Source organism: Pseudomonas taeanensis MS-3 (assembly GCF_000498575.2).
In the GTDB taxonomy this organism is placed as follows: Bacteria; Pseudomonadota; Gammaproteobacteria; order Pseudomonadales; family Pseudomonadaceae; genus Aquipseudomonas; species Aquipseudomonas taeanensis.
Window position 1 is genome coordinate 173,015 of the sequence record NZ_AWSQ01000003.1, and the last position, 57,671, is coordinate 230,685.

General features: G+C 58.5%; 43 protein-coding genes (2 of these 43 running past the window's edge). 11 read left to right on the forward strand and 32 right to left on the reverse strand.

Translation table 11 applies throughout. The features are described from left to right. The 4 genes from istA to TMS3_RS13350 form a co-directional block, all read right to left on the reverse strand. A protein-coding gene (gene istA, locus TMS3_RS13335) for an IS21 family transposase (protein ID WP_025163931.1) crosses the window boundary here: on the reverse strand, window positions 1-1,075 show its 5' portion. It extends 440 nt beyond the left edge of the window; only the first 1,075 of its 1,515 coding nucleotides appear in the window; the start codon lies at window positions 1,073-1,075; its stop codon lies beyond the left edge, outside the window. A gap of 106 nt (window positions 1,076-1,181) precedes the next feature. Continuing rightward, window positions 1,182-2,039, reverse strand: coding sequence for a BCCT family transporter (locus TMS3_RS13340; protein WP_025165774.1), 858 nt, complete (start codon window positions 2,037-2,039; stop codon window positions 1,182-1,184). Window positions 2,040-2,241: 202 nt separating this feature from the next. Then, on the reverse strand, window positions 2,242-3,492 hold the full coding sequence (locus tag TMS3_RS13345) for a M24 family metallopeptidase (protein WP_025165775.1): 1,251 nt from the start codon (window positions 3,490-3,492) through the stop codon (window positions 2,242-2,244). 188 nt (window positions 3,493-3,680) lie between these two features. Next, window positions 3,681-4,916 (reverse strand): aromatic ring-hydroxylating oxygenase subunit alpha, encoded by a 1,236-nt coding sequence (locus TMS3_RS13350; RefSeq protein ID WP_025165776.1) that lies wholly within the window; start codon window positions 4,914-4,916, stop codon window positions 3,681-3,683. A 502-nt stretch (window positions 4,917-5,418) separates the two neighbouring features. On the opposite strand from TMS3_RS13350, the gene TMS3_RS13355 reads away from it, so the two are divergent. Both TMS3_RS13355 and fdhA read left to right on the forward strand, forming a co-directional pair. Continuing rightward, window positions 5,419-5,781, forward strand: a complete 363-nt coding sequence (locus TMS3_RS13355; RefSeq protein ID WP_029866342.1) for a RidA family protein — start codon at window positions 5,419-5,421, stop codon at window positions 5,779-5,781. Between the two features lie 71 nt (window positions 5,782-5,852). Next, window positions 5,853-7,052 carry a formaldehyde dehydrogenase, glutathione-independent gene (gene fdhA, locus TMS3_RS13360; protein WP_025165778.1) on the forward strand — a complete coding sequence of 400 codons (1,200 nt, stop codon included), beginning with the start codon at window positions 5,853-5,855 and terminating at the stop codon, window positions 7,050-7,052. Window positions 7,053-7,786: 734 nt separating this feature from the next. Here the strand turns inward: fdhA and TMS3_RS13365 are convergent. Next, window positions 7,787-8,887 carry a hybrid-cluster NAD(P)-dependent oxidoreductase gene (locus TMS3_RS13365; RefSeq protein WP_043301891.1) on the reverse strand — a complete coding sequence of 367 codons (1,101 nt, stop codon included), beginning with the start codon at window positions 8,885-8,887 and terminating at the stop codon, window positions 7,787-7,789. Window positions 8,888-8,966: 79 nt separating this feature from the next. Next, the gene (locus tag TMS3_RS13370; RefSeq protein ID WP_025165780.1) at window positions 8,967-10,289 is read right to left on the reverse strand and encodes an NAD(P)/FAD-dependent oxidoreductase; all 1,323 of its coding nucleotides are present in this window, start codon (window positions 10,287-10,289) and stop codon (window positions 8,967-8,969) included. Window positions 10,290-10,506: 217 nt separating this feature from the next. Here TMS3_RS13370 and TMS3_RS13375 point away from each other — a divergent pair, with 217 nt between their 5' ends. Further along, complete coding sequence (locus tag TMS3_RS13375) at window positions 10,507-11,412, forward strand: LysR substrate-binding domain-containing protein (protein ID WP_025165781.1); 906 nt, start codon at window positions 10,507-10,509, stop codon at window positions 11,410-11,412. 204 nt (window positions 11,413-11,616) lie between these two features. Beyond that, the gene (locus TMS3_RS25760) at window positions 11,617-11,742 is read left to right on the forward strand and encodes a hypothetical protein (protein WP_268788214.1); all 126 of its coding nucleotides are present in this window, start codon (window positions 11,617-11,619) and stop codon (window positions 11,740-11,742) included. Window positions 11,743-11,940: 198 nt separating this feature from the next. Here TMS3_RS25760 and TMS3_RS13380 read toward each other — a convergent pair whose 3' ends face one another. Next, complete coding sequence (locus TMS3_RS13380) at window positions 11,941-12,735, reverse strand: acyl-CoA thioesterase (RefSeq protein ID WP_025165782.1); 795 nt, start codon at window positions 12,733-12,735, stop codon at window positions 11,941-11,943. A 52-nt stretch (window positions 12,736-12,787) separates the two neighbouring features. Then, window positions 12,788-13,618: an alpha/beta hydrolase family protein gene (locus TMS3_RS13385; RefSeq protein WP_025165783.1), complete on the reverse strand. Its 831-nt coding sequence runs from the start codon at window positions 13,616-13,618 to the stop codon at window positions 12,788-12,790. Window positions 13,619-13,776: 158 nt separating this feature from the next. Here TMS3_RS13385 and TMS3_RS13390 point away from each other — a divergent pair, with 158 nt between their 5' ends. Beyond that, a complete protein-coding gene (locus TMS3_RS13390) occupies window positions 13,777-14,856 on the forward strand; it encodes a GlxA family transcriptional regulator (RefSeq protein ID WP_025165784.1) in 1,080 nt (359 codons plus the stop codon). A gap of 157 nt (window positions 14,857-15,013) precedes the next feature. On the opposite strand, the gene hrpA is transcribed toward TMS3_RS13390, so the two are convergent. The 6 genes from hrpA to TMS3_RS13420 form a co-directional block, all read right to left on the reverse strand. Then, entirely contained in the window at window positions 15,014-19,069 is a 4,056-nt protein-coding gene (gene hrpA / locus TMS3_RS13395) for an ATP-dependent RNA helicase HrpA (RefSeq protein WP_025165785.1), read from the reverse strand. Window positions 19,070-19,200: 131 nt separating this feature from the next. Then, entirely contained in the window at window positions 19,201-20,865 is a 1,665-nt protein-coding gene (locus TMS3_RS13400; RefSeq protein ID WP_025165786.1) for an amidohydrolase, read from the reverse strand. A 45-nt stretch (window positions 20,866-20,910) separates the two neighbouring features. Beyond that, window positions 20,911-21,681 (reverse strand): carbon-nitrogen hydrolase family protein, encoded by a 771-nt coding sequence (locus tag TMS3_RS13405; RefSeq protein ID WP_025165787.1) that lies wholly within the window; start codon window positions 21,679-21,681, stop codon window positions 20,911-20,913. Window positions 21,682-21,739: 58 nt separating this feature from the next. Next, complete coding sequence (locus TMS3_RS13410) at window positions 21,740-22,852, reverse strand: extracellular solute-binding protein (RefSeq protein WP_025165788.1); 1,113 nt, start codon at window positions 22,850-22,852, stop codon at window positions 21,740-21,742. Beyond that, on the reverse strand, window positions 22,845-23,762 hold the full coding sequence (gene aguB, locus TMS3_RS13415; protein WP_025165789.1) for an N-carbamoylputrescine amidase: 918 nt from the start codon (window positions 23,760-23,762) through the stop codon (window positions 22,845-22,847). Before aguB ends, TMS3_RS13410 begins: the two co-directional genes overlap by 8 nt. A gap of 4 nt (window positions 23,763-23,766) precedes the next feature. After that, window positions 23,767-24,819, reverse strand: a complete 1,053-nt coding sequence (locus TMS3_RS13420) for an agmatine deiminase family protein (RefSeq protein ID WP_025165790.1) — start codon at window positions 24,817-24,819, stop codon at window positions 23,767-23,769. Window positions 24,820-24,954: 135 nt separating this feature from the next. On the opposite strand from TMS3_RS13420, the gene TMS3_RS13425 reads away from it, so the two are divergent. Beyond that, window positions 24,955-25,824: a LysR substrate-binding domain-containing protein gene (locus TMS3_RS13425; protein ID WP_025165791.1), complete on the forward strand. Its 870-nt coding sequence runs from the start codon at window positions 24,955-24,957 to the stop codon at window positions 25,822-25,824. A gap of 162 nt (window positions 25,825-25,986) precedes the next feature. Here the strand turns inward: TMS3_RS13425 and TMS3_RS13430 are convergent, their stop codons facing one another. From TMS3_RS13430 to ppsA, 9 genes are all read right to left on the reverse strand, one after another. Continuing rightward, the gene (locus TMS3_RS13430) at window positions 25,987-26,952 is read right to left on the reverse strand and encodes an OmpA family protein (RefSeq protein WP_025165792.1); all 966 of its coding nucleotides are present in this window, start codon (window positions 26,950-26,952) and stop codon (window positions 25,987-25,989) included. A gap of 122 nt (window positions 26,953-27,074) precedes the next feature. After that, on the reverse strand, window positions 27,075-27,665 hold the full coding sequence (gene sigX, locus TMS3_RS13435; protein WP_025165793.1) for an RNA polymerase sigma factor SigX: 591 nt from the start codon (window positions 27,663-27,665) through the stop codon (window positions 27,075-27,077). A gap of 90 nt (window positions 27,666-27,755) precedes the next feature. After that, complete coding sequence (locus TMS3_RS13440) at window positions 27,756-28,580, reverse strand: mechanosensitive ion channel family protein (RefSeq protein ID WP_025165794.1); 825 nt, start codon at window positions 28,578-28,580, stop codon at window positions 27,756-27,758. Window position 28,581: 1 nt separating this feature from the next. Next, window positions 28,582-28,827 (reverse strand): hypothetical protein, encoded by a 246-nt coding sequence (locus TMS3_RS13445; RefSeq protein WP_025165795.1) that lies wholly within the window; start codon window positions 28,825-28,827, stop codon window positions 28,582-28,584. Between the two features lie 53 nt (window positions 28,828-28,880). Beyond that, window positions 28,881-29,876: a zinc transporter ZntB gene (locus TMS3_RS13450; RefSeq protein ID WP_025165796.1), complete on the reverse strand. Its 996-nt coding sequence runs from the start codon at window positions 29,874-29,876 to the stop codon at window positions 28,881-28,883. Between the two features lie 242 nt (window positions 29,877-30,118). Next, on the reverse strand, window positions 30,119-30,607 hold the full coding sequence (gene rraA / locus TMS3_RS13455; protein ID WP_025165797.1) for a ribonuclease E activity regulator RraA: 489 nt from the start codon (window positions 30,605-30,607) through the stop codon (window positions 30,119-30,121). A gap of 34 nt (window positions 30,608-30,641) precedes the next feature. Next, window positions 30,642-30,941, reverse strand: a complete 300-nt coding sequence (locus tag TMS3_RS13460) for a Rieske (2Fe-2S) protein (RefSeq protein WP_025165798.1) — start codon at window positions 30,939-30,941, stop codon at window positions 30,642-30,644. 52 nt (window positions 30,942-30,993) lie between these two features. Beyond that, complete coding sequence (locus tag TMS3_RS13465; protein ID WP_025165799.1) at window positions 30,994-32,013, reverse strand: alpha/beta fold hydrolase; 1,020 nt, start codon at window positions 32,011-32,013, stop codon at window positions 30,994-30,996. Window positions 32,014-32,152: 139 nt separating this feature from the next. Then, a complete protein-coding gene (gene ppsA / locus TMS3_RS13470; RefSeq protein WP_025165800.1) occupies window positions 32,153-34,525 on the reverse strand; it encodes a phosphoenolpyruvate synthase in 2,373 nt (790 codons plus the stop codon). Between the two features lie 179 nt (window positions 34,526-34,704). On the opposite strand from ppsA, the gene ppsR reads away from it, so the two are divergent. After that, window positions 34,705-35,523, forward strand: a complete 819-nt coding sequence (ppsR, locus tag TMS3_RS13475; RefSeq protein ID WP_025165801.1) for a posphoenolpyruvate synthetase regulatory kinase/phosphorylase PpsR — start codon at window positions 34,705-34,707, stop codon at window positions 35,521-35,523. Window positions 35,524-35,606: 83 nt separating this feature from the next. Here the strand turns inward: ppsR and prpD are convergent, their stop codons facing one another. The 6 genes from prpD to TMS3_RS13505 form a co-directional block, all read right to left on the reverse strand. Then, window positions 35,607-37,091 (reverse strand): 2-methylcitrate dehydratase, encoded by a 1,485-nt coding sequence (prpD, locus tag TMS3_RS13480; protein ID WP_025165802.1) that lies wholly within the window; start codon window positions 37,089-37,091, stop codon window positions 35,607-35,609. A gap of 152 nt (window positions 37,092-37,243) precedes the next feature. Continuing rightward, the gene (gene prpF / locus TMS3_RS13485) at window positions 37,244-38,431 is read right to left on the reverse strand and encodes a 2-methylaconitate cis-trans isomerase PrpF (RefSeq protein ID WP_025165803.1); all 1,188 of its coding nucleotides are present in this window, start codon (window positions 38,429-38,431) and stop codon (window positions 37,244-37,246) included. 137 nt (window positions 38,432-38,568) lie between these two features. Continuing rightward, entirely contained in the window at window positions 38,569-41,178 is a 2,610-nt protein-coding gene (gene acnD / locus TMS3_RS13490) for a Fe/S-dependent 2-methylisocitrate dehydratase AcnD (protein WP_025165804.1), read from the reverse strand. A gap of 14 nt (window positions 41,179-41,192) precedes the next feature. Further along, window positions 41,193-42,356, reverse strand: coding sequence for a bifunctional 2-methylcitrate synthase/citrate synthase (prpC, locus tag TMS3_RS13495; RefSeq protein WP_025165805.1), 1,164 nt, complete (start codon window positions 42,354-42,356; stop codon window positions 41,193-41,195). Window positions 42,357-42,428: 72 nt separating this feature from the next. Further along, window positions 42,429-43,325 carry a methylisocitrate lyase gene (gene prpB, locus TMS3_RS13500; protein ID WP_025165806.1) on the reverse strand — a complete coding sequence of 299 codons (897 nt, stop codon included), beginning with the start codon at window positions 43,323-43,325 and terminating at the stop codon, window positions 42,429-42,431. Next, entirely contained in the window at window positions 43,322-44,044 is a 723-nt protein-coding gene (locus tag TMS3_RS13505) for a GntR family transcriptional regulator (RefSeq protein ID WP_025165807.1), read from the reverse strand. The genes prpB and TMS3_RS13505 overlap by 4 nt, the downstream gene beginning before the upstream one ends. 304 nt (window positions 44,045-44,348) lie before the next feature. On the opposite strand from TMS3_RS13505, the gene rloA reads away from it, so the two are divergent. The 3 genes from rloA to TMS3_RS13520 are packed head-to-tail and all read left to right on the forward strand — an operon-like array spanning window position 44,349 to window position 47,407. Further along, the gene (gene rloA, locus TMS3_RS13510) at window positions 44,349-44,885 is read left to right on the forward strand and encodes a retropepsin-like aspartic peptidase RloA (protein WP_025165808.1); all 537 of its coding nucleotides are present in this window, start codon (window positions 44,349-44,351) and stop codon (window positions 44,883-44,885) included. A gap of 5 nt (window positions 44,886-44,890) precedes the next feature. Beyond that, window positions 44,891-46,417, forward strand: a complete 1,527-nt coding sequence (gene rloB, locus TMS3_RS13515) for an osmotic stress tolerance membrane protein RloB (RefSeq protein ID WP_025165809.1) — start codon at window positions 44,891-44,893, stop codon at window positions 46,415-46,417. 3 nt (window positions 46,418-46,420) lie between these two features. Further along, window positions 46,421-47,407 (forward strand): alpha-L-glutamate ligase-like protein, encoded by a 987-nt coding sequence (locus tag TMS3_RS13520; protein ID WP_025165810.1) that lies wholly within the window; start codon window positions 46,421-46,423, stop codon window positions 47,405-47,407. A gap of 88 nt (window positions 47,408-47,495) precedes the next feature. Here TMS3_RS13520 and TMS3_RS13525 read toward each other — a convergent pair whose 3' ends face one another. The 3 genes from TMS3_RS13525 to TMS3_RS13535 all read right to left on the reverse strand — a co-directional run bounded on the left by TMS3_RS13525 (window position 47,496) and on the right by TMS3_RS13535 (window position 56,671). Further along, window positions 47,496-50,723 carry a DUF1631 family protein gene (locus tag TMS3_RS13525; RefSeq protein WP_025165811.1) on the reverse strand — a complete coding sequence of 1,076 codons (3,228 nt, stop codon included), beginning with the start codon at window positions 50,721-50,723 and terminating at the stop codon, window positions 47,496-47,498. Window positions 50,724-51,236: 513 nt separating this feature from the next. After that, window positions 51,237-53,960: a helix-turn-helix transcriptional regulator gene (locus tag TMS3_RS13530; RefSeq protein ID WP_025165812.1), complete on the reverse strand. Its 2,724-nt coding sequence runs from the start codon at window positions 53,958-53,960 to the stop codon at window positions 51,237-51,239. Beyond that, window positions 53,957-56,671: a LuxR C-terminal-related transcriptional regulator gene (locus tag TMS3_RS13535; RefSeq protein ID WP_025165813.1), complete on the reverse strand. Its 2,715-nt coding sequence runs from the start codon at window positions 56,669-56,671 to the stop codon at window positions 53,957-53,959. The genes TMS3_RS13530 and TMS3_RS13535 overlap by 4 nt, the downstream gene beginning before the upstream one ends. A 167-nt stretch (window positions 56,672-56,838) precedes the next feature. Between TMS3_RS13535 and pabB the strand changes: the two genes are divergently transcribed. Then, on the forward strand, window positions 56,839-57,671 hold the 5' portion of the coding sequence (pabB, locus tag TMS3_RS13540; protein ID WP_025165814.1) for an aminodeoxychorismate synthase component I. It continues 517 nt past the right edge of the window; the window shows 833 of its 1,350 coding nt (coding positions 1-833); the start codon lies at window positions 56,839-56,841; its stop codon lies off the right edge, out of view.

A 57,671-nucleotide genomic window follows, 5' to 3' on the forward strand; every position in this document is an offset into this window, starting at 1 on the left:
TCGCGGTTAGCCGCACTTCGAGTTGGTGTTTCACCAGCTGGTACGGCACCGAGTAGTAATGGCCGTCGACCTCGACGTGGTAGTCGATGTGCACCCTCACCTTTTTCCATTCGGCGTAGACATACGGATGTTCTGGTAGCGGTTGCAGTGCGGGTTGGTCGATGGTCTCGAAGGCCGAGCGGCGTGAGCCGGGCAGCTTCTTGAAGGGCTTCTGATTGAGGCGATCCAGCAGCAGCGCGATGGCTGTGTTGAGTTCGCCCAAGGAGAAGAACTGGCGGTTGCGCAGCACCGCCAGGATCCACCGCTCGACGACCTGTACGCCGACTTCAACCTTGGCTTTGTCCTTGGGTTTACGCGAGCGCGCGGGCAGCACGGCTACGCCGTAATGCTCGGCGAGATCGCGGTAACTGGGGTTGATATCCGGCTCGTAGCGATGCGCCTTGGTGACGCCGCTGCGCAGATTGTCCGGTACCAGGATCTGCGATGTACCGCCGAGAAAGGCGAAGCAGCGTACGTGCGAGCCCAGCCAGTCAGGCAGCTTCTGCGACCAGGTGGCCTCGGCGAAGGTGTAGCTGGACGCGCCGAGAACGGCGACGAAGATCTGCGTCTGGCGGATCTCGCCGGTTCGCCGATCAATGACCGGCACGGTCTGGCCGGCGTAATCGACAAACAGCTTTTCGCCAGCACGGTGTTCCTGGCGCATGACCACGTCGACCTTGGCAGCCCAGAGGCGGTAGTGCTCGCAGAACCAGCTGTATTGGAAGCCTTGCGGATGGGTGAGCCGATACTCTTGCCAGAGCAGGGCCAAGGTGACGCCGGGGCGACGTAACTCGGCATGGACATGAGCCCAGTCCGGCATCGGACGTTGATCGCTAGGAACCGTCGGCGCTGGCGGGAACAGACATCGCTCCAGTTCGGCGTCCGACAACTGCGTGGGCCAAGTCAGCCCGCAAGCGTTGAAGCGGTGCAGGTAATTGCCGGCACTGCCGCTGCTGATGCGTAGGCTGGTGGCAATTTTGCGCACGGACAGGCCGGCGTCGAACTTTAGGCGTAGTACCTCTCGGATTTTACGCATGGATATACGCTCCACGACGACCTCTTCGCTTCGAGAAAAGAGGTCGATGGTAGTGAATAATCCTGCGTTGCTGCCTGCCTGAGCGTGGGGTCGGATCAGTGAGAGATCACTGTCCAAGTGCTCGTGGAATCAGTGTCCAAGGGGCCGTGGAATGAGTGTCCAAGTCAGCGTGGAATCGCTGTCCAAGTGTTCGTGGACTGGGTGTCCAAGTGCGCATGGAATCCCCACCAGTAACGCTTTCGAAGCCTGAGACCAGTTGCAGCACGCCTGTTCCGACGGTTGTGCAGATACCCAGCACAGTGGCTACAACCGCGACAATATCTACCACGTGACCCAGCGTGCCATTAATCCTATCGCCGAATAGTGGGGTAAGCGCTGAGCGGATGGTCAGCGGCATATTGTGCTTGTAAGCAAAGTAGGCCATGGCCAAGCCTGCACAAACATAAATACCCCAAGCATGTAGCCCCCAGTGGAGAAAGGAAAAGCGCATGGCGGATTCGACCGTGGCCAGCGTTTTTGCCTCCACCGCACCTTTAATAACTTCCGGGTTGCCTGCGAAGTGATACATCGGCTCGCCAATGGAGTAGAACATCAAGCCGATGCCCATCCCGGCCCCAAACATCATTGCAAACCACGAGAAATTGGAAAATTCAGGGGTGTCGTTGAGCTGGCCCAGTTTTATTTTGCCCATCGGGCTGACGGACACGCCTATACAAAAAATCAGGAACAGGCTGACGGAAAAAATGTAGTAAGCATTGAACGTGGAGAGCAGACTGCTATTGATCTCTCCTAGTAGCGAGGCTGCCTTGTCAGGTATTGTCACAGCAGCCAATACGAGAAATAAGAGAATAGCTTTACTGCCTAGGGTAATGACAGGGTTCAAGCCTTTATAAAATCCTCTTGGGGAGGTGTATATGTCGACTCGACTCTCAGTAGTTGGGTAGGTAACCGTCTCTTCAAGCATGCTGGTTCTCCACTGGGATATGTTGCTCTTATTGTATTTGTGTGCAATCTCTTGCTGTGGCCTATGCTTTTTACTTTAAAGCCAGGTGATAGTTAGATTTCACAGAGGGAGTTCTTGCGCCGTCGCCAATTGACCGACGCAAGTACCTATAATTGTTGGTTTTTGATGCGCTCGACCAGGCTGGCTGGCGAAAACTGTTAGATCAGGACAACCAATCCTTTTCCCACTTAAAGCTCGATAGCGGTACACAGCCATTTTTGGTAATGAGTACTTGCTCTTCGAGTTTGATGCCTTCCTGTCCACCCTCAACCGCGATACAGCTCTCGACACAGATGGTCATGCCTTCCTCGAACATGCCGTCGTAACCGGCCCGCTCCCAGTCATTACCGGCGTGGGCAATGGCCGGGTATTCATCGGCCATGCCAATGCCATGGGCGACGCAGCAATAACGGTTCTTGTAGAACTCATCGGGGATCGACCACCCCTTATCGACAAACTCCTTGAAACTCATCCCGGCTTTTAGGATGTCCATGTTGTGCTGAATTTGCTCGTAAGCCGCACTGTACAGACGGCGTTGCTCTGCGGTGGGCGGCACATGGCCGACAGTCCAGGCGCGAGAAATATCAGCGCAGTAACCATAGGGACCAATCATGTCGGTATCGAAAGCAATGATTTCCCCTTCCTGCATCACGCGGTCGCTGGACTCCTGCATCCAGGGGTTGGTTCTGGGACCGGATGCCAGCAAGCGGGTTTCGATCCATTCGCCGCCATGGCGGATATTCTCGAAATGCAGGTAAGCCCACAGCTCATTTTCAGTCATGCCCGGTTGCAGCTCATCATGCATCCGCTGCATGCCGTGTTCGCACACTCGAATGGTCCATTTCATCAGCTCAAGCTCGTCCTCAGACTTGATGGCCCGTGCCTGTTCCAGGACCATTTGTCCCTGTACGAGCTTGACTCCATGCGCCTCCAGGAAAGGCACGCCTTCCGGCTCCATCTTGTCTACGGCCAGGCGCATATTGCCGCCGCCATGCTGCTTGAGCAGCGCAACGATCTCACCAGCCCATTCCTTGGCCTTTTCTGTGACCCTGGGGCCGGCACCGAAGTACGCCCAATTGATCGCGTTACGCACTTCGTCAACGGTTTCCAAGTGCTCGCACAAGTGCGCGCAATTATGAAATTCCCAAATGATTACTGGCCCCTCAGCGAACACCATGGCGTAACGCGATGCGTTATGCGCGGTCCAAATCTGCATGTTCGATGCATCGGTGGCGTAACGAATGTTGACGGGGTCATACAGGAGGGCAGCGGCGCACTGGTTTTCGATCAATTTGTCGCGAACACGTTGTAAACGGTATGCACGAGCGCGCTGATGCACATCGGCAGTCACCGGGTTTTTCAGCTTCTTGCCTTTTGCTTCATCATTCAGGTAGGTTTTTTTATTCTCAAACATGGCGCTGTCCCGTAAATATGAGTTGATGCCAAACTGCATCAATTAAATCGAAATTCTGTGTGCCAATTTTCGATGTAGCGACCGCGACAGTGATGACTAAATCAATGGTAGCTATCAAACAACACACATTGAAATATATGGCGTCCAATTCATGGGTGCCCTATGCATCACCGTCCTAGGGGCGCTATTTACAGGCCGGTTTTAAGCTGCTTGATATACCAACCAATAAAATTCATCACCAGGCTTTCAGTCTCTTCGGAGTACTGACCAGGCTGGTAGCCATCACTACGAATACCGGCATGATTATTTTCGGCCAGTATGCGGTCTTGGTCGTTGGTTTTTATCCAGACACGGGTAAGGTTATCCATGTCGAAATCGACACCTTCTTGTGCATCCTCATGTACTAGCCACTTGGTGCGCACCAACGTTTCGCTTTCGGAAATAGGCACAACATATGTGGTCACAACATGATCACTCATGAAGTGATGCCAGGAGTTGAAGTGTGTCCACATCGAGAGGTCGCCGTTATCCGGTTTACTGAAGCCCGGCAAGGGTTTATTACAGGCGGGTTGGCCATTCATGGTTTGAGAGACAGCACCGTTTTCCAGGATCATCATCATGGCGCGGTACCAGCGGTCATCTGTCAGATCCAGCGGCTCGTGGGTCATCCCCATGGCTTGCCACTCTGGGCGCTTAATTACATAGGAATCGTCGATTTTCTTCTCTATCGCCGCCGCTTCCTGTGGGTTGTCGGGCCAGCCAAAGCCAGCACCGAAAGGCGGCCAGCTTTTCAACAGTTCAGGGTGATTAGCGTTGCAGTGGTAACACTCACGGTTATTTTCCACCACCAACTTCCAGTTGGCTTTTTCGACGATGTCGATTTCTTTGACAATCTTCAGCTTATCCAACTGATAAAAGCTTACATAGGGCGCCAGATCAGCTTTCATCTTCTCGATATCGGCGTAAGAGGGCTCTTCTGCCAAGTTAATAAATAACAAGCCCGCGACAGACTCGATGGCCACCGGCTTCAGGCCGTTGCCCTTACATGAGAATGTCTCGCCCATGCGCCCGGCATAAATCAAATTACCGTCCAGAGCATAGACCCACTGGTGGTATGAGCACACTAACTTAGGGACATTGCCTTTTTCGGTCACGCATATCTGTGAGCCGCGGTGACGGCAGGTGTTATAGAAAGCCCGAACCTCGCCCTTATCGTCACGAATAATGATGATGGAGTTATTGTCGACTTGAACAACTCGAAAATCGCCTCGCTTCTTAACATCGGCAACGGTGCCGACATAAATCCAGGTTTTCTTAAAGACATGCTGCATGTCAAAATCGAAAAATTCTTTCGAGGTATAGAATTCAGCCGGCAAACCGTCACCTTGCCGATACTGATTGACTAACTCGGCGATTTTTTGCATTGCTCTCTCCTCAATTAATACCATGCCTTACAGGTTTCTACGGTTTGCTTGCCAATAGCCGTAATGCTGGAAGACTCCCTGCACCAGGCACAGCGATTGTTCATGAGTACATCAGTGCTAACAAATGACGTTTAAGACTTAATCCATGAGCATTAGGCATGCATTTTTCTAAATAGCTATATGCCGGACACCACCCGAAATAAGCCATCGGCACAGGTCTCTACTTAATACAGGGAGTAAAAGCGCCAGCATGCCTGGTGCTCATCGATAGAGTCCTAAACATCATTTGATGCGACAGCCACTCTGTCTAAAAATCTCTATCGATTTAGAAACACCCCATCAGTAACTGACAATATCCGCCACAGCCAACAAGGGTGTGACGCAGAGCATACCTAGCCCACCTATAGCGCCATTGGGTAGTGGGTCACCCATAACCTATCCGCTCAAGCACCGGACTGCCATTCGGTGGCTCATGTCCCAGAAGTTAACCAGAGGGTTCCAGATGAACAATATCCAGCGCATGCAGACAAGTCCGCGCATGAGTCAAGCGGTAACTGCAAACGGCTTCGTCTTCCTTGCCGGGCAAGTAGCCGACAACCTGCAAGGTGATATAGCGAAGCAAACCCAGCAGGTGCTTGAAAAAATTGAGCGCTTATTGCAGGAAGCAGGCTCGGACAAATCCAAGCTTATTAGCGTGAATATGTGGCTCGCGGATATCACCCACTTTAATGCCATGAACGATGCCTATGAGAACTGGCTGGGGGGACGAGACCAACCAACCCGAGCCTGCGCTCAATCCACTTTGGCCGATCCGAATTACCTGATCGAGATCACCGCTACCGCATTGCTAAATACCGGTGCCTGAAGAATTTCTGACGCAGAAATTTTTCTGCGTGTAGCACAAACAATCTTAGACTTTTAACAAGAGAGGCAGTTATGTCGATAACGCATGTAAATCGTGGCGTAATCTATAAAGGCGCCGGTAAGGTCGCGGTTGAGTCCATTCCGTTTCCCGAATTGGCATTGGGTAAACGCAAGTGTGATCACGGCGTGATCCTGAAGGTCATCACCACCAATATCTGTGGAAGCGATCAGCATATGGTGCGCGGCCGCACCACAGCCCAGGAGGGGCTGGTACTGGGTCATGAAATAACTGGCCAGATTATCGAGTGCGGGAGTGGCGTCGAGTTCCTCAGCCCCGGTGACATCGTCTCGGTTCCCTTCAATATTGCCTGCGGCCGCTGCCGCAACTGCAAGGAAGGCAATACCGGCATCTGCCTCAACGTCAATCCGGCTCGCCCAGGCGCAGCCTATGGCTATGTCGATATGGGCGGCTGGGTCGGCGGACAAGCCGAGTACGTCATGGTGCCCTACGCGGACTTCAATCTGTTGAAGTTTCCCGACGCCGACCAGGCGCTGGAGAAGGTGCGCGATCTGACACTACTATCCGATATTTTTCCTACGGGTTTTCATGGCTGCGTCACCGCGGGCGTAGGTCCGGGTTCGACCGTTTATATTGCTGGTGCCGGACCAGTCGGTCTGGCGGCAGCCGTCTCTGCGCAGCTGCTCGGCGCGGCCTGTGTCATTGTCGGGGATATGATTGAAGAGCGTCTGGTGCAGGCCCGCAGCTTCGGTTGTGAAACCATCGATCTACGCCAGCCAGGCGAACTGCCGGATAAAATTGAGCACATACTGCGTGTGCCCGAAGTCGATGCCTTCGTCGACTGTGTCGGCTTCGAGGCCCATGCTTGCGGTTGCCAACATCATAAAGAGCAACCGGCAACAGTGCTGAACTCGGCTATGCAGTTGACCCGCGCGGGCGGCCAGATCGGTATTCCCGGGCTGTACGTGACCGAAGATCCGGGCGCGCACGATGAAGCAGCCAAACAAGGCAGCTTGAGCATGCGCTTTGGTCTAGGCTGGGCGAAGTCGCACTCCTTCCACACGGGTCAGTGCCCGGTGATGAAGTATCACCGCCAGCTGATGCAGGCGATTTTGTTCGATAAGGTGCAGATTGCCAAAGCAGTGAACGTGCAGATGATCAACCTCGACCAGGCCCCGAGCGGCTATGCCGACTTCGACGGCGGTGCTGCCAAGAAATTCGTCATCGACCCACACAGCCTGGTTGCGTCCTAGCCTGAAGCGCGATTCAGTAAAGGCTAGGCAGGCATAATCTAGGGGCATATCCATCGTGAAGGATATGCCCCTTTTCAGTTTCCCCATCTCCCATCTGCTGTTGCACACGACCCTTGCCATGGAGAGTGCGTAGACCATGATCGGCGCAACAGAAGCGGCTATTGATGCTGTGGGGATAGCTGTCACCGTTACTCACAGCAAGCATCGCTAGTCAGCAATTCGGATGCCGATAGGTCCATCGCTTTCATGTAAAAAGCGGCCAATGCCCTCTTCACTCAAAGCGGCAACCGTTAGTCAGGCGGCGAGAGCATCCGCCGGCCAAGAAAGCCGGAGCACTTATCACCAGGAAATAGGGGCCGGCCCGGTCATGAGCTGTCGAATGAGAGAAAAGAACATGGAGGGTTGATCAATAACTTCGCATGTGGCGTTTCACCGACTCAGTCAGTTCCGCAATCCGACATGCTCGATGCACTTCCGCGCGGGACGATAAAGCAAAACAGCGAAGCCAACTCGGTGTATCCCGCCGCGAAAAAACATCGTAGCAGCGGTTGCTGACCTGTCGCCGGCACCAAGAACACCGGGGGCCTCCCATGACTGGTCGTGACAGTCGCTTCGGAGGAGCCCGCTGACGCCAGCGATACGATCAGAGTGAGTCAGGCCTCGCAGCCAGAGAAGCTCGACTACCCCCCCTACTCAGCCCTGAGGACTCACTCACCGCACCTAAATGATCGTACTCAATAGTCCAGCACGATATCTTCAAGTGGAGTACTGCAACAGCTCAGAATAAAACCCTCAGATACATCCGCATCGGAAATACCTCCGTTATGCTCCATATCGACCGCACCTGATATCTTGCGAACCTTGCAGGTACCACAGATGCCCATACCACAGGCCTTAGGGATATAGAGTCCGAGCTTTGCAGCGGCTGTATGCACCGTCTCGCCGGACTCGATTTGCACACTTTTACCGGCCTGAATAAATTCAACCCGCAGCATATCCGCTCTGCTGACGTTATCACTGGCGACCTGCGCCTGTTCGGCAAGCTCTACGACATCTTTCTCAACTTCTTTTGGCGTCGCACCGAAGCTTTCCTCGTGGTATTCGGTCATTGGAAATCCGTTGCGCTGCAGCATCGACTTTATCGCCCGCATGTAAGGCGTCGGCCCACAGCAGAATACTTTCCGCTCCATGAAATCGGGAGCAATCAGCTTAAGCATTTCATCGCCGAGATAGCCGGTAAAGCCGCTCCAGGTCTCGCCAATTTCATAGCGTTCGCAGATCAAGCTGAGATTGAAATTGGTGATGCGCGAATCCATATGCTCCAACTCACGCCGATAGATAATATCCTTCGGCGTGCGGGCACTGTGCACGAACACCATGTCGACTTCAGAGTTCGTATCAAACCACCAGCGCGCCATCGACATCACAGGCGTTATGCCAACTCCTCCGGACAACAGCAGTACTTTTTTCGCAGGAAAATCGATGCAGTTGAAGTTGCCGACAGGACCATGAACCGCGACCTCGAGACCTTCCTGAAGATTATCGTGCAGCCAGTTCGAGACCTGCCCGCCCGGCACCCGCTTCACGGTAATGGAGAAGCTGTATGGCAACGACGGCGATGAGGAGATGGTATAACTGCGCATGACCTGCTGTCCGTCGATCAGCAACTCCAGGGTGACAAACTCTCCCGGCTTGAAAAAAAACATCACCGGCTGTTCCGCCATGAAACTGAAGGTTCGCACATCCCAGGTTTCTTGCACGACTTTGACGCAACGAACCAAATGGCGGCCATTGGTCCAGGTGTGGGTATTCACGGAGCTCAGGAAAGCGTTCATCAACACTCATCTCGTTATATATAAAAAATATCTAACCAACATCAACCTTGTTGGTTAGACACTGTTACGAAAGCCAATTCTAGACTTCCCCAGACGCCCTAATAACTTCAAAGCCCAGTCGAATTCGCGCGCCAACTGAGCGCAACGGCTCCGGCGGCACCCAGGAAGGCTGGTTATGCTGACGAATAAAGTCGAGTTCCGGGCTCGAACGGCCGGCTATCCACTCAGCCAAGTAATAACCAAGGTAAGTGCCTTTTGCGACGCCTACGCCATTCATACCGCATGCTGAATACACGTCATTATCGAACCGCTCAAAGAGCGACTGGTGATTCATCGTCATGCACAACATTCCGCCCCAGGTGTATTCAAAATCGAGCTCAACAAGCTGCGGAAATCTGGCCTCAAATGAAGCGCGATGCTGTGCCCATGCTTTGGCTAGTTTTTTCTGGTCAGTGCGTAAACTCGTTTCAAAACTGAAACTGTTACGGATGAATATGCGCCGATCCGGGGTGTAGCGCACGGTGGTGCCTGCTGGGTGGGCAGAAGTAAGTCCCCAGGACGCTATACCATTGAAATAGGTACGGGCCTGCTCCTCGCTCAAAGGACGGGTCAAGCTCGCGTAGGTGAAGACAGGAGCCAAACGTTGCTGGACCAAACCGAACTCTTCACCGAATGAATTGGTACAAATAACCGCCGTCTTTGCCGTAATTTCGCCACCTAGAAACTTGGCCCGATGAGGTGCACCGTAGCTGATGGCAGTGGTCGGACTTTCTTCAAATAGGGTGACATTCGCCGGCAGCGCTAACGCGACACCTTGTGCCAGCGCTGCGGGGTTCATCAGGATATTGCCTGGCGTGTATACCGCTTTCCGGTAATAGCTGGTCCCCAGGCGTTGTTCCAATTGCGCGCCCTCGAGTACTTCATAGGGCGCATTGAGCCCGTCCAGGGTTTTGACAAATCCGGCGAGCTCTTTGGCATGCTTGCTTTCGCGGGCAGCCATATATTTTCCCGCATCCTGCCACGCACAACTAACCTGATGTTGCTGGCGAATGCCGTTCAGTCGTTCTATCGCGAACCGATTGAATGTATATATCTGCCGATCAAATATTGAATCAGGCTCATTGGCATCCAGATTATGTGGCAGGTCGATGATAAAGCCCGCGTTGCGCCCGGACGTACCTTGGCCAACACGTAACGCATCGACGATGGCAATCTTGCAGTCTGGTGAAAGCTCGGCTAGGCGGCCTGCCACAGCAAGACCGGTGAATCCTGCGCCGACGATCAGCACATCGAATTCATGCTTGCCCTTGACGCGCACACCCGGGGTGCGCTGTTTGAGCGGTGAGGTTTCATACCAGCCCAGTTCACCGTCAATGGCAGGAAGATTTTTGACTTTTCGCATAGCCCGGCTCCAGATTCTTGATGGAGCCGATAATAGTGACTAACTTGCCAGGCACAACGGAAAACGCGGCATGGACTGATGCCCAATGGGAATGGGTAAAGCAGTCTTAACGTAAACAACCTTCGGCCATATGCCTTTATAACTATGTGTGATGACAAATCTTCCTACGACTGAGATGATCAGCAGGAATGTCTGTTGCCCACCAGTTGAGGATAGGATGAAACCACTATTCAAGCAGCTTCCACCACTTCAGACGTTGACGTTCTTTGAGGCTGCCGCCCGCTTCGGCAGCTTTACCAAAGCCGCCGACGAGCTGTGCGTGACCCAGAGCGCGGTGAGCAAACAGCTCAAAATCCTTGAGGATCATCTCGGTACGGAAGTGTTTCATAGGGAGCATCGCCAGGTAATGCTCACTCCCGCCGGGCAGGAACTGTATACCGATGTAAAGGTACTGCTGTACGAGCTGGCTGAAACCAACAATCGAATTCGCTCACGCATTTCCAGTAAAAGCCTGACAATAGTCAGCACTGTGGCGGTCGCAAACTATTGGCTATTCCCCCGAATAGCCCGATTCAACACCGAGCACCCCGACGTCAATATAAACATTTACGCCACCGACGAGATAAACGAGGAACTATGCCGGAAGTCGGATCTTGGCATTCTTTATGGTAATAACGAGTGGCAACACCCCCTCACCAGCCACTACCTTTATCGCGAACGTATTTATCCGATTTGCTCGGCAGACCTTCAACTGCCTCCTCTAAATAGTCCAGAGGAGTTACTACAGCTTCGGATAATTCACCTGGATCCGCTTAAATGGCGCTGGTTAAATTGGAGCGACTGGTTCAGCACATTCGGTATCAACTATCAGATGCCGAGCAATGCCCTGATCTTCAACCAGCTCCCCTTGGCGATCAAGGCCACAGTCCAAGGGATGGGAGTCACATTGGGCTGGGAGTTCATGTTGTCCGAAATGATGGAAAATCAATTCGTAAGAACGGCAGGTGATTTTTTCGTAGAGACCGGCAAAGCTGACTATCTCGTTTACAGCGCGAACAAGCCCCTCTCTGCTTCAGCAAGTCTATTTAGAGACTGGTTATTGAATGACACAGTGGGGGCGTAATCCATTCTTACGGCACTGTGCCCTGACCTACCGTCAGGAGGCCCTGCGCCGCCTGACCGACGACGAACGCACCAACTACTGGGCTTCTGCCGGGATCGATCAATTGGTCATCGCCGGTATGAAGCCCAGTACTGCATCGACACGACCTGCCGCGCAGCAGAGCTGGGCCTGCAACCTGTACTGGAGGCGGACGCACACACCTGTATGGACACGCCTGTGGCGTTGGCCCGTACGATCATCGAGCACCATAGCCTGACCCTCGGCGGCCCCTTCGTGCAGCTGTTGAACACGGATGAGCTGGAGTTTGGCGCGTCTGCGGTAATGCCTTAGATACGACGGAACAGAGCAACCCCACGCCTCGATGAGCAGTGGTGGAGAACGCTGGAGGTGGCCATACACCCCATGCAAACCGGAGGTTTGTGTAAGGTGAGCAACCTTTGCTTGCTCCCCCCGTCTGAGACGGGCCGCAGGCTGTCGGCTGGAAAGGTTGAGTACAGCAAAACCCTCAGCCGCCGCCAAGCGCCTTTATCAGCCAAACACACTCACTGTCTGTCGGCTGACCACGACTACCTTGCCGTGTTTGTCCCACAGGGTGGAATCGATATGGCTATAGCCGTTTGCCGAGCTTTGAATATCCGCCTGGTATTGCCACCAGTCATTGGCGCTGCAATCTGCCGGCACATCCACAAAGCTGATAGTCCAGGTCAACGAACTGCCCGAGGCGGGTTTCTTCAACATGCTGAAAACGGCCGGCGGCCAAGCGTCCAGCAGGGCCAACAGTTCCGCCACCGAGATGGCCCCCTCTGAGTCTTCTCGCAACTTGATCCAACCGCCCATTGCCGTTTGCTCCGACCCCATGAACGGCATCTTGCCCAGGGTATAGCGGTAATCGAAATAGCGGGTGAAGTCCGGGGTCAATCCGGAGATAAATGGGAAAGCTTGCACATCATCCGGGGCGTAAAAAACCGGCGCACTGCCTGGTTCAACCCTCACCATGGATTCCCGACCGCCACCGAAACTGGCCAGTACCACGGCACAGACCTGGTCGTTCTGATAGGCCGTGGCTTGCACTTGGGTGGCAGCTTTGCCTTCACGCAATACTTTGACGATGACGTCCAGTGCACCCGGGGCAACGGGTGCGACAAACGACACCATGACGGAGCGCACCGGTCTGCCTTGTGCCACCTGCGGAGTGATTTTTTCATACATGGCAGCGGCCACCATACCGCCAAAGGTAGCTCGCCCCTGCCCCCACTTTTCGGGAAGGGTCACTGTGCGCGAAGCACTTTCACGTACCGCCGCCATGGCATCGCCGAAACTCACAATTCATCCCTAATTTGTTTATAAATGAAAAACCAAAGACCACGAACTCGACTCAGGACGCCAGCTTGCTGACAACCAACTGCCTATCCAAAAAACCAATGACTTTTTCAGCGTATTCTTTGGGCTGAGCGGCATACGCATGGGTGTGCTTGGCCCCTGGCACTTGCCAGAATTCCGTTTGCGTTCTGTGCCTCAGTGCTTGCCATAACAGCTCCCCATCTTTAATGGGGGTGAACTCATCTGCGTCGCCATAAATCATCAACAACCCTGGGCTGCCCACTAGATTTTCCGCAGCATGGGTCGGGCGCAAACTGCGCTCGCCGGCGGGATACACAACTTTGGACAGTTGGATGCCCAATTTGGGGATGGGGTAGCGGGACCAGAAATGCAGTAGCGTCGGAAACGCCGCCTCCAGCACTGCCGCTTTGAAGGGATGCTCAGGCTGCGCCATGGCACACACACTCATGGCCGCACCCATGGAGGCGCCCACTACCGCCACGGGCAAGTCGGGGTAGCGGGCCTGCAAGGCTTGCCCGGCGGCCAACACATCCAGTGGATAGTCCATGGTGGTGGACGTACTTTCACCAAAGCCATTTAGATCAAACACCATCACGTGGTAGCCCGCCTGACGTAGCAGTTCGGCATGCCCATATTTCATCCAGAAGCCTTTGGCCACCACGCCCATGGGGTGAGACATCAATACGGCACCCTTGGCCTGCGGTGTATGTGCAGGCGCCAACAGTGCGGCGATGATGGCGCCGGATTGACTCTCGACACTCAAGCGCTGCCAGTGATGCTGGTCAACGCTGTCCGGCCAGCGCCATGGCCGTACAAAGCGGCCGAAGAAGGGCTTCTTGAATAGTCTGTAGGCGGCGTTTTTCATGTGGGCAATCCTTTGATGCGGCTTTACTGCTCGGCGCAGAGACGAGTGTCTGCGCACATAGTGGCCATTGCGCCTAAACACCACCATCGGCAAAAATGACGAATAGCATGCGATTTATGCCAGCCGCGCACCACGCTGTAGATCGGGAGAAATAAACCATGAACGTCTGCATCTTGATGGCGGATCAATGCTCATCCACCAGTGTTGCCGCGACCCTGGAGTTTTTTGAAACCGCTAATGTGTTGCACCACTATGCCGTCCGAAAAAGTCCGCGCCAGGAGGGCAATTCGGTTCTATTTCGGGTGACAACGGCCTCCATGGATGGCCAGAGTGTTGCCTGCACGGGCGGCCTCAGGTTGACGCCCGACAACGCCACAAAAGACCTGCACAACCCGCAACTGATCATCGTGCCCGGCTTCATGTTCAATATCCTGGGCGTGCTGCCCTCCTTGGCCGAGATGATCCGCTGGCTGCAACAGCAGCATCAGCAAGGCAGTTACATCGCCAGCATGTGCACGGGGGCATTCGTCACCGCCCAGGCGGGCCTGCTGGATGGCCGTAGCGCCACCACCCACTGGGTGTTCAGCGAGCAGTTTGCGCAACGCTTCCCCAAAGTGAATTTACAAACCGAACGCACCGTCACCGACGATGGGCAGATGCTCTGCTCGGGCGGTTCCACCAGCGGCAGTGACTTGTTGTTGCACCTGATCCGCAAGTTCGCCTCCCCCCAGCTAGCGGCCGAATGCGCAAAGAAACTGTTGGTCGATGTCTCCGCACGCAGCCAGACCCCTTACGCCTGTACTACCTTCAAGAAAAACCACACCGATGCCGTGATTCTGAAGATTCAAATCTGGTTGGAAAACCGCATCGCCAACAACATCCACCTGGAGCAGGTGGCCGCAGAGTTTGGCTTGAGCATGCGCAACTTCATCCGCCGCTTTAAAGAGGCGACCGAGCAGACTCCCATCCAATACCTGCAAAACCTGCGCATTGAAAAAGCCAAACACCTGCTGGAAAGTAGCCAGGACGCCTTCGACCAAATCACCTTGCGGGTGGGTTACGAAGATGGCAACTCCTTCAGACGCCTGTTCAAGCAACGGGTGGGCCTGGCGCCCAGTGCTTACCGCAAACGCTTTGAGAACGTGCCAATCGACAGCCGTTGCTCAGGATCAGGGCAACAGGTTCAGGCGCTGCCCCCAACTTCTGGGCAAAGTCTGGGAGCCCTGCAGCAACGCTAAGCCCACCGCGCTAACCAGGCCTTAGCCATGGTTTTCGCCAGCGAACAGCCAATGGGCGGCGCTGCGCTCAACCCTCCCTAGGTGGCATGAGCCTAGGCTGAACCGCCCCTCACCCCCGCTGGGGTGAGGGCGCTAAAGCGGAAGCCACCGAAACGCCTCAGCCCTCCACCTGACTCCACTGCTTGCTCAGGCGCTTGTCCGACACCGCGATCTTGGTGCCGAGCTGCTGAGCGAATAGCGAGACCCGGTATTCCTCCAGCATCCAGCGATACAACAGCAATTGTGGGTCGCGCTTGCCTTCCTGGCCGTGTTTGGCCAGCCGCGCCTGGTATTGCTCCCAGTAACCGGCCAGCTCACCGCTCCACACCCGATCGCGCTGCAACTGGGCGCCAATTTTCTCGAACCGCTGCTCGATGGCCTTGAGATAACGCGGCAATTCCTTGAGCCAGTCGGCCGGGGTTTCACGGACGAAGCCGGAATAGACCAAGTTGCCCAGCTGCTGCTTGATGTCGTTGAGGGCGATGGCCTGGGCCAGGTCGATCTTGCCCTTGAAGCGCTTCTGCAAGCCGTGCCAGAGCTTGAGAATTTCCAGGGTGAGCTTGGCCAGGCGCTCGGCATGCGCGGTCCAGTCGCTGCGTTTACGCTCGGCCAAAGTAGCTAGCGCGGCGCCGTCCCGCGGCAGCGGCTGTTGCCCTTCGAGGATGCAGCTGTCCAGGCTGGCCAACAGGATATCTTCGACCAGCGCCTCGACCCGGCCCATGTCGCGGTACAACAAGCCCAGTTCGGTCAGGCACGGCAATTTGCCCCGCAGGAACTTGGCTGGCTCGGCCAGCTGTTGCAACAGCAGCCGCTGTAGGGCTCGGCGGTGCTGGTATTCGGCTTCGGCCTGGGTCGAGAAGCGCTCTTCCTTGACCGTGCCCGCCTCTTCCACCAGCGCCGGGTAGACGGTCATCGACAGGCCGGCAATCTTCTGTTGGGTCTTTTCCGCCACTTGAGCGAAAGCCTTGGCCTCCACCGTTTTCGGCGTTTTATCGGTTCGCGGAATCGCCAGCGCGGCCTGACTAGCCTCGGCAAAGCGCGCAGTCAGCTCGGCCAGATCACGCCCTTCGCCAAGGAATTTGCCCTGGGCGTCGACCACTTCCAGGTTCATCTTCAAGTGGTTTTCCAGCTGAGCCTCGGCCTCGACCCAAGCCTCGTCGGGCACGCGGGCGCCGGTCATGCGCGTCAGCTCGCGGCCCAGGGCCTCGGGCAGGCTGCCCTGGCCAAGACTCAATTTGCTCAACGCGGCGCCGACGAAATCCGGCACCGGCACGAAGTTCTTGCGCAGCGCTTTCGGCAAGTTGCGCACCAGAGCCACGCACTTGGCCTCCAGCAAACCCGGCACCAACCATTGCAAACGCTCGCCCGGCAGTTGCGGCAGCAGCGGCGCCGGCACGCGCAGGGTGACGCCGTCACGCGGGTGATTGGGCTCGAAGTGGTAACTCAGCGGCAGGGTCAGCTCGCCCAGATGCAGGGTATCCGGGTAGTGCGTGGCGGTGACTTCGTGGGCATCGCGGGCCAGTACATCTTCCTCGCGCATGACCAGCAACTGCGGATTCTTCGCACTCTCGATCTTGTACCAGCTGTCGAAGGTCGCAGCCTGATGGATCTCCGCCGGCAGGCGCGCCTCGTAGTAGGCGAACAGAGTTTCCTCGTCAGCGAGGATGTCGCGCCGGCGCGCCTTGGCCTCCAGCTCATCGAGTTGTTCGAGTAGCTGATGGTTAGCGCTCAGGCACTTGGCGCGGCTGTTGATCTCGCCGCGTACCAGGCCTTCACGGATAAACAGCTCACGCGACACTGGTGGGTCGATGGGGCCGTAATGCACAGGTCGGCGGCCGACCACGATCAGGCCGTAGAGGGTGATCTGTTCAAAGGCCACTACCTGGCCGCGCTTCTTCTCCCAGTGCGGCTCGAAGTGGTTTTTCTTGATCAGGTGACCGGCCAGCGGCTCGATCCAGTCCGGCTCGATCTTCGCCACCATGCGCGCGAACAGCTTGGTGGTCTCGACCAGCTCGGCGGTCATGATCCAGTTGGGCTTCTTTCTCCCCAGCCCGGAGGACGGATGCACCCAGAAGCGCCGCTGACGGGCGCCAAGGTAATCGCCCTCTTCGGCCTTCTGACCGATCTGGCTGAGCAGCCCGGAAAGAATCGCCTTGTGCACCTTGGCGTAGTCGATGCTACGTTGCGCGGCGTCCGTGTCTGCGGCGCTCTGCGACAGGTGAGCTTGGCTTTTGTGGGAGCGGCCTTGGCCGCGATCAGCCGTTCGTTGAGCAGACGCATCGCCAGCAGGCTCACTCCTGCCCTTTGCGCCACTGGCTTGCGACAGGTTCAGCTCACGGGCGATCAACACTAGCTGGCGGTGGGCGTCGCGCCACTCGCGTAGGCGCAGGTAATTGAGGAAGTTCTTGCGGCACCAGCTACGCAGCGCACTGGAGCCCAGGGCCTGGCGCTGCTCCTCGAAACCGCGCCAGAGGTTGATCAGCGCGGCGAAATCCGAATCCACGTCCTTCCACTGCGCATGCGCCTGGTCGGCGGCCTGTTGGCGATCCGAGGGACGCTCGCGCACGTCCTGTACCGACAGGGCACTGGCGATGATCAGCACTTCCTCCAAACTGCCCTGTTTGGCGCCTTCCAGCACCATGCGCGCGAGCCGCGGGTCGACCGGCAAACGCGCCAGCTGCCGACCCAGCGGGGTCAGCTGACCTTCGCGGCTGACCGCCGAGAGTTCCTGCAACAGGGTGAAGCCATCGGTGATGGCCTTGCCATCTGGTGGCTCGATAAAGGGAAAGTCTTCGATCTCGCCCAGGCGCAGATGGAGCATCTGCAGGATCACCGCCGCCAGGTTGGTGCGCAGGATTTCCGGATCGGTGAACTCGGGGCGGCCGAGGAAATCTTCCTCGCTGTACAGGCGCACGCAGATGCCCGGCTCGACCCGGCCGCAGCGACCCTTGCGCTGGTTGGCGCTGGCCTGCGACACCGCCTCGATGGGCAGGCGCTGGACTTTGGCGCGGTAGCTGTAGCGGCTGATGCGTGCCGTGCCGCTGTCGATCACGTAGCGGATGCCCGGCACGGTCAGCGAGGTCTCGGCGACGTTGGTGGCCAAAACGATCTTGCGTCCCGCCATCGGCTGGAAGATTTTCTGTTGCTCGGCGGGAGTCAGTCGGGCATACAGCGGCAGTACTTCGGTGAAGCGCAGGTTGGCCCGACGCAGTACTTCGGCGGCATCGCGAATTTCCCGCTCGCCGGGCAGGAACACCAGCACGTCGCCGGGGCGCTTGCCCTCGCTGCGCTCAAACGCGTCTATTTCATCCAGGGTGGCGAGGATCGCCTGGTCGACGGACAGATCCTCCTCGACGCGGTTACCCTCCTCGTCCTGTTCGGCGGTCAACGGCCGGTACCAAGTCTCCACCGGATAGGTACGCCCGGAAACTTCGACGATGGGCGCATCGGGTAGGCCGCCCCCGCCAAAGTGCTTGGAGAAGCGCTCCAGATCGATGGTCGCCGAGGTAATAATCAGCTTGAGATCGGGCCGGCGCACCAGCAGGGTCTTCAGATAGCCCAGGAGAAAATCGATGTTCAGGCTGCGCTCGTGGGCCTCGTCGATAATCAGCGTGTCGTACTTGTCGAGGAAGCGGTCGTGCTGGGTCTCGGCCAGCAGGATGCCGTCGGTCATCAGCTTGATCAAGCTGCGCTCATTGCTCTTGTCCTCGAAACGCACCTGATAGCCGACCAGCTCGCCCAGCGGCGTACCGATCTCCTCGGCGACCCGGGTCGCTACACTGCGCGCGGCCAGCCGCCGCGGCTGCGTGTGGCCGATCAGGCCATGTACGCCGCGGCCCAGCTCCAGACAGATCTTCGGCAGCTGGGTGGTCTTGCCCGACCCCGTCTCGCCGGCGATCACTACCACCTGATGCTTAACGATGGCCGCCTTGATCTCGTCGCGCTTGGCGGCGATCGGCAAGGCGTCGTCGTAACGCATCGGAGGCACACTCAGGCGCCGCGCCTCTACCTTGGCGGCGGAGGCCTGGAAACGCTCCAGCCACTGCGCCAACTTGGCCTCATCCGGCCGCTTGTGCAGCTCGTGCAGCTGACGACGCAAGCGGTGGCGATCGGCGTAGAGGGCGTGTTCGAGGTTTTTCTGCAGCTGGTCGAGGGCGGGTAACGGGTCGGTCATCAGGCAGCCGTGAACATATTCGTAAGGGCCGCGATTGTCGCAGATTTCACCGCAACCCCGAAGAACGCATCCTGAGCGCGGCCCACAAGCAAAGCCCGCCATGACCTAAAAGGCTGACTCGGGTGCCCGAATCAAAAGGCCGGGTCGCGGTACACCTCCTCGCCGCCGAGCAGAGTCCAGAGTACCTTGGTCTTGCCGAGCTGCTTGACCGGCAACTGGAAGATGTCGCGATCTAGCACCACCAGGTCGGCCTGCTTGCCCACTTCCAGCGAACCGGTGTCCTGTTCCTGGCGCAGGCTGTAGGCGGCATCCAGGGTGTAGGCACGCACCGCCGTTTCCAGGCTTGGCAGACTGCGCTCGCCCAGGCTCAGGGCGTTCTGCATGATGCCCAGGGGCGACAGCGGGTTGACGTCCCAATCGGAACTCAGGGTAACCCGCGCACCGGCGTCATGCAGCTGACCCAATGGCAGCAGCTGGTAGCTGCGCTGACCGATCAGTGGCTCGTTGTCCCTGAGAAAAGGCGGCGCGAAGTAGCGGCTCGGCTGGAAGTCGGCGGTGACGTTCAGTAGCTTGAAGCGCGGTAGATCGGCCTTGTTCACCAGCTCGACATGGGTCAGGCGATGACGGCCCTGGCCACCGCCGGCCTGGATGGCATTCAGGGCATCGTTCACCGCCTGATCGCCGATGGCATGAATGTGCATGTCGAAGCCCGCGTCCGACAGCTCTCTGACATAACGTTGCAGGCGCTCGGGGCCGAAGTAGTACAGGCCCTTGCGATCGACCCCCGGCAGACTCTCGGCATAGGGCTGCTGCAAGCGCGCGGTGGTGTTGTGGATGATGCCGTCGACGTAGAACTTGATCTGATTGACGCGCAGCAGGTCATCGGCGGAGCCAGGCTGATACAGGGCCTTGAGCTCGGCCAGCTGCTCGGCGTCGTCCAGCGATGGGTAGGCCCACAGGCCGAGGGAGGTGCGCGCCTTCAGTTCGTCGCGCTGGGCGGCCTTCTGCCAGGCCTGGAGGTGACCACGACGCCAGAACACTCGGGCGTCGGCCACCGAGGTGATGCCGTTCTTCGCCAGCTCATCCTGGCCCGCCAATACGGCCTGGTAGTAGACCTCTTCGAGCACCCTGGACGGTGGCAGCGCCTGGTCCAGGGCCAGATCGCCGGCGTTGTCCAGTACCAGACCGGTGGGCCGGCCGTCTTCGTCACGCATGATCACGCCGCCGACCGGGTCGGGGCTGTCTGCGTCGATTCCGGCCAGCTCCAGGCCCTTGGAGTTGAGCCAGTAGGAGTGCGAAGTCTCCTCCATCAGGGTCACCGGACGGTCCGCCACCACGGCGTCAAGCAGGTCGCGCGGCGACTCCTCTTCTGCCAATAGGCGGTGCAGAGCGAAGCCCCAGCCCACCAGCCACTCACCCTCATCCTCGGCATTACAGGCACTCAGCTCCTCCAGCCACTGCGGCACCTCATCTTCGGGACTGAGGGTGCAATCGCCCTGGGCCTCGGAAGAGGCATCCAGCACATGGGCGTGGGTGTCCTGAAAACCCGGCAGAACCAGGCGCCCCTGCAGGTCGACCCGCTCAGTCTGATCGTCGACATAGGCCTGCAGCGCCTGGCTATCGCCCACGGCGAGAATCCGTCCGTCCTCGTCAATGGCCAGGGCGCTGGCCCATGGCTGCTGTTCATTCACCGTGTAGAACTTGCCGTTGTGCAACAGCGTGGCAGCAGGCTCGGCGGCATGCAGGGCGAAGCTGGCCAACATCAGCAGGCCGGTAAGACTCAGGGCAACTCGCATAAAATCCTCATCTATCAATTCCAGCGGGACCTCCGGCCCCGCCACTTACACCAAATAACGTGGGTAGCTGTGCTTGGCCGCCTCGGCATAGGCCAGGTCGATATCCAGGGTGACGAAGGGGGTGTTGGCGCTGGTGGTGGCCAGCACGCTGCCGTCCGGATCTATCACCCAGCCGACACCGGCCATGTCCGGCGTCGCCCCCTCGGGACGATACTGGTTGGACGACAGGCAATAGGCGCCGGCGACTATCGCCGCGGTGCGCCCCGCCGCCAGCCAGGTATCGTTACCCAACGACGGCGTGGCGCGTGGCACACAGAGCACATGGGCCTGCTGCCGGCCATAGTGGCGGGCATGCTCGAGAAACCACAGCTCCGAACAGATCAGACTGCCGACCTGGCAGGCCGCCGGTCCGACACAGGAAAAGTCGCCACTGCCGGGGCTGTACCAACGGGACTCCCAATAACCCTCCTCGTCGGGCAAGTGAAACTTGTCATGGCCATCTACCAAGCCCTCCTCGGCATTCCAATAGAAGGCGCGGTTCAGTCGGGCACCTTGCTTGTCGACGACCGGACGCGAGGCGAACAGCGTCAGTGGCGGCAGCATCGACAAGCACCGCAGCCAGTCCAGATGCAACTTCACCGATAGCGCCCAGCGCTCGGCTTCGACCTCTGGCGAAGCCGCCAACCAGTGATCGAAGGGCATTTCCGGCAGCAACAGCAGCTCGCTGCCGGACAGGCGGCAATGGCTGATCAGCGTCTGCACTTGTGCGGCTAACGCCTCGGGGCGGCTGTCCCATTGGCAGACTGTTACTCTCATGGCTTCATCCTTTATTCCAATTCATAACAGCGGCGGCTGTCCGGCCGCGCGCTGGCCGTCACTGCGGGGTGGCTGTTGCGGTGGCGGTCTTGAACTGGGTCCAGGCGCGCATGCGCGCACGCATGTCGCGCTGCGGAATATCCTTGCCGGGGATCAGCCGCGCGTAACCGGCCTCGCTCAGGTAGATATCCGGGTTATCGCGCATCTGCGGGTCGACAGCGGCACGCGCCTTGGCGCTGGAAGTGGGGTAGCCGGTGAAGTTGCTAATGGCCGCCATATTCTCCGGGCGCATGACGAAGTTGATGAAGGCGTAGGCGTACTCCGGATGCTTGGCATCAGCGGGAATCGCCATGGTGTCCATCCACACCGTGGTGCCCTCGCTGGGGATGTGGTACTGGAAATCCATCTGCTTGCCGGCGGCGTCCGCCGCGCGCTGGGCCTGAGTTATGTCGCCGCTGTAGCCGAGCGACAGGCACAGGTTGCCGTTGACCAGGTTGGTGACCGGCTGCGACTGCAGTTTGGTCACATGGGGGCGCAGCTTCATCAGCAAGTCTTGCACCGCCTCCAGGTCGTCCCGCTTAGCGCTACGCGGATCGCGCCCCAAGTAGTTGAGCGCCACCGCCAACACCTCGTCGGGCGAGTCAATCAGGGAAATCCCGCAGTCGGCGAACTTGGCCGCCAGCTCCGGCTTGAACAACATATCCAGGCTGTTCACCGGTGCGCCGGGCATTCGTTGATTGATCATCTCGGCGTTATAGGTCAGACCGATGGTGCCCCAGGTGTAAGGCACCGTGGCGTCGCGGGACTTGGGGTACTGGGCGTGCAGCGCCTGCAGCCCCGGCTCTATGTCGTCCAGTTCGGTCAGCTTGGATTTGTCCAGCGGTTGCAGGGCACCGGCACGCATCAGCCGTTCGGCCACGGTATCGCCGGGGAAGATCAGGTCATAGCCGCTGCCGCCGGACATCATCTTGGCCTCCAGCGTCTCACTGCTGTCCATCACGTCGTAGACCACGCGGATGCCGGTTTCGGCGGTGAACTTGGCCAGGGTGTCCTCGGCGAAGTAGTCGGCCCAGTTGTACAGGTTCATCACTTTCTCTGCGGCCATCAGTGGCTGAGTCAACAGCCCCAGGCTGATGGCCAGAGCGGCCAGTGGTTTGCTGTGCTTATACATCGGATGCTCCTCGCGCCATCCAGCGCACATGGGATTGACGACCGTCCAGGCCCAGCAGGGGTCCGTACATTTCTGGACGACGGTCACGGTAGATGCCCCAGGTCAGGCGCTCTTCGCGCATGGCCGCAAGGTCTAGGGTCTGTACCAGCACACCGGTCGAGTCACGGTCGGCCTCGACCAACAGCTTGCCCTTGTGGTTGCTGATAAAAGACGAGCCGTAGAAGCTCATCGCCAACTCGGGGTCGTTGGTCGCCACCTCGCGGCCAACGCGATTGGCTGCGATCACCGGGAGAATATTGGCGGCGGCATGACCACGCATGGCCATCTGCCAATGATCGCGTGAGTCCAGCGCCGCGGCGCCCGGCTCGGAGCCGATGGCGGTGGGAAACAGCAGCACTTCGGCGCCCATCAGGGCCAGGCAGCGAGCCGTCTCCGGGAACCACTGATCCCAGCAGATGCCCAGGCCGAGGCGACCGTAGGCGGTATCCCAGACCCGGAAGCCGGTGTCGCCGGGGCTGAAGTACTCCTTCTCCTGATAGCCAATAGCGTTGGGGATATGGGTCTTGCGGTAGACGCCGAGCAGGCGCCCATCGGCATCGGCCACGCTCAGCGAGTTGAAGTAGGCGTTGCCGGCCTTCTCGAACCAGCTCAGCGGCAGCACCACGCCCAGCTCTGCCGCCAACGCGGCGAAGCGCTTGAGCACTTTGCTGTCGCTGTATTCCTCAGCCAGCGCCAAGTGTTTGTGGTCCTGCTCGATGCAGAAATACGGGGTGGCGAACAGCTCCTGCAGCAGGATCACCTGGGCGCCCTGGGCCGCCGCCTGGCGTACCAGCTGCTCGGCCTGGTCAAGATTGCGGTTCAGGTCCCAGCTGCAGGCGAACTGAGTCGTGGCGATACACAGCATGCTCATTGGCTCACCCCTTCGTCGGCCAGGCCGGCTGTTGCTGGGTGATGCAGTGCACCCCGCCGCCGCCATGGGCCAGGTGTGTGATCTGCACGGGCATCACCTCACGGCCGGGGAAGGCCATGGCCAGAGTCTCGGCGGCGACCCGGTCGGCGGCGATGCCATAGGCCGGCATGATGATGGCGCCGTTGGCGATGTAGAAGTTGGTGTAGGAGGCGCAGAACACCTCGGCCGCGCTGTCAACCGCAGCGCTGGCCTCGTACAGCTCCAGCAGCTCGAACTGACGGCCACGGGCGTCGGTGGCCAATTCCAGGGCACGACGGTTCTCGCGCACCACCTCGGCGTAGACCGAACCCTGGTCATGGGTGGCGTCCACCAGCAACGCACCGGGACGGGCGAAGGCACACACGCCGTCGACGTGGCCGTCGGTCATGTCGCCGGTGACATAATCCGGATCGCCCGGCAGCCAGATGGTCTTCTTCACCCCTAGCAGGCGGGCGAAGATGGCTTCCATCTCGGCCTTGCTCAGACCCGGGTTGCGATTGGGGTTGAGCAGCACCGACTCGGTGGTGATCAGCGTGCCCTCGCCGTCCACGTGAATGGCGCCGCCCTCATTGGCCAGCGGCGTACCGAAACACTCCAGACCCAGGCCGTTGAGCACCCGCCGGGCCAAGCTCTCGTCCAGGTCATGAGCCGACTTGCCACCCCAGGCGTTGAAGCGCCAGCTAACCCCTGCCAGGCCCTGCTGCGGGTGGCAGATGAAACTAGGGCCGCTGTCGCGACACCAACTGTCGTTGACCGCCAGTTCGATCAGCTCGACGCCTGGCCCACACAGTGCACGAGCGCGTTCGACCGCGGACGGGTCGACCACCAGCTTGACCGGCTCGAAGCGGGCGATTGTATTGGCCACCCGGGCGAAATCTTCCTGCACCTGGGCCAGGGTCACGCCCCAGCCGGACTCCCAGAGCGGCTGATTGTGCGGCCAGACCATCCAGGTGGCGGCGTGCTGAGCCCATTCGGCTGGCATCCACCAGCCCGCTTGCTGCGAGTCGTTGTGTTGCATGACAAGTGCCTTTCAGTTAAGTAGTGGTTATCACTGAAAACCGCCGAAGCAGTCATAGCACCCATCCTAGGCCTCTAAAAATCGCATAACAAACGATGGATTTTGCCCACTAATGATTAGCAGGACTTATCAATAATGCTTAAGCACTGGCCACCCTTGAACGCCCTGCGCGGCTTCGAAGCCGCCGCTCGCCTGGGCAGTTTTCACAAGGCCGCCGAGGAACTGCACCTCACCCAGTCAGCCATCAGCCAGCAGATCCGCAGTCTGGAAGGCTACCTGGAACAGCCGCTGTTCTACCGCAGCGGACGCAGCGTCAGCCTCACCGACGCGGGCCACGACCTGCTCAGCACCACCCAGTCGCTGCTGCAGCAACTGGCCGTGGGCATTCGTCGCCTGGAGCAATACAGCAAACCCAACCAGCTGGTGGTCAACACTACCCCGGCCTTCGCCCGCCACTGGCTGCTGCCGCGCCTGGGCGATTTCCATCGTCGTCATCCAGAAATCGATCTCTGGCTGTTCACCACCGACGAGGCGCCGGACATGGTCAGCCAGACCATCGACCTGGCGCTGCGCGATGACATCGCTGCCCAGGCCGAGTGCAGCTTTCAGTTGCTGCTGCACGACCGCCTCTATCCGGCCTGTCACCCCGCACTGCTGGAAACACCCACAGCCGAGCGCACAACGCTGCACGGTGAGCGGGAGATGGACTGGAGTCACTGGGAGGTGGAAGCTGGCGTGGATGTCGGTCAGCAGGGCCACGGCCTGAACTTCTCCGACCCCGGGCTGCTGCTGGACGCCGCCTGCGGTGGACTGGGCATCGCGCTGGTCAGCCAGTTGCTGGCGCAACAGGCGCGTGCCAGCGGATTGTTGCAGCCCTTGGCCGAGCAAAGCGTGCGCGGCCCCAACTGGGCCTGGCTGATTCACCGCGACAGCGAAAGTAGCTCACTGACTCGCAGCTTCTGTGACTGGGTAAAACAACAACTGACTGCGGACGGCTCGCCCTGAAGCAAACGGTTAACCCAGACAATGAGGAGCGAGCAAAGATGATCAAAAGGCAAAAAAAAACAGGCCCATGAAAAACATGGACCTGTTTCTATTCCTGGCCTGTAGAGCCAATGCCTCAGACGGGCATTGGCCGAGGCCGGGCTTTATCTAAAGCGGAAACCCTTACTTAACCTGGGTTTCTACTTCAGCTTCTACGCGGCGGTTGATCGCACGGCCCGACTCAGTTGCGTTATCGGCAACTGGCTGAGATTCGCCATAACCGGCAGCGCTTACACGCTCGCCTTCAACACCGTACTGGTTAACCAGAACTTCACGAACGGCGCTTGCACGCTTCTCGGACAGATTCTGGTTGTAAGCGTCAGTACCGACGGAGTCAGTGTGACCGGCAACGGTGGTGGTGGTCTGTGGGTACTGCTTCATGAAATCAGCCAGGTTTTTGATATCACCGTAGCTTTCTTCCTTGACGCGAGCCTTGTCGAAGTCGAACTTCACGTCCAGCTCAACACGTACAACCTGGGCTGGCTCTTCAACAGGCATCGGCTCTGGCATCGGCTCTGGAGCGGCTTCTGCCACCTGGGCGACTGGCTTGCTGCCACCGCCGAAGTTCATGCCGATACCGATACTTGGCGCCCACTCGGTGTCGCCTTGGTCGATGTTGTACTGAGCTTCGACACCAGCGCGGGCGTAGAGGTTCTCAGTGATGTAGTACTTGGCGCCGCCGCCAACATTGGCGAAGGTAGAACCGTTACGACCGCTGCGCCCGGATTGACCGATGCTCTGATCGGAGAAACCGGCGGAGACGTAAGGACGCAGTGCGTCGCCAGCGTTGTTGAAGTGATACAGAGCATCCAGGGCGGTGTTGGCGCCCTTGATGTTACGACCGTCTTCGCCACGGGCGTTGTGCACTTCGTCGTAACCCAGACGCAGCTCAACATCGTCGGTCAGGTAGTAACCGACGCTACCGCCGAACAGGTTGCCGTTGTTCTTGAAGTCACGAGCGCTGTCGAAGATTTCCTTCTTGGCAAAGCCCTCCACTTCGACCGCGCCTTGGCCCTGCGCCAGCGCGCTGAAAGCAGAAGTAGCGAGCAATGAGCCGATGACAACGCCTAAAGTGTTTTTAAATTTCATCATTAATCCCTGTTGTGTCCTGGTAGCCAGCAAGTTGTCCAACAAACTCAAGACAACCTTAGCCGGCGAACTGTATCAGATTTACCGAAAGTAAGCCTGCGTTTTGACATACTGAAAACAACTTAAGTTTCGGCGCTATCGGAAAATTTTTCTCGCAATTTATCTAGCGCACGTTTGTAGCGCATTTTCGTGGCGCTCAGACCCATGTGCATGATGTCGGCAATCTCCTGAAACTCCAGCTCTGCGACAAAACGTAGCACCAGAATTTCCCGATCGATTGGATTGACATGAACTAACCAGCGATCCAAGCCGGCAGGACTTTCAATGTTAGGCGCCTTTTCTTCCGACGCCTCTTCCAAAGGATCCAGACTTAGAGCGTCCATCAAGCGGCGCTTGCGGCGCTCTTTGCGGTACTGGGTAATGCACTCGTTGTAAGTAATACTGTAAAGCCAGGTTTTGAACTTGGATTTACCCTCAAAGTTCTTCAAACCATAAAGAACCTTAAGCATGACCTCCTGACAGACATCGTCGGCGTCACGTTCGTTCCCCAAATAGCGCGCACAGACATTGAATAATGTGCGCTGGTAACGACGCATCAGCTCTTCATAAGCACGAGTGATGTGGAACAATTCGTCATGCGCGCGCGCCACCAGCTCCTCGTCCGAGAGCTCGCGGGGGTCATAACGCATAGACAGTGATTGGGCTTTATTCAAAACGAGTCGGGCCGGCAGTCAAAACACAGTCCGCCAGCACCTGACGAATCAGGCGGCTGGGTAGGCGGCATACATTAACAGAATGGCGCGTTAGCGACTGCTTACCCGCTGTTCGAGCAAGGTCCGATTGGCCACTGAGACCAATTCGCCCGCATCGGTCAACAGGGTCGTCTTGACCGTGCCAATCTCCTCGATCTGCCCTTCGACATCGCCAACCTGAACTTGTTGCCCGACCTGATACAACTCACGCACATAGATACCAGCCAGAATTTGCCCGGCGATTTCCCGGCTGCCCAAACCCAGTGCCAGCGCCACAGCCAAACCTACCGAAATCAGCACTATGCCAATGACGTTGTTCAACAGATCGGTCTTGACCTCCAACTGGCCGATGGCCACTGAAATGCTGATGATGATGACCAGACCCTGAGCGATGCGCCCCAGGCCGTAGGCGTAATCGAGCCCCACGCCCTCCGCCGCGCCACGCACCAAACCGCTGAGCAGATGAGCCAAGAGCACCCCTGCAAGCAGCACCAGGGCTGCACCGAAGACTTTCGGCAAATACAGGGCGAGTACATCGAGCGTCGCGGACACCCGCTCCAGGCCCAGCGATTCGGCCGCCGAAACGAGAAAAATTAGCAGCACGAACCAATAGATGATCTTGCCGATCAAGGTCGAAACCGGCACCTGTATACCCGCCCGACTGAGCAGCTTGGTCAAGCCGGTACCGGCCATGAGTCGATCCAGGCCGAGCTTACCGAGCAGCTTGGACAGCAACGTGTCGAGCAGTTTGGCCACGACAAAACCAAGCAGCACGAGAATCAGCGCCACGAACAGGTTCGGAATAAAGCCAGCGACCTTAGTCCAGAGCGCAGTCATCGCAGCAATCAGGCTTTGAGTCCAGGGATCGAGTTCCATTTCAGTCAGCCTTATCAGTAGAGCGTACAGAAGGGTGCCGGCGAGAAACCGGCGACACATGCGCCGAGCCGTTATTCAGAGCAATCATCAGCGCGCCGAGCCAATGCCCCATCAAACCGAACAGATCACCGGCACCGACCTGGCGGTTGGCGGTTTTCAACACGCGATGCAAACACGCATCGTCATCATGAGTCGACGACGGTGACTTGAGTAAATCGCGCAGGGATTCTTCAAAGGGATCGTGCATAACACTCCTCACAGCATGTGTCGCTAGACGAGGCAGACAGTCGAATAGTCACATCAAAGCCAGCGCCAACGACGGAACAGCCACCACTGACCGAGGCCGATGAGAAACATGATCAGGCAGGCAAAGAGAAAGCCAAAAGGACTCTCTGCCCCCGGCATGCCACCAACGTTGATACCCAGCAAACCAGTGAGAAAACTCATGGGTAGAAACACCATAGTGATGATGCTGAAGCGGTACATGATGCGATTCATCCGCTCGTCCATACGCCGATTCTCGGCATCCAGCACCAGACTGACCCGCTCGCGGCTGAGCTCCAGCTCCTCCAGGTAACGGGTCAGGCGGTTATTCAGCTCGTTCCAGTAATCGGTATCGTCCGCCACGAACCAGGGTTGCTGGTTACGCGTCAGTTGCGCATAGATATCACGCTGCGGCGCCAGGAAACGGCGCAAGCCAGCCGCACGTCGGCGCATCTGCAGCAACAGGTCGTGATTCGGCAACAGATGCTCATCGGCATCGATCTGCTCCTCCTGCTCATCGACCTGATCGGACAGTTCGTTGACCAGCGCATCAACCTTGTCGGTGAGGTAGTCGGCCAGACTGAGGATAAGTTCGGACGAGGTTTTCGGCCCCCTGCCTGCTTGCAGGTCGCGGATCAAGTCCTCACTCGCACGCAACGGCCGCAGGCGCAAGGATATGACCCGACGCGCATCGGCAAAAATGCGCACCGAAACCATGTCCTCAGGCTCCGCCCCTGGGTTGAGGTTGACGCCACGCAGGAACAACAACAGCTCATGATTGGGCAAAGGCAACATGCGCGGCCGGGTATTTTCTTCAAGTAGCAGGTCACAGGCGAATTCGCTCAGGCCGGCCTCATGCCGCAGCCAAGCCTGAGTCTGCAGATGACTTCGATCCCAGTGCAGCCAGAGACTCTCCGACTCGGCAAGCTCAAGGCCACCCAGCTGATCTCGAGTGATCGCACGAGCACCGCCCTGACCATCCAGAACGAAGGCATGCACCAGCCCCTGTTCCGCGTTGCGCTCCTCAACCACGTTTGACCCCTACCTGAAAAGACAGCCAGTGCTCAGCACCGGAAGAAATAGCACTCAATGATGTATCGGAAATATGCCAAGCGCAGCGGGCGCTCGAACAACAGCTCGGCGCCGATGACTGGCCTGCATCATCAGGGAATCAAGCGCAGACAAACGACTTGCCGAGGAATTTATATACAGCGCCAGCAGGCAGCCCCTAGGCCGCACTCGACAACCTGCCCAAGCGAAACTCAGGCGCTTGGTTATTCAGGCATTTTCAGCGCGGAAGGCGACACAATGATGCCGTTATTGTCGGCATAGACATATTCACCCGGGCGGAATGACACACCGCCGAAAGTCACGACCACATCAAGGTCACCAATACCGCGCTTGTCGGTTTTCAGCGGATGACTGGCCAGCGCCTGCACACCGAGATCGGTCTGCGCAAGCACGTCGACATCGCGCACACAGCCATAGACCACAATGCCCTCCCAGCCATTCTTTGCCGCTTTTTCTGCGAGCATGTCCCCGAGCAAGGCGCAACGCATCGAGGCACCACCATCGACCACCATCACCTTGCCCTTACCTGGCTGCTCGACTTGCTCCTTGACCCGCGAGTTGTCCTCGAAACACTTGATGGTGACGATTTCACCACCAAAGGAGTCGCGACCACCGAAATTGCTGAACATCGGCTCAACGACCTGCACCAGCTCAGGATAGGCGTCACACAAATCAGGCGTGATGTAGTGCATGGCAAAACTCCTTTCTATCGTTGGAAATCAGGTTTCACAGGTCGATACCGACACGATCACCCTCGTAGGCCAAAGGCAGCTGCAACAGGCTGGCACAACTAGCGCTCAAAGCACGCCCAGTGATCACATCAAACTCTACGCCGTGGCGCGCGCAACGAAGCACACTACCGACGAGCGTAGCGTTGTGCAGGGAGGCGCCCTGATGCGGGCAACGGCTCTCCAGCAGCAGCGCGCGTCCCTCGACAACCATTAACAGCACGTCACGGCCCTGAACCCGGAAGACCTGCCGATAGCCTTCCTCCAGGTTCAGCAAACGCTCCAGGGCAATGAACATTTCACCCCCGCAAACAGCAGAAAGTGACTACAAATCCTGCTTGCGTCACATCTTAACCGGATGACCGCTCTGACGGAATGCTCGCATCACCCTCAAAACTGGTCATTTCAAGCCCAGCAGCCAATAACGGCACCTTACGCAGCCATTGCTCCGCCAGTGGCCAGACTTCATGTTGCGCCTCTTTGCTGACCAGCATCTCCACATGCCCGAAATCACTGGAAAAGCCGTTTTCCTTGCCCAGACAGATAAACTCACGCGCTACGGAGCCAAACTGATCAAGCAACTTGCGGCACGCCCATGCAGGGTCCTGCGTATCGCCAACGGCACTGACGGCCATAACCGGCACCCGCACCTCGGCCAAACCGCGCCACCAATCGCGCTCTGCATCGCCAAAGCGACCAAATAAACCATGCCAGCGCAGACTTTCCAGCGCCAGGCCAATGGGCTCATCTTCCGGCCCGCGCTTGAGCCGGGAACCAGACAACACGGTAAAACGCTTGAGCAACAGGCGCCCACCCCACTCCACCGGCGGCACTTTCAACGGCCAGTAGACCCGACTGATCTGGCTACCGAACAGAGCCGTCGACGCCACTTTGCGCTCATCCAGATAGTGCCCACCAAGCGCACCAGCTAAAGTGATGCCGCCCAATGAGTGCCCCAGCCAGTGGGCCGGGTGCGGATTTTGTTCATGCACGAAGTCGGCAATGGCCGGCAAGTCGTAGCGCACATAATCGCTGACGCGGTTGTGCTTATACGCTTGATTGCGCGGCGACAAACCATGACCGCGCATTTCCGCGATCCATACATCGAACCCTGCCCGCGCCAAGTACGGACCCAAGCCAATACCCTTGGGCGAGTACCAGAAACGCCGATTGGAAAAGCTACCAGGCAACAGGATAACCGGCATACCACGCTCATCTGCGTGACCGGCACGCCCGAGACGGGTCAGCGCCAATTCAACACTGCGATCCGGGCTGTTGCCGGGCTTGAGGCGATAGACGTCTTCACTCAGATCGCCACGAAACTCCGCGCTGATCAAGGCGACGGGGAAAAGCTCACTACTGCTTTGCATCTTCTTCGCTCTGGTACAAAAAATTGCCGGGAGCAATTTTTCACGTCGCCTAGCGACGGCCCGAAGGGTGGCAGCCATGGATGACAAGCCACAAAAAAGGGCGGGATAACCCGCCCTCGATCAATAGGTCAACGGTCGATCAGGTAGGCTGAGCTTCCGCCAAGAAGAACCAGGTATCCAGCACCGAATCAGGGTTCAATGACACGCTTTCGATGCCCTGCTCCATTAGCCACTTGGCCAGATCCGGGTGATCCGATGGCCCCTGGCCGCAGATGCCGATGTACTTACCCGCCTTGTTACACGCCTGAATCGCATTGGCCAGCAGCTTCTTCACCGCAGGATTACGCTCATCGAACAGGTGGGCGACGATGCCGGAGTCACGATCCAGCCCCAGGGTAAGCTGAGTCAGGTCGTTGGAACCGATCGAGAAACCATCAAAGTACTCGAGGAACTCCTCAGCCAGGATCGCGTTGGACGGCAACTCGCACATCATGATGACTTTCAGGCCATCCTTGCCTCGTTCCAGGCCATTGCTGGCAAGCAGGTCTATGACCTGGCTGGCTTCGCCGAGCGTACGCACGAACGGCACCATGATCTCGACATTGGTCAGGCCCATTTCGTTGCGCACTTTCTTCAGCGCGCGGCACTCCAGCTCGAAGCAATCACGGAACGACTCGCTGATGTAGCGCGAAGCCCCGCGGAAACCGAGCATGGGGTTCTCTTCTTCCGGCTCGTAGAGCTTGCCGCCGATCAGGTTGGCATATTCGTTGGACTTGAAGTCGGACAGGCGCACGATGACTTTCTTCGGCCAGAACGCTGCAGCCAGGGTACTGATACCCTCGACCAGCTTCTCGACATAGAAGTTGACCGGATCGTCGTAACCGGCAATGCGCTTCTCCACACTGTCCTTGATCTCGGTCGGCAAGCCGGCGAAGTTCAACAGTGCTTTAGGGTGCACGCCGATCATCCGGTTGATGATGAACTCCAGTCGAGCCAGGCCCACCCCAGCGTTCGGCAGTTGGGCAAAGTCAAAGGCGCGATCGGGGTTGCCGACGTTCATCATGATCTTGAACGGCAACTCCGGCATTGCGTCGACCGAGTTCTTGCGCACATCAAAGCCCAGCTCGCCTTCGAAGATGAAGCCGGTGTCGCCTTCGGCGCAGGACACGGTCACGCCCTGGCCATCCTTCAACACCTGAGTGGCATTGCCACAACCAACCACCGCCGGCACACCCAGCTCGCGAGCGATAATCGCCGCGTGGCAAGTGCGCCCGCCGCGGTTGGTGACGATGGCGCTGGCGCGCTTCATGACTGGTTCCCAATCCGGGTCGGTCATGTCGGAAACCAGTACGTCGCCCGGCTGGACCTTATCCATTTCGGAGATGTCGTTGATCACCCGCACCTTACCGGCGCCGATCTTCTGACCAATAGCGCGCCCTTCCACTAGCACAGTGCCGGTTTCCTTGAGCAGGTAACGCTCCATCACCGTGGCGTTGGTGCGGCTCTTCACGGTTTCCGGGCGGGCCTGGACGATGTACAGCTTGCCGTCATCGCCGTCCTTAGCCCACTCGATGTCCATCGGGCACTTGTAGTGTTTCTCGATGATCATCGCCTGCTTGGCCAGCTCGCTGACTTCGGCATCAGTCAGACAGAAGCGCGCGCGTTCGGCGCGCTCTACGTCGACGACCTTGACCGACTTGCCGGCCTTGGCTTCGTCGCCGTAGATCATCTTGATCGCTTTGCTGCCCAGGTTACGCCGCAAGATGGCCGGACGACCGGCTTCCAGCGTATGTTTGTGGACATAGAACTCGTCAGGGTTCACCGCACCCTGCACCACGGTCTCACCGAGACCATAGGCACCAGTAATGAACACCACGTCACGGAAGCCCGACTCGGTATCGAGGGTGAACATCACCCCGGCGGTACCGGTTTCCGAACGCACCATGCGCTGCACACCAGCAGACAGGGCCACCAGCTTGTGGTCAAAGCCCTGGTGCACGCGGTAGGAAATGGCGCGGTCATTGAACAGCGAGGCGAACACTTCTTTAGCCGCACGGATCACATTGTCCACGCCACGGATGTTCAGGAAGGTTTCCTGCTGGCCGGCAAAAGACGCGTCAGGCAGGTCTTCAGCGGTGGCCGAAGAGCGTACGGCCACTGCCATGTTGTCGTTGCCATCAGCCATGGCAGCGAAGGCTTCGCTGATTTCGGCGTTCAAACGCTCCGAAAACGGAGCTTCCATCACCCACTGGCGGATCTGCGCACCAGTCTTGGCCAGCGCATTGACGTCATCGACATCCAGCGCATCGAGGGCAGCATGGATCTTCGCATTCAGGCCGCTCTCCTCGAGAAAGTCGCGGTAAGCCTGCGCGGTAGTGGCGAAACCGCCAGGAACCGAGACGCCGGCGCCTGCAAGGTTGCTAATCATCTCGCCCAGGGAGGCGTTTTTGCCCCCTACGTGCTCAACATCATGGACGCCGAGCTTATCGAGGGAAACTACGTACTCTACCAAGGTGATCTCTCCACTAAGGTGTTGGAAAAGCTCAAGGGGGCTGGGAAGGTTCGGCGGAGCGAATCCGCACGCCTGTGGCCGGGCCCTGGAAAATAAGTAACAATGCCGCCTGGTTAGGGCCGGCAAAACTGGGCCCATGATAGCCAAGAATCGTCCTCAGCTTAAGGCCCATGGCGCAAATGAAACGAACCGCTTTTTTCATCTCCGACGGCACTGGCATCACGGCCGAAACCCTGGGTCAAAGCCTGTTGGCGCAGTTCGAAACTATCAGCTTCACCAAACTCACGCGACCGTACATTGATAGCGTGGAAAAAGCGCGCGCAATGGTACAACAAATCAATAGCGCTGCCGAGAAAGACGGCGCGCGCCCGATCATCTTCGACACCATCGTCAACCAGGACATTCGTGAGATCCTCGCCGAATCCGATGGTTTCATGATCGACATTTTCTCGTCCTTCCTCTCCCCTTTGGAACAGGAACTAAGCTCGCACTCGTCTTACTCGGTGGGCAAATCCCATTCCATCGGGCACAACTCCAACTACATGGAGCGTATTGAGGCGGTCAACTTCGCCCTGGACAATGACGATGGCGCACGCACCCACTATTACGACAAGGCCGATCTGATCCTGGTCGGCGTCTCTCGCTGTGGCAAGACCCCAACCTGCCTGTATATGGCCATGCAATACGGTATTCGCGCAGCCAATTACCCGCTGACCGAAGAAGACATGGAACGCCTACAGCTGCCAGCCGCGCTGAAGAAATACAAAGACAAGCTGTTCGGCCTGACCATTGACCCGGATCGCCTGACCGCAATCCGCAACGAGCGTAAACCCAACAGCCGTTACGCCAGCTATGCGCAGTGTGAGTTCGAGGTGCGCGAAGTGGAAAGTCTGTTCCGCCGCGAGAACATCAACTCGATCAACTCGACACACTTCTCGGTGGAGGAGATTTCCGCAAAAATCCTGGTGGAAAAAGGCGTCGAGCGGCGTTTTAAGTAAGCCTACAGGCCAGGCAATAAAAAACCGCTGCAAGCGGTTTTTTATTGCCCTCAACCCTGGCCCTGGGGCGAACCGCGACACAATCAGATCACCCACATATCCATGAACCGATTGACCGGCGTGGCCTGTAGCCGGACCTGATCCTTGCACAGCGCGAATATCTCGGCGCTACGTTGATCGCTGAATCTGGTCGCCAGGCTGGCTTTGAACTTGTCTTCCAGCAGCGGAATGCCCTCGGCGCGCCGTCGGCGGTGACCGATCGGATATTCGACCGCGACTTGCTCAGTACTACTGCCGTCCTTGAAAAACACCTGGATGGCATTGGCGATCGAGCGCTTGTCGGCTTCCAGATACTCTCGGCTGTAGCGAGAGTCTTCGACGACCTCCATCTTCTCGCGCAACTCGTCGATGATCGGGTGAGCGGCGTGATAGTCGTCCCCGTACTGCTCAGCGACCAGACTGCCAAAGGCCAACGGCACCGCAACCATGTACTGCAGACAGTGGTCGCGGTCGGCAGGATTAGCCAGCTTGCCAACCTTGGAGATGATGCGGATCGCCGACTCCTGAGTGGTGATGACGATTTTATCGACCTCATGTAGACGCTCCTTGACCTGCGGGTGCAGCCTAACGGCGGCCTCGCAGGCGGTCTGCGCATGGAACTCGGCAGGGAAACTGATTTTGAACAATACGTTTTCCATCACATAGCTGCCGAAGCCCTGCGGGAAGCTGAACTGGCGCTGATCCTCCGGCTTAATGGCCAAATCCTTGTTGGTATGACTGAACAGCACGTCATAGAAGCCCCACTGGGAGACGGTAAGCACCCCCGGGATGCCCATTTCACCGCGCATGGCGATGTCGGCCAAACGCACGCCACGACTGCTGGCATCGCCTGCCGCCCAGGATTTACGCGAGCCGGCGTTCGGCGCATGACGGTAAGTACGCAGCGCCTGGCCGTCGACGAAGGCGTGGGAAATGGCCGAAAGCAACTGTTCACGGCTGGCGCCCATCAGCTTCGCGGTGACTGCAGTAGAGGCCAGTTTGACCAAAATAACGTGATCCAGGCCGACGCGATTGAAAGAGTTCGCCAAGGCAAACACTCCCTGGATCTCATGGGCCATGATCATCGCTTCGAGCACCACACGCATGCGCAACGGCGCTTCGCCCTGAGCTACGCGCTTCTGTGACAAGTGGTCGGCCACGGCGAGAATGCCGCCCAGATTGTCCGATGGGTGCCCCCACTCGGCCGCCAGCCAGGTGTCGTTGTAATCCAGCCAGCGAATCAGGCAACCGATGTCCCAGGCGGCCTTGAGCGGATCGAGGCAGAAGGAAGTGCCGGGAACACGGGCGCCGTTCGGCACGACAGTGCCCTCGACGATGGGGCCGAGGTGCTTGCTGCATTCGGGAAAACGCAGAGCCAGCAAGCCGCAGCCGAGGCTGTCCATCAGGCAGTAGCATGCAGTGCTCAGGGCCTCGGCAGACTCGATGCGATAATTCAGCACGTAGTCGGCAATGCTCTGAATAACCTGGTCATAATCCGGGCGGTCATTCAGATCAAAGGTAGCGGACATCTTTACGCTTCCTCCCCGGGCGGAGGGTAAGAGCCAACCAGCTCTCTAAAAGAGCGCCCTCCCTCTCCCCATTAACATAACGACAGTATCGTCCCGGTGCGCCAGGGATGCCAGGGATGCCAGGCGCTACTCAGAGCCTGGCGCTACGCAACTTAGAATGCATCGGCAGGTACCCGCACCCAGCCCTCCATCAGCACCCGGGCGCTGCGGCTCATGATCGCCTTGGTCACCGTCCAGTTGCCGTCGACCTGAATAGCTTCGGCGCCGACGCGCAAGGTGCCCGAAGGATGACCGAAGCGCACCGCACTGCGCTCACCGCCGCCGGCGGCGAGATTGACCAGTGTGCCGGGGATCGCGGCGGCCGTACCGATAGCCACCGCAGCCGTGCCCATCATGGCGTGGTGCAGCTTGCCCATGGACAGCGCGCGCACTAGCAGGTCCACTTCATCAGCGGCGATCGTCTTGCCACTGGAGGCGACGTAGTCCTTGGCCCCCGCGACGAAGGCGATTTTCGGCGTGTGCTGGCGGGTAACCGCTTCCTCTGCGGACTTGATCAGACCCATGCGCAGGGCTCCGGCGATACGAATCTGCTCGAACTTCTCCAGCGCCTTGGCGTCCGTGTTGATTGCCTCGCGCAGTTCGCTGCCGGTGTAGCCGATGTCCTCGGCATTGACGAACACGGTCGGGATACCAGCAGTGATCATGGTCGCCTTGAGGGTGCCGATGCCGGGCACCTCGAGATCGTCGACCAGGTTGCCGGTGGGGAACATCGAACCGCCCTCCTCACCGTCATCGGACGGATCGATGAATTCCAGGACAATCTCGGCCGACGGAAAGGTCACCCCATCCAGCTCGAAGTCACCGGTTTCCTGCACCTGACCATTGGTCACCGGCACATGGGCGATGATGGTCTTGTTGATGTTGGCCTGCCAGATGCGCACCACACAGGTGCCATCCTGCGGAATACGCTCCGGATCGACCAGCCCGGCATGGATGGCAAAGGCGCCGGCGGCGGTGGACAGATTGCCGCAGTTGCCGGACCAATCGACGAAGGCCTTGTCGATCGAGACCTGGCCATAGAGATAGTCCACGTCGTGAGCGGGCTGGCTGCTCTTGGACAGGATCACGCACTTGCTGGTGCTGGAGGTGGCGCCGCCCATGCCGTCGATATGCGCCGCATAGGGATCGGGGCTGCCGATCACGCGCATGAACAGCTGGTCACGCGCCTCGCCCGGTAGCTGGCAGCGCTCGGGCAGGTCCTGCAGACGGAAGAACACGCCCTTGCTGGTGCCGCCACGGATATAGGTGGCGGGGATTTTCACTTGGGGCAAATGGGTCATGGATGCTGTCCTGAAAAAAGTAGCCCGGATGCAATCCGGGGCGAACCGATCAACGTCATCCCCGGATTAGATCCGGGCTACAGACTTTGTCGTAATCCGTGGGGTGGACATGGCTACACCTTGTCCACCCCACGGGTTCAGGCGACGGCGCCTTCGAGGAAGTCCTGAGCGAAGCGCTGCAGCACGCCGCCAGCGTTGTAGACGTTGACTTCGGCGGCGGTATCCAGGCGGCAGATCACCGGCACCCGGGTCACTTCGCCGTTCTTGCGCTGGATGACCAGGGTCAGCTCGCCGCGCGGCGACAGCTCGCCCTGGATATCATAGGTCTCGGTGCCGTCGAGGCCGAGGGTCAGGCGGGTGGTGCCTGGCTTGAACTCGACCGGCAGCACGCCCATGCCCACCAGGTTGGTGCGGTGAATGCGCTCGAAGCCTTCCGCCACGATCACTTCCACACCCGCCAGGCGCACGCCCTTGGCCGCCCAGTCACGGGACGAACCCTGACCGTAATCGGCACCGGCGACGATGATCAGGCTCTGCTTGCGGTTCATGTAGGCTTCGATCGCTTCCCACATGCGCATGACCTTGCCTTCCGGCTCGACGCGGGCCAGCGAACCTTTCTTCACCTGGCCGTCGACCACGGCCATTTCGTTGACCAGCTGCGGGTTGGCGAAGGTGGCACGCTGTGCAGTCAAATGGTCACCCCTATGAGTCGCGTAGGAGTTGAAGTCCTCCTCCGGCAAGCCCATCTTGTGCAGGTATTCGCCGGCGGCACTGTCCAGCAGGATGGCGTTGGACGGCGACAGATGATCGGTGGTGATGTTGTCCGGCAGGATCGCCAGCGGGCGCATGCCCTTGAGGGTGCGTTCGCCCGCCAGGGCGCCCTCCCAGTAAGGCGGACGGCGAATATAGGTGCTCATCGGACGCCAGTCGTACAGCGGGCTTTCGGCTTCCTGAATCGTGCCCAGATCGAACATCGGGATGTAGATCTGCTTGAACTGCTCCGGCTTCACGCTGGCTGCGACAATCGCGTCGATCTCCTCGTCGCTCGGCCACAGGTCCTTCAGGGTAACGGGGTTGCCGGCCTTGTCGATACCCAACACATCCTGCTCGATGTCGAAGCGCACGGTACCGGCGATAGCGTAAGCCACCACCAGCGGCGGCGAGGCCAGGAAGGCCTGCTTGGCGTAGGGATGGATACGTCCGTCGAAGTTGCGGTTGCCGGACAGTACCGCGGTGGCGTACAGGTCGCGGTCGATGATTTCCTGCTGGATCACCGGATCCAGTGCGCCAGACATGCCGTTGCACGTGGTGCAGGCGTAACCGACGATGCCGAAGCCGAGCTGCTCCAGCTCCGACAACAAGCCGGCGTCTTCCAGGTAAAGCTTGGCGACCTTGGAGCCCGGGGCAAACGAGGTCTTGACCCACGGCTTGCGTACCAGGCCCAGGGCATTGGCCTTTTTCGCCACCAGGCCAGCGGCGACCACATTGCGCGGGTTGGAGGTGTTGGTGCAGCTGGTGATGGCGGCGATGATCACCGCGCCGTCGGGCATCAAGCCTTCACTTTCTTCAATTTTGCCAGCCGCCAGCTTGCCTTCGTCGGCAATACCGCGCTCATGCAGCGCCGAGGTCGGCAAGCGGCGATGCGGGTTGCTCGGGCCCGCCATATTGCGCACCACGGTGGACAAATCGAATTCGAGCACGCGCTCGTACTCGGCGGTGACCAGAGCATCGGCCCACAGACCGGTGGTCTTGGCGTAGTTCTCCACCAGCGCTACCTGCTCCGGCTCGCGCCCGGTGAGTTTGAGGTAGTCGATGGTCTGCTGGTCGATATAGAACATCGAGGCAGTGGCGCCGTATTCCGGGCACATATTGGAGATAGTCGCGCGGTCGCCGATGGTCAGGCTGTCGGCACCCTCGCCGAAGAACTCGACCCAGGCACCCACCACGCGCTCCTTGCGCAGGAACTCGGTGATGGCCAGCACGATGTCGGTGGCGGTGATACCGGGCTGTCGCTTGCCGACCAGCCTGACGCCGACAATGTCGGGCAGGCGCATCATCGACGGCAGACCCAACATCACGGTTTCCGCTTCCAGACCACCGACACCGATGGCGATCACGCCCAAGGCATCGACGTGCGGGGTGTGCGAGTCGGTACCCACGCAGGTGTCCGGGAAAGCCACGCCGCCGCGGGCCTGGATCACCGGGCTCATCTTCTCCAGGTTGATCTGGTGCATGATGCCGTTGCCGGCCGGGATAACGTCGACGTTCTTGAACGCGGTCTTGGTCCACTCGATAAAGTGGAAACGATCCTCGTTACGACGGTCTTCGATGGCGCGGTTCTTCGTGAAAGCATCCGGGTCGAAGCCCGGGGCCTCCACGGCCAGGGAATGGTCGACGATCAGCTGGGTCGGCACCACCGGGTTGACCTTGGACGGATCACCGCCCTTCTCGGCGATGGCGTCGCGCAGGCCGGCCAGGTCGACCAGCGCGGTCTGACCGAGGATGTCGTGGCAAACCACGCGAGCCGGGTACCAGGGGAAGTCCAGATCGCGCTTGCGCTCAATCAGCTGCTTGAGCGAATCGGTCAGCGCGTCCGGCTCGCAGCGGCGCACCAGTTGCTCGGCCAGCACGCGGGAGGTATAGGGCAGCTTGGCGTAGGCGTCGGGGGCGATGGCATCGACCGCCGCACGGGTGTCAAAAAAATCCAGCCGAGTACCGGGCAAGGGTTTGCGGAATTGGCTGTTCATCATGCTGTTCATGGTCATGGGCGATCCTTGAGCGGCACGAACTTGAGATCCTCGGGACCGACGTAGTTGGCGCTCGGGCGGATGATCTTGCCGTCGATGCGCTGCTCGATCACGTGGCTCGACCAGCCCGAGGTGCGGGCGATGACGAACAGCGGGGTGAACATGGCGGTGGGCACACCCATCATGTGGTAGCTGACGGCACTGAACCAGTCGAGGTTGGGGAACATCTTCTTGATGTCCCACATGGTCGACTCCAGACGCTCGGCGATGTCGAACATCTTGGTGTTGTTCTGCTCGGCGGAAAGCTCGCGGGCGACGTCCTTGATCACCTTGTTGCGCGGATCGCTCACGGTGTAGACCGGGTGACCGAAGCCGATCACCACTTCCTTCTTCTCGACGCGGGCGCGGATGTCGGCCTCGGCCTCGTCCGGGTTGTCGTAGCGTTTCTGGATTTCGAAGGCCACTTCGTTGGCGCCGCCATGTTTAGGCCCGCGCAGCGCGCCGATGGCGCCTGCGATACAGCTGAACATGTCAGAGCCAGTACCGGCGATCACCCGTGAGGTGAAGGTGGAGGCGTTGAACTCATGCTCGGCATACAGGTTGAGTGAGGTGTGCATGGCTCGCACCCAGGACTCGCGCGGCTTCTCACCGTGCAGCAGGTGCAGGAAGTGACCGCCAATGGAGTCGTCGTCGGTCTCCACGTCGATGCGCTTGCCGTTGTGGCTGAAGTGGTACCAGTACAGCAGCGCCGAACCCAACGAAGCCATCAGCTTGTCGGCGATGTCGCGGGCGCCCGGGTGGTTGTGGTCTTCCTTCTCCGGCGACACGCAGCCCAGCACGGACACGGCGGTGCGCATCACGTCCATAGGGTGTGCCGACGGCGGCAACTGCTCGAGGGACGCCTTGAGGGCAGCCGGGATGCCGCGCAGGGCCTTGAGCTTGGCCTTGTAGGCAGTCAGTTCGGCGACGTTGGGTAGCTTGCCGTGCACCAACAGGTGGGCGATTTCTTCGAATTCGCAGCGGTTGGCGAAGTCGAGAACGTCATAGCCGCGGTAGTGCAAATCGTTGCCGGTGCGACCGACGGTGCACAGGGCGGTGTTGCCCGCGGCGGTGCCGCTCAGCGCAACGGATTTCTTTGGCTTGAAGCCCGGGGTGGTGGTCTCTGGGGTGGTGCTCATCACTTGTCTCTCCTCATCCAATCCGGTCGGGTATTTCTTGTTATGCGCGAGCCGCTGCAGCTCGCGCGCCGGTTATTTCTTGGCGGCGAACAGCGCGTCGAGGTGCTGCTCGAAGGCGTGGTAGTTGATGCGCTCGTACAGCTCCATGCGGGTCTGCATGGTGTCGATCACGTTCTTCTGAGTGCCATCGCGGCGCAGCGCGGTGTAGACGTTCTCGGCAGCCTTGTTCATGGCGCGGAAGGCAGACAGCGGATAGAGCACCAGGGATACGTCGACTGCGGCCAACTCTTCAGTGGTGTACAGCGGCGTGGCGCCGAACTCGGTGATATTGGCCAGAATCGGGGCTTTGATACGTTCGGCGAAGGTTTTGTACATCGCCAGCTCGGTGATCGCCTCGGGGAAGATCATGTCCGCGCCCGCCTCGATGCACGCGGCGGCACGGTCCAGGGCTGAGTTGAGACCTTCCACGGCCAGCGCGTCGGTGCGCGCCATGATCACGAAGCTATCGTCGGTACGCGCATCCACTGCCGCCTTGATCCGGTCAACCATCTCCTGCTGGGTGACGATCTCCTTATTAGGACGATGACCGCAGCGCTTGGCGCCGACCTGGTCCTCGATGTGGATGGCGGCGGCACCGAACTTGATCATCGACTTGACCGTGCGCGCCACATTGAACGCCGAACTGCCGAAGCCGGTGTCGACATCCACCAGCAACGGCAGGTCGCACACATCGGTGATCCGCCGCACGTCGGTGAGCACGTCATCCAACCCGGTGATCCCCAGGTCCGGCAGCCCCAGGGAGCCAGCTGCGACGCCGCCGCCGGACAGGTAGATGGCCTTGAAACCGGCACGCTGGGCCAGCAACGCATGGTTGGCGTTGATCGCGCCGACCACCTGCAGGGGATGCTCCGCGGCTACCGCGTCGCGGAAGCGCTGGCCGGGACTGCTCTGTTTGGAAAGCGGACTCATGACTCACCTCTGGGTTTGGCTATCTTGGTTTGCGCGTCCTGGTAGTGACGCTCGATATTGCGCTTGGAAGCGCCGATATGGCGGCGCATCAGCAGCTCGGCCAGCTCACCGTCTCGATCAGCGATGGCATCGAGAATACGGTGATGCTCAGCGAAAGCCTGGGGCGGACGGCTGGGAGTCGCAGAAAACTGCAAACGATACATGCGCACCAGTTGGTAAAGCTCACCACAGAGCATCTGACTCAGGGTCTTGTTGCCACTGCCCTGGATGATCCGGTAGTGAAAATCGAAGTCGCCTTCCTGCTGGTAGTAGCCGACACCGGCCTTGAAGGCTTCGTCCTGCTCATGCAGATCAAGCACCCGGCGCAGCTCGTCGATCTCAACCTGAGTCATACGCTCAGCTGCCAGACGACAGGCCATGCCCTCAAGGGATTCGCGGATTTCGTACAGCTCGATCAGTTCGGCCTGATTGAGCGACACAACTCGCGCGCCAACATGCGGCACACGCACCAGCAAGCGCTGACCTTCGAGACGATGGATAGCCTCACGCAGCGGGCCGCGACTGATTCCATAGGTCCGCGCCAGCTCAGGTTCGGAAATCTTGCTGCCTGGGGCGATTTCCCCCTTGACGATGGCGGCCTGAATACACCGAAAAACATGCTCGGCAAGTGTTCCCAAGTCATCTTGAGCAGTGCGAAGCGACTCAATCGATTCCTGCATACTGTCGACACCACGAGAGTAATTAGGCTAAAAAACTACACATAGAGGCAAAATATGTCAAACACCAATAGAAACTGTCGACAATCAAGGGAGCGTGAAAAACCAGCCGCTGATGAACCAACGTGCAAAAATGCCTCTAAGTGTCTGTCGCAGTGGGAAAAGCTGCATGTTAGAATGCCAGCCACTTTTACTTGGCTGAGCATTTCCAGCATCCTTGCTAGACTTCAAGCTAAATACAGGGATCTGTAGCGTCACGCCCGCCGGTCTTTTTGATTCAATCGATGCGACACATCCGCTAGGACTTATGAGATTCAAGCCCTGTACCCTCCCGCTTTGCCTATTGCTTTTGCCAGGCCTAAGCCTCGCTGCGGAGAAGACGGTCTATGGTCTTAATGAATATGCGAACCTGTCCAATCTCAAGTTAGAGGTCGCCGCCAAACTCGACACTGGCGCCAAGACGGCCTCCCTGAGTGCCCGAGACATCCAACGTTTTAAGCGCGACGGCGATACCTGGGTGAAGTTCTACCTGGCTATTGACGAAGCCCATACAACCCCGATTGAGCGCCCACTGGCGCGAATCAGCAAAATCAAACGCCGCTCCGGTGACTATGACCCGGATGAAGAGAAAACCTACACTGCACGCCCGGTGATCGAACTGGATGTGTGCATGGGGCAGGCTCTACGCAGGATCGAAGTGAACTTGACTGACCGCAGTGCATTCCAATACCCGCTGTTGATTGGCTCCGAGGCGCTCAAACGTTTCAGTGCACTGGTCGATCCAAGTCTTAAATACGCAGCAGGGAAACCTGGCTGTGCCACTGACGCAAACCTTGGCGAGTAATGCCCATGCGCTCTCTTAACCTGCATCTGAAAGTTCTGATCACCCTCTTGGTGGGTCTGGGCATTCTGATTACGGCTTATCAAATCTTCATTCTCGGCATCCCGGTGACCGAGGATGAAACGGACGACCTGTGGAATATCGACGCCAAAGTCGAGTTCCAGGCCAACCCGCGCGAACCGGTCAAGCTGCAGATGTTCGTGCCGCCACTGAAACAGGACTACGTCAGCCTTAACGAGAGTTTCATCTCGAACAACTACGGTGTGAGCATCAACCGCGCCGACGGCAATCGTAAGGTCACCTGGTCAGCGCGCCGCGCCAGCGGCAAACAGACGCTGTACTACCGCCTGGTATTAACCAAGCGCTATAGCGGTGAACAAAGTAAAGCCAAAGGGCCGATTTTCCGTGACAGCATCCCGGTCGAAGGCGCCGAGAAGATTGCAGCCGAAGCCCTGCTCGCGCCTATCCGCCAACACTCGGCGGACGTCGAAACCTTCATCAGCGAGACCATCAAGCGGGTCAACAACAGCAATGACGACAACGTCAAATTGCTGCTAGGCGGCGACACCACGACAGCGAGCAAAGCCAAGGCCATCGAACTGTTGCTATCCATCGCCCACGTGCCAATGGAGCGCGTGCATACCATTCGTTTAGCTAGCGACATCCAGCAAAGCCCCGAACTGTGGATGCGCAGTTTCAACGGTGAAAAATGGTTGTACTTTCACCTGGAAACCGGTGAACAGGGCTTGCCAGCCGATCGTCTGGTCTGGTGGATCGGCGATGGCGACTTGGTCAGCCTCGAGGGCGGCAAGCAAGCACAAGTCAACTTCAGCCTGAACAATAGCGAGATGAATGCCATTCGACTGGCCAAGCTGACGGACGAAAATACCGACGCTGGCTTTCTCGAATACTCGCTGTACGGCCTACCACTCTCCACCCAGAACACCTTCCAGATCATGGTGGTGATCCCGGTGGGTGTGATGCTGATCCTGATCCTGCGCAACCTGGGTGGCCTGCAGACCCTCGGCACTTTCACCCCGGTGCTGATCGCCCTGGCCTTCCGCGAAACCCAGCTGGGCTTCGGCATCATACTATTCACCGTCATCACCACCCTGGGCTTGTCGCTGCGCTCCTATCTCGAACACCTGAAGCTGCAGATGTTACCGCGCCTGTCGGTGGTGCTGACCTTCGTGGTGGTGCTGATTGCAGTGATCAGCCTGCTCAGCCACAAGCTCGGCCTGGAACGCGGCCTTTCGGTTGCACTGTTCCCCATGGTGATTTTGACCATGACCATCGAGCGCCTGTCGATCACCTGGGAAGAACGTGGCGGCGGTCATGCCTTCAAGGTCGCCCTCGGCACCCTGGTGGCAGCCACCCTGGCCCACCTGCTGATGAGCGTCCCGGAACTGGTCTACTTCGTCTTCACTTTCCCGGCGGTACTGATGATCATGGTGGGCTTCATGCTGGCGATGGGACGCTATCGCGGCTACCGCCTGACCGAGCTCTTTCGTTTCAAAGCCTTCCTTAAGGATTGAGCCATGCTAGGTCTCTGGAAAACCTGGAAGGCCCTTGAAGCCAAAGGCATCATGGGCATCAACCGGCGAAATGCGGACTATGTGCTGAAGTACAACAAACGGCACCTCTACCCCATTGTCGATGACAAAATCATCACCAAGGAGCGCGCCATCGAAGCCGGCATTCATGTACCGGAAATGTATGGCGTGATCTCCACCGAGAAAGAAATCGACAAGCTCCACGAGATCATCGGCGGGCGTACCGATTTCGTCATCAAGCCGGCACAAGGCGCCGGCGGTGACGGCATTCTAGTGATTGCCGATCGCTTCGAGGAGCGCTACAAAACCGTATCCGGCAAGATCATCAGTCATGAGGAGATCGAGCATCAGATTTCCAGCATCCTGACCGGTCTGTACTCACTGGGCGGCCATCGTGACCGCGCCCTGATCGAGTATCGCGTCACCCCCGACCAGATCTTCAAAAGCATCAGCTACGAAGGTGTGCCCGACATCCGCATCATCGTACTCAAGGGCTACCCGGTGATGGCCATGTTGCGTTTGCCGACCCGTCAGTCCGGCGGCAAGGCGAACCTTCACCAAGGGGCCATCGGCGTCGGTGTCGACCTGGCGACCGGCGTAACCCTGAGCGGTACCTGGCTGAACAACAAGATCAAGAAACACCCAGACACCACCAACGCGGTAGACGGCGTGCAGTTACCTAACTGGCACGGCTTCATGAAACTGGCAGCCGGGTGCTATGAGCTCTGCGGTCTCGGCTATATCGGTGTCGACATGGTCCTTGACCAGGAAAAAGGCCCACTGATTCTCGAGCTCAATGCCCGTCCCGGCTTGAACATCCAGATCGCCAACGACTGCGGGCTTACCCACCGGGCTCATGCGGTGGAAGCACGCCTGGCCGAACTTGAAGCAAAAGGCGTACAGGAAGATGCTGAAGAGCGGGTACGCTTCACCCAAGAGCTGTTCGGCCACGCGCATCCAGCTGAAAGATAAACCGCTGACCAATGCTAGGCCGGACTTAAGCCTGGCCTAGCATCGCTGCTCACAACACGCCTCGCATGAGGCTGAAGCCTTTTGCCGACTAACTCCCAGCCAAACACTCACTCAAAGAACGTGGATGCTCCACGCCATAGCCTTGTACGTAGTCGACACCCAGCTCGGCTAGACGCGCCCGGATACTCGGGGTTTCCACGTACTCGGCGATAGTTTTCCGGCCCAAGACATGGGCGATCTCGTTGATCGATTTCACCATGGCCAGATCGCTGGGTGAACGCTCGATCTCCTTGACGAAACTCCCGTCTATTTTTACGTAGTCAACGGGTAACTGTTTGAGGTATTCGTAGGACGAAAATCCCGTGCCAAAATCATCGATCGAGAAGGTACAACCCAGTCGCTGCAGGTAGCGCACCATATCTGCAGTTTTGGTCAGGTTGGCAACCGCCGCAGTTTCGGTGAGCTCAAAGCAGATTTTCTCCGGTGGGACCACGAACTCCTCGAACAATGCCTCAATAAACTCCAGCAACTTGTCGTCGTTAAGGCTACTGCCTGAGAGGTTGATCGACACCCCGCTGCAACGCGTCCAAAAGCCTGGATAGCGTTCAAGCTCCGTGAACACCCGCTTGAGCACCCAGCGGTCGACTTTAACCATGCGGTTATAGCGCTCTGCGGCCGTGATGAAGTCGAGCAAATTAAGTTCATTCTGCATCACTAGCAGCACTTCATAGTGAGGCAGTTGATCATGCGGTAATTGGGCCGGTGCAATCTGCTGAACGCGCAGACTGAGTTCACCACGCTCCACTATGCCATCCACACGCCCGGCAATGGCCATCAGCCCGGTGCGCGCACCATCGATGGCATCCCGGTAGACATGGATACGATTGCGGCCTGACTCCTTTGCCCTGTTGCAGGCTGTCTGTAGATCGCAAAAAACATTGACGACATCGTGCTGCTCGCGCTTGAGCACTATGCCAAAACTCATGGTGATGTTGTGCGAATGCCCCTGCCACTCGAAGGCCTTCGTGTCGATGGCCGCACGCAAAAGCTCAGCTTGCGCATAGGCCTGCGATTCGTCCGTGCTGGGCAGAGCCACTGCGAAATCCGCCCCGCCAATACGAGCCAATGTTGCGGTGCGCGGCAACCGACTCCCCAGCTCATTGGCAACATGCTTGAGATAGGCATCTCCGGCCAATGGGCCACTGCTGGAGTTCAGTAAACTGAACTGATCGATGTGCCCATAGATAAAGGCAAAACACTCACTCGATGCCAAGCTCTGCGCCACCGTCGTTTCAAAACTGCGCCGGTTGAGCAACCCTGTCAGCTCGTCATGGCTGCGGACATGCGCAATATCACGGTAAAGCCTGCCGACTATGCTTTCGAGCTTGTCCTGCACCACACCGGTATCACCTGGGGCCGGCACACCAATCCACCCCCTGGCAAGCTGACTCATCAGCTCTTCCCCTTTGAAGCTGCCAGCCTCATGTCCCTGGCGATCAGCCAAGACATAATGATCGGCAGCCGGATTCGCCCAAATCAATTGAAGGTGCCGACCTCTGTCAGTCATCAGCCAGTCGCCCGCTCGCAATTGCTCGACCCTCTGCCGCCAACGTTGCTGGGCTGGATCGAGATCGCTTAGTGGAACATCGGCTACGAGTTCCGGAACCTCGGTCATTTCAACCGACTGATCCCCCAAAAGCTGCTGCTGCAATTGCTTCAATACCGGCGTGTGCCGATACTGCCCAGGGAGCAGGCTCCCCATACGCATGCGCAACAGTTTCAATACAGGACCCACTTCGTAGGCACGCTCGACGCGGTCGACAAGACGGCCGCTGCCCCCCGGCTTGGTTTGGGTCTGCAACCAACCATAAAGCTGGCGGAGAAGACCTAACCCTTCTAACCATTCACTCCCCCGCTCGCCCTGCCTGATCAACTCGAGAACCAGCAGTTCACGCCAGCCCACATCCAGCAAGTCGAGCAGCACTTTCGGCACATGTGTTCCAAACAACGCTGACAGTTCATGAGCGACCCGCCCCTGTGCTTGCTCCAACTTATCTCGGGCGCGGTGAAATTGCAGAACGCGCTCGGCATTGTTTCGATACGCGCGCTGTTGCACCGCGAGCAACTCCTCCAGCTCTTGGTCGTAGCGGGTAAACACGCTGTGATCACCGCGATAATCCTTGACGATTCCATCGATCAACTGATGTACGCGGTTTTCCAAAGCGCGGTTGGGCGGTTCAGACAAGTCGCAAAGCCGCATCAACTTGTCCAGCGTGGCGCGCACCGGGTGCTCTGGGTCGGCAAATGCCTGCGGATTGAGTGCAGCGGCCTGAGCAATGGGAAACATCAGGCGACGCAAGGCTGGCTTGAGACCCTCGGCGATGACAGCTTCTTGATCGACAGACTGGAAGAGCTCAGCGACCAAAGCCACGTCATCCTGCTGCCGGCCCGACAAGGTTACGCCGGCGGAGCCCAACCCTCGCAGAAAGGTGTCCGCCGTCCACCCATGGGCCGGTGGCCTAGATGCAAGCAAGCTGGCCAAGACCTGGGGCAGCGATGCAGTGTCCGCGGCTACCGACACCATAATTTCATGACTGGCGTTTGCCTTGGCTGCCGACAAATGCCTAATCGCCAGGTACGGCGCGGGCGATGCAGAGCTGGCTTTCTCCTTGTTTTTCTCTCCTGATGGCCGTGCGATCAGGGTACTCTGCGGCTCAATCTGGAAGTGGACAAAGGTCCGTTCCAGTTGCTTAAAATACTCCCGCAGAGCACGCTCAAGAGACTCGACCGCCGTCGAGTAGAACACTTCACTCACGATGGCCACTTGCTTACGTAGATGCAGCTTTACCTGCAATGTACGCACCAGAAAGTCCAATGAGAGCGGACTTTCCCCACCCTTAGCGTGAGCACCAGTGGCACTGTTCAATTGGGCGCAAGCCCGCCATTCGAGCGCACCACAGACCTCGCGTAATTTTCGCACCAGCCTACGCGCCGCCAGCATCTCCTCGATCTCGGCATCGCCCACCAGATTCCACTCAGAGGCATTGGTTGGGCCCGCCACCTGCTCGACGACACCCACTGGCAAGTGTTTACGAATATCCGCAACCGTCCCGGCGATGATCTTGTCGCGTGAAGCAATACACAGGCGCACAAAACTATCGATGCGCTGCAGTCTGATATTGCTGTGGATCTCTTGCCTATGCGTTTGCAATGCCAGAACCGTGGCATCAAGCAGATGTTCTAGGCACGGAGTCAAATGTGTGCTGACCGCCTGATGCAAAGCATCCATTACCGGCGCGCGCTGTAGCGTCTGCATCCCCTTCCCCCTAACGCTTCAGATCTCCGCTATCGCCTTTGAACTATAGACGCGAAGCCCTAGGCAAATAAATGAATTTCAAGAGGATGACTTCGACTCCTGCACTCACGATCTGATGCCGAAGGATCAATACAACAACGGGGAGACTTGGCTTGGTCGACGACAGTAGCGAAAGTTAAAACATCTATGAGCCGGCGAGGCTGCAAATCTGCAAACACTAGCCGTACGGCAACTGCGGGGGCCGACGCAGTCATGCAGCGCTGCATTTTGAACGTGAAAATGCTGCCTGTCTGGCGCGGGACTACGCAAATCTTGTCGCATCAGTCTGCGACGTCAGTGGCAACATTGCTGGCGCCACAACCACGTTCGGCTGCACTCGAACCAGGGATGCCTGCCGTCAAACAACCATGAGCGAAAAAACCTAAGCCAGGAACCTATCGTCGCTTCTGGAACTGGTGAGCGCTCATAACCAAAGGATGGAACAGCCTCTCTCTCAAGCAAAGCACCCCGAGGTCAGGCCTCACTCAACAGCCCTATGCTTTTACCCTTAAGCACCGCCTGAGTGCGGCTGCGCACAGCAAACTTGGCGAACAGGTTGTGCAAGTGCCATTTGATAGTGGCCTCCGAGAGGTGCAGCGTCCGGGCAATCTCACGGTTAGACAACCCAGCCGCAACGAAACGTAGAATCTCCCTCTCCCGATGACTGACATCCTGACTGTCATCGACGGTTTCTGGATCTATAGCCATGCGGCGACACTGCTCACGCAACTGTTCCGCCACACCCTGCCAAGCACTCGCGCGCTGCGGTTGCGCCGCAGACCAGGCATTCCATAGCGGCAACAACCACAACGCATCATCCAGAAATAATCGGCGATAGCCGCTGTTCCAGGCACTTTCCACAGTCGGCAAAAGCAATGAAAAGGCTTTTTTGCAGTTACCCCTGCGCCAGTACGCCACGCACAGCAATATGGATAGGCGCAAATGACGGTCACGCTGATGATCAGCCGTCTGCGTGGCCAGACAGCGCTCGAGCACCGCCTGCGCCTTATCGGCACGCCGCTCAGACAATGTCAGACGTGCTTCGGCGAGCACCAGCGCGATGTCTGCATCGCTGTAATGCCCTTGTGGCAATACGCCCAATTGATGCCGCAACTGCAAACAGGTGCGTTCGGCATCATTGGGCCGGCGCAGCCACAAAAGAAAATGCACTTTGCAACTCATGCCCAGGGCGAAGACCCGTTGATACCCTGCACCGTGCAAGCCCTGCAACCACTCATCGAGCTCAACCAGCGCCTGCTCAGCCTCACCGGCAAAGAACCTACCACGCGCCATCACCAACTTACCGCGGCTGATCAATTCGATTGGGGTAGCGACATCACGCCAAGTCGTCGCCAGCGGCAACTCGGCCAGAATCGCAGCGTGACGATCCTGCTCGTAGAGCAAATCGGCATACGCCAGTGCCAGCGGTCCACCGACACGGCTGCGCCGGCCGAATACCCGTTCAACTCGGCTCCGGGCGTTTTCGGCAAGTGTGCGGCCGCGTCCCAACTGACCCAGATCCTTGCAGATCAGAACCTCGATGAGGGCGACAACCACCTGCAAATACTCGCTCTCAGTCTCGCGCAGGGTATCCCGCCCCCTGGCAATCGATGTAGAGGCTTCGTCAAAGTCTCCTAGTAGGGCATGCGCTGCAGCTTGCACACAGGACAGAACAGCCCGAAACACAGGCTGATTATCCGGCACCAGACTGAGCCAGTGACGAGCCAGCTGGAGACAGTTTTCCAGCTTATCCTGATAAAGCAAAACCAAGGCCTTGAGCACTTGCGCCGAGGCCAGTAGCTCGGCAAGACCCAAGTGCAAAGCCTTGCCACGCTCGCCGAGCAGGCGTGTGCTGACATCCTCAATCATGGCCTCGGCTTGGGCATACTGCTGCTCGAAGGCTAATTGCCAGGCATAGAAAATCTGGAACACTGGGTGCTCGCGGATCACCTGCGCCGGTAGGTTCTTAAGAACCGAGAGCACCCCGTAGACCCGATTAGCCGCAATCAAGCGCGCGCCTTGGCGTTCAAGCAGTTGTGCGGCAAAAATGTAATTACGGGCGCGCAGAGCATACTTGATCGATTTGTCAGCGAGATCCTGCCCCTCGCACCAGCACGCAGCGGCGTGCAACAAATGAGCAGGGTCACCCCGCTTGGCTAATCGCCCCTGAAGAAACTCGGCAAACAAATGGTGATAGCGAAACCACTCACCCTCGGCATCCAGCGCAATGATAAAAAGCTGCTCGCGGTGCAATCGCCGCAACATCTCGCGACTATCGCTGCGGCCGGTTAGGGTGTTGCACAATTGGGCATTGAACTCCTCGAGCAGCGAGGTCTGCTCAAGGAACTGCTGCATTTCCCCAGGCAACCTGTCCAGCACATCCTCAGCCAGATAATCGGCGATATTGCGCTCTGTTCCTGACAAGCCAGCAAGAAACACATGTCGATCCGGGTGATGCACCAAGGCCAGGGCTGCGAGATGCAGCGCAGTGATCCAGCCCTCGGTCCGAGCATGCAGCAACTCGACTTCCGTGCCACTCAGCGGCACTCGCTTGATCTCGTGAAAATACTGCCTGGTCTCGTCACGCGTCAGACGCAGATCCTCGGCGCTGACCCAGAAGGCTATCGGGTTCAGCCCGGACTGCTTCTCGACAAAGCGCGACTGGAAGCGGGTACTGGTGACCAGGCGAACATTCGCTGGGACCCGCTCGAGCAGATAATCCACCAACGGCTCCACTGCCGGATGCCGAATCAGGTGAAAATCATCCAGCATCAGATACAGCTCACCCTTTTCCCGCTTGAGGTCAGTAACAAAAGCATCGACCAGCGCCTCACCGGGCAAGTTCATATCTCTCTGGAGCAAGCGGGCCGTGTTCGCACCGAAACCTGGCAGCTGTACCTCGATGGCCGCGACCAGGTACTGCAGCAGTCGTTGCGGCTCACTGTCCGACTCATCACATGAGAGCCAGGCCACCTGCCTGCCCGCCTCCTGCAAGCGCCGGTGCAACAGGCGAAGGACGGTGCTTTTGCCGAACCCTGCCGGTGCACTGAGAATGATCAGGCGATGCTCACCGGCACTGAGCAGGCGCTCAATCAAGGCATCGCGCGCGAGTAATACTCCGACGCCTGCATCCGCTGGAAATAACTTGGTGCGTAGCAGTGGCAGACAGCCTTGGCTGAGTGCCGGTAGAGAGGTCATGATTCAAGCAACCTCATCTCATGAGCACGACGAATGGCTTGCGTTCTATTGCGCACCTTGAGCTTCTCGTAAATGTTGTGCAGATGCCATTTGACGGTACCTAAAGCCAACAGTAAGCGCTGGCCGATCTGATCATTGGACAGACCCTGCGCCGCCAGGCAGATCACTTCGCGTTCGCGCTCAGTCAGCCCCTCTTCGCTAAGCTCGCACGCCCGACTCTCACACTGCCCGGGCCAAGCGACCAGCAGCGCTTGAATAAAGCCTTGCAGCGCAGGTTGCCGCTCAGCTGCCTCGAGCTGCTGCAAGAACAGTCGAATGGCCTGTCCCTCTTCGACGAACAGGCTGCGTACGCCTTCGCGCTCGGCGTCAATCAAACACTGCACCAGCAAACTTTGCGCACGCTCCTTATAGCCCAGGCGCTGATAACTGAGCGCAGCCAGCAGATCCAAGCGCAAGCGCTGCTGGCCATGCCAATCGTCGAGGAGCAAGCTGCGCAGCCGAGTGATCTCATGCAACGCCTCACTATAGTGACCTCGCGCCTGGTGCAAGCGGATGCACGTCAAGCTTTGTACCCAGAGCACCGGATTGAAACGCATATAGGGGTAATGCCCGGCCAAGCCGGCCCAATCCACAGCTTTAAAACGTTGTTCGGCGCGCTTGAGCCGGTCAGTTGCCGGCTCCTGCAGGATCAGCGCGATTTCATCACCCACAGCCTGCGCATAAAAACGCCAAGCCTGCTCACGTGCGGCCAGGCCCTGCATCAACAGTAAGGTGCCCAAGGCTTCCTTCGGCGCTCCTCGCATACGCTGAACATGAGCCATGCACAGCATGCCCTGGGCATACAGATCGATCGGATTAATTACATCGACGGTCGCCAGCGCCCAGCGCAAGCGCTCCTCCAATCCCTCAGTGCGACCCTGTCGATAGGCAATCAAGGCCTCGGTGATCGTGGGCAGGGCCAAGGCCCGAGATTTTTCCGCGAACCAGGGGATGATCCGTGCCCGCAGCTGGCCGAACAACAACTCGGCTTGCTTGATCTGCCCCTGCTCCAGACACAGGAGAATCTCGATATTTGCCAACTGCATATCCAGATAGCGGCCTTCGAGAAAATGATTGCGCTGCTGAGCCAAAGCCAGCAAATGCCTCGCCTGCTCAGGCTGACTCAGCATCACGCTGGCCAGCGCCGCGACAATCAATATGGCCACTTCGAGAAACGCCGGGTGCTGTCCCAACTGCACTTCGACCCGGCGAGCCAGGTTGGCACAGGTCTGTAGATCGTCTTTCTGCAAGGCAATCACCGCCTTGATCGTCAACGCAGCCAGTAGTTTTTCGCTGTGCTGCGCGGCGGTTGCGGAATCCTCCCAACGCGTCATCAGCTCGTCGAGAATACGATTGGCCTCCGTCAGTCCCAACTCGGCGGCGCGCGTCCAGACATCGACAAGCAGCAATATCGGGAAGCGCTCGACGATTTCGTCGGGCACCTGCTGGCGCCATCTGTAGATCAAGTGCAGCTGACCACGGTTGATCAACTCCAGGCCACAACCATCCACCAGTGCCGCAAGCATTTCCGGATCTTCAGCCAGGCTGGCATGCTCGATCGCCAGATTCTGCATGTGATGATTGGTGAACCACAGGCTGGCATTGAAGTTCAGCTGCTTGAAACGCTCTGGGTCACGGCTCTTTAAGCGGGCACGGAGAAACTCAGCAAACAGATTGTGAAAGCGATACCACTGACGCTCACGATCCATCGGCAACAAGAACAACTGCATGGCTTCCAGCTCTTCGAGCAGCTGCTGGCCATTCTTGCATCCGGTCAAGCTGTTGGCCAAATTGCCACTGAGCCGCTGCGCCACACTCAGGGCAAGCAGCTGCTCTTGCTTGTCTGTTGGCAATTGCTCGAACACGGAGGCCAGCAAGTAGTCGCCGACAGCTGACTGATCGCTGCCCATATCCCCCATCGGCGGACAAGCCTGTGGTTGATGACGCAGCCAAAGACTCGCCAAGTGAACGCCAACCATCCAGCCCTCTGTGTGCCGGTACAGCTCTGTAAATGCCGTACTGTCCAGTTGCAGACCTCTGTGAATCAAGTATTCGTGGGTTTCCGCTGGACTCAGACGCAACTCCTGCTCAGAGATTTCGACCAACATTCCCTTCGCCCGCAGCGTTGCCAGATGCAGAGCGGGTTGCGAGCGGCTACCGACCGCCAGGACGAAACCATGGGGAGCGAATTTGACTAGACGATTGAGGGCACCCAGCAACTCGGCATCCTGAATCAGGTGCAGGTCATCGAGCACCAACAGTAACGGTTGCTCTACCTCAGCCAAATCAACCAGCAAGCTTTCCATCACCGAGGCCACCGGGACGCGCATGGTGTTCTGCAGGTAGGCCAGGGCCTCTTTGCCCAGACCCGGAAGGAATCGCCCGAGAGTCTCGATCAAGTGCTGAAAGAATCGCGAAGGCTCATTGTCTTCGGGATCAATCGACAACCAGGCGACCGCGCCGCCCGCCCCCAGACGTAATTGGGCCAGTGCAGCCAAGACACTGGTCTTGCCGAAACCGGCCGGCGCCGAGATCAACAGGAGACGGGCCTGAGGATGAGCAGACAACGCGGCTTCGACCTGTAGGCGAGCCAGGTAATCGATCGACATCAAGGGCGGTGTGAGTTTCGAGCGGAGCAGGCTATCCGCAGCTGGATCCAGCACGTCATCCATGGACTTGATCCCTGATAAATTATTGTTTTAGTACTGAAGTTCAATATCCAGAGAGTTTTTCATACTAATCAGCTCATACCTACCGAGTAAACCAAGAAGCTCGAAGCGCTAGGATGAATGATGCCGGCGTTCTACAATCGGCCTCCGCGCTTCTTTGAAAACCTCGCATGCCTACCTGTTTCGTACACACCCTGCCATATCGTGCTGACCCCTCCTTCTACTTCAGCGCCGTCTGCCGTGCCCCTGGTGCAGTTTTGCTGGACTCTGGACGCCCAGCTGCCCAGCGGGGACGCTACGACCTCATCAGTGCCTGGCCGCTGGCAGAGCTGTCAGCCTCAGCTGACGAATCGGCCAACGAGTTTCTTCAGCGCCTGCGCGAAGGCCTCAGCACCTTGGGTGCCGCCGATGCTCCGGCCGGATGTCCACTGCCCTTCACCGGAGGCTTGATTGGTTACCTGGCTTATGACTTCGGTCGCCGCCTGGAAACCCTGCCTGAGCAAGCCTTCGACGACTTGGGCTTGGGCGATGCACGCTTAGGCTTGTATGCCTGGGCCATGATCAGCGATCACCAGCTGGGCACGAGTCAGTTGATGTTTCATCCGGCACTGGCCGTAGCCGAACAGGCGCGCTTGCTCGCACTGTTCGGCGCCATCAACGCCGAACCCGCGCAGCCCTTCAAGCTGCTCGAGACCTTTCAGGCCGACCTCGATGAAACCGCATACCGCCAGGCATTCGAGCGCATCCAGGCCTATATCCAGGCCGGTGACTGTTACCAGGTAAACTTCGCCCAACGCTTCCGCGCGCGTTACCAGGGGGATCCCTGGACGGCTTATCGAGCTCTGCGCGCCGCCTGCCCGACACCGTTCGCCGGCTATCAAGCCTTGCCGGACAACAGCGCGATCATCAGCCTGTCGCCAGAGCGCTTCCTGCGGCTTAGCCAAGGCCAGGTCGAGACCCGGCCGATCAAAGGCACCCGGCCACGCGCGGACGACCCTGTAGA

Excerpts from the sequence above, each read along its gene's own strand:
- TMS3_RS13340 (WP_025165774.1), bottom strand. The coding sequence starts at position 2,039 with ATGCTTGAAGAGACGGTTACCTACCCAACTACTGAGAGTCGAGTCGAC.
- TMS3_RS13345 (WP_025165775.1), bottom strand. The coding sequence starts at position 3,492 with ATGTTTGAGAATAAAAAAACCTACCTGAATGATGAAGCAAAAGGCAAG.
- TMS3_RS13350 (WP_025165776.1), bottom strand. The coding sequence starts at position 4,916 with ATGCAAAAAATCGCCGAGTTAGTCAATCAGTATCGGCAAGGTGACGGT.
- TMS3_RS13355 (WP_029866342.1), top strand. The coding sequence starts at position 5,419 with ATGAACAATATCCAGCGCATGCAGACAAGTCCGCGCATGAGTCAAGCG.
- fdhA (WP_025165778.1), top strand. The coding sequence starts at position 5,853 with ATGTCGATAACGCATGTAAATCGTGGCGTAATCTATAAAGGCGCCGGT.
- TMS3_RS13365 (WP_043301891.1), bottom strand. The coding sequence starts at position 8,887 with ATGAACGCTTTCCTGAGCTCCGTGAATACCCACACCTGGACCAATGGC.
- TMS3_RS13370 (WP_025165780.1), bottom strand. The coding sequence starts at position 10,289 with ATGCGAAAAGTCAAAAATCTTCCTGCCATTGACGGTGAACTGGGCTGG.
- TMS3_RS13375 (WP_025165781.1), top strand. The coding sequence starts at position 10,507 with ATGAAACCACTATTCAAGCAGCTTCCACCACTTCAGACGTTGACGTTC.
- TMS3_RS25760 (WP_268788214.1), top strand. The coding sequence starts at position 11,617 with ATGGACACGCCTGTGGCGTTGGCCCGTACGATCATCGAGCACCATAGC.
- TMS3_RS13385 (WP_025165783.1), bottom strand. The coding sequence starts at position 13,618 with ATGAAAAACGCCGCCTACAGACTATTCAAGAAGCCCTTCTTCGGCCGC.
- TMS3_RS13390 (WP_025165784.1), top strand. The coding sequence starts at position 13,777 with ATGAACGTCTGCATCTTGATGGCGGATCAATGCTCATCCACCAGTGTT.
- hrpA (WP_025165785.1), bottom strand. The coding sequence starts at position 19,069 with ATGACCGACCCGTTACCCGCCCTCGACCAGCTGCAGAAAAACCTCGAA.
- TMS3_RS13400 (WP_025165786.1), bottom strand. The coding sequence starts at position 20,865 with ATGCGAGTTGCCCTGAGTCTTACCGGCCTGCTGATGTTGGCCAGCTTC.
- TMS3_RS13405 (WP_025165787.1), bottom strand. The coding sequence starts at position 21,681 with ATGAGAGTAACAGTCTGCCAATGGGACAGCCGCCCCGAGGCGTTAGCC.
- TMS3_RS13410 (WP_025165788.1), bottom strand. The coding sequence starts at position 22,852 with ATGTATAAGCACAGCAAACCACTGGCCGCTCTGGCCATCAGCCTGGGG.
- aguB (WP_025165789.1), bottom strand. The coding sequence starts at position 23,762 with ATGAGCATGCTGTGTATCGCCACGACTCAGTTCGCCTGCAGCTGGGAC.
- TMS3_RS13420 (WP_025165790.1), bottom strand. The coding sequence starts at position 24,819 with ATGCAACACAACGACTCGCAGCAAGCGGGCTGGTGGATGCCAGCCGAA.
- TMS3_RS13425 (WP_025165791.1), top strand. The coding sequence starts at position 24,955 with ATGCTTAAGCACTGGCCACCCTTGAACGCCCTGCGCGGCTTCGAAGCC.
- TMS3_RS13430 (WP_025165792.1), bottom strand. The coding sequence starts at position 26,952 with ATGAAATTTAAAAACACTTTAGGCGTTGTCATCGGCTCATTGCTCGCT.
- TMS3_RS13440 (WP_025165794.1), bottom strand. The coding sequence starts at position 28,580 with ATGGAACTCGATCCCTGGACTCAAAGCCTGATTGCTGCGATGACTGCG.
- TMS3_RS13445 (WP_025165795.1), bottom strand. The coding sequence starts at position 28,827 with ATGCACGATCCCTTTGAAGAATCCCTGCGCGATTTACTCAAGTCACCG.
- rraA (WP_025165797.1), bottom strand. The coding sequence starts at position 30,607 with ATGCACTACATCACGCCTGATTTGTGTGACGCCTATCCTGAGCTGGTG.
- TMS3_RS13460 (WP_025165798.1), bottom strand. The coding sequence starts at position 30,941 with ATGTTCATTGCCCTGGAGCGTTTGCTGAACCTGGAGGAAGGCTATCGG.
- TMS3_RS13465 (WP_025165799.1), bottom strand. The coding sequence starts at position 32,013 with ATGCAAAGCAGTAGTGAGCTTTTCCCCGTCGCCTTGATCAGCGCGGAG.
- ppsR (WP_025165801.1), top strand. The coding sequence starts at position 34,705 with ATGAAACGAACCGCTTTTTTCATCTCCGACGGCACTGGCATCACGGCC.
- prpD (WP_025165802.1), bottom strand. The coding sequence starts at position 37,091 with ATGTCCGCTACCTTTGATCTGAATGACCGCCCGGATTATGACCAGGTT.
- prpF (WP_025165803.1), bottom strand. The coding sequence starts at position 38,431 with ATGACCCATTTGCCCCAAGTGAAAATCCCCGCCACCTATATCCGTGGC.
- acnD (WP_025165804.1), bottom strand. The coding sequence starts at position 41,178 with ATGAACAGCCAATTCCGCAAACCCTTGCCCGGTACTCGGCTGGATTTT.
- prpC (WP_025165805.1), bottom strand. The coding sequence starts at position 42,356 with ATGAGCACCACCCCAGAGACCACCACCCCGGGCTTCAAGCCAAAGAAA.
- prpB (WP_025165806.1), bottom strand. The coding sequence starts at position 43,325 with ATGAGTCCGCTTTCCAAACAGAGCAGTCCCGGCCAGCGCTTCCGCGAC.
- TMS3_RS13505 (WP_025165807.1), bottom strand. The coding sequence starts at position 44,044 with ATGCAGGAATCGATTGAGTCGCTTCGCACTGCTCAAGATGACTTGGGA.
- rloA (WP_025165808.1), top strand. The coding sequence starts at position 44,349 with ATGAGATTCAAGCCCTGTACCCTCCCGCTTTGCCTATTGCTTTTGCCA.
- rloB (WP_025165809.1), top strand. The coding sequence starts at position 44,891 with ATGCGCTCTCTTAACCTGCATCTGAAAGTTCTGATCACCCTCTTGGTG.
- TMS3_RS13520 (WP_025165810.1), top strand. The coding sequence starts at position 46,421 with ATGCTAGGTCTCTGGAAAACCTGGAAGGCCCTTGAAGCCAAAGGCATC.
- TMS3_RS13525 (WP_025165811.1), bottom strand. The coding sequence starts at position 50,723 with ATGCAGACGCTACAGCGCGCGCCGGTAATGGATGCTTTGCATCAGGCG.
- TMS3_RS13530 (WP_025165812.1), bottom strand. The coding sequence starts at position 53,960 with ATGACCTCTCTACCGGCACTCAGCCAAGGCTGTCTGCCACTGCTACGC.
- TMS3_RS13535 (WP_025165813.1), bottom strand. The coding sequence starts at position 56,671 with ATGGATGACGTGCTGGATCCAGCTGCGGATAGCCTGCTCCGCTCGAAA.